General features: G+C 64.6%; 54 protein-coding genes and 1 pseudogene (1 of these 55 only partly in view). 11 read left to right on the top strand and 44 right to left on the bottom strand.

Annotated features, from left to right (window positions below):
- The 5 genes from UB43_RS13180 to UB43_RS13200 form a co-directional block, all read right to left on the bottom strand.
- A complete protein-coding gene (locus UB43_RS13180) occupies window positions 1–1,440 on the bottom strand; it encodes a PLP-dependent aminotransferase family protein (protein WP_045212506.1) in 1,440 nt (479 codons plus the stop codon).
- Window positions 1,441–1,546: 106 nt separating this feature from the next.
- The gene (locus UB43_RS13185; RefSeq protein WP_045211560.1) at window positions 1,547–2,182 is read right to left on the bottom strand and encodes a response regulator transcription factor; all 636 of its coding nucleotides are present in this window, start codon (window positions 2,180–2,182) and stop codon (window positions 1,547–1,549) included.
- A gap of 152 nt (window positions 2,183–2,334) precedes the next feature.
- The gene (locus UB43_RS13190) at window positions 2,335–3,147 is read right to left on the bottom strand and encodes an OmpA family protein (RefSeq protein WP_045211562.1); all 813 of its coding nucleotides are present in this window, start codon (window positions 3,145–3,147) and stop codon (window positions 2,335–2,337) included.
- Window positions 3,144–3,488 (bottom strand): DUF4398 domain-containing protein, encoded by a 345-nt coding sequence (locus UB43_RS13195; protein WP_045211563.1) that lies wholly within the window; start codon window positions 3,486–3,488, stop codon window positions 3,144–3,146. The genes UB43_RS13190 and UB43_RS13195 overlap by 4 nt, the downstream gene beginning before the upstream one ends.
- A 28-nt stretch (window positions 3,489–3,516) precedes the next feature.
- Complete coding sequence (locus UB43_RS13200; RefSeq protein WP_045211564.1) at window positions 3,517–4,344, bottom strand: ABC transporter substrate-binding protein; 828 nt, start codon at window positions 4,342–4,344, stop codon at window positions 3,517–3,519.
- 97 nt (window positions 4,345–4,441) lie between these two features.
- Between UB43_RS13200 and UB43_RS13205 the strand changes: the two genes are divergently transcribed.
- Window positions 4,442–5,389 carry an alpha/beta fold hydrolase gene (locus UB43_RS13205; protein ID WP_045211565.1) on the top strand — a complete coding sequence of 316 codons (948 nt, stop codon included), beginning with the start codon at window positions 4,442–4,444 and terminating at the stop codon, window positions 5,387–5,389.
- Window positions 5,390–5,444: 55 nt separating this feature from the next.
- Here UB43_RS13205 and fabV read toward each other — a convergent pair whose 3' ends face one another.
- The 3 genes from fabV to UB43_RS13220 form a co-directional block, all read right to left on the bottom strand.
- Entirely contained in the window at window positions 5,445–6,641 is a 1,197-nt protein-coding gene (gene fabV / locus UB43_RS13210) for an enoyl-ACP reductase FabV (protein ID WP_045211568.1), read from the bottom strand.
- Window positions 6,642–6,855: 214 nt separating this feature from the next.
- Window positions 6,856–7,785 (bottom strand): electron transfer flavoprotein subunit alpha/FixB family protein, encoded by a 930-nt coding sequence (locus tag UB43_RS13215; protein ID WP_045211570.1) that lies wholly within the window; start codon window positions 7,783–7,785, stop codon window positions 6,856–6,858.
- A complete protein-coding gene (locus UB43_RS13220) occupies window positions 7,785–8,534 on the bottom strand; it encodes an electron transfer flavoprotein subunit beta/FixA family protein (RefSeq protein WP_026078867.1) in 750 nt (249 codons plus the stop codon). Before UB43_RS13220 ends, UB43_RS13215 begins: the two co-directional genes overlap by 1 nt.
- A 310-nt stretch (window positions 8,535–8,844) precedes the next feature.
- On the opposite strand from UB43_RS13220, the gene UB43_RS13225 reads away from it, so the two are divergent.
- Complete coding sequence (locus UB43_RS13225; RefSeq protein ID WP_156160410.1) at window positions 8,845–10,533, top strand: electron transfer flavoprotein-ubiquinone oxidoreductase; 1,689 nt, start codon at window positions 8,845–8,847, stop codon at window positions 10,531–10,533.
- A gap of 107 nt (window positions 10,534–10,640) precedes the next feature.
- On the opposite strand, the gene UB43_RS13230 is transcribed toward UB43_RS13225, so the two are convergent.
- From UB43_RS13230 to UB43_RS13250, 5 genes are all read right to left on the bottom strand, one after another.
- Window positions 10,641–11,219 (bottom strand): DUF1285 domain-containing protein, encoded by a 579-nt coding sequence (locus UB43_RS13230; protein WP_045211575.1) that lies wholly within the window; start codon window positions 11,217–11,219, stop codon window positions 10,641–10,643.
- Complete coding sequence (locus tag UB43_RS13235) at window positions 11,216–11,827, bottom strand: DUF4823 domain-containing protein (protein WP_045211578.1); 612 nt, start codon at window positions 11,825–11,827, stop codon at window positions 11,216–11,218. The genes UB43_RS13230 and UB43_RS13235 overlap by 4 nt, the downstream gene beginning before the upstream one ends.
- A 64-nt stretch (window positions 11,828–11,891) precedes the next feature.
- Entirely contained in the window at window positions 11,892–12,785 is an 894-nt protein-coding gene (locus UB43_RS13240; protein WP_045211581.1) for a radical SAM protein, read from the bottom strand.
- Between the two features lie 25 nt (window positions 12,786–12,810).
- On the bottom strand, window positions 12,811–13,779 hold the full coding sequence (locus UB43_RS13245) for a GTP 3',8-cyclase MoaA (RefSeq protein WP_045211583.1): 969 nt from the start codon (window positions 13,777–13,779) through the stop codon (window positions 12,811–12,813).
- 94 nt (window positions 13,780–13,873) lie between these two features.
- A complete protein-coding gene (locus tag UB43_RS13250) occupies window positions 13,874–14,512 on the bottom strand; it encodes a TetR/AcrR family transcriptional regulator (protein ID WP_045211585.1) in 639 nt (212 codons plus the stop codon).
- Between the two features lie 84 nt (window positions 14,513–14,596).
- Here UB43_RS13250 and UB43_RS13255 point away from each other — a divergent pair, with 84 nt between their 5' ends.
- Window positions 14,597–15,730, top strand: a complete 1,134-nt coding sequence (locus UB43_RS13255) for an aminotransferase class V-fold PLP-dependent enzyme (protein WP_045211588.1) — start codon at window positions 14,597–14,599, stop codon at window positions 15,728–15,730.
- A 264-nt stretch (window positions 15,731–15,994) separates the two neighbouring features.
- Here the strand turns inward: UB43_RS13255 and UB43_RS13260 are convergent, their stop codons facing one another.
- The 13 genes from UB43_RS13260 to UB43_RS13320 all read right to left on the bottom strand — a co-directional run bounded on the left by UB43_RS13260 (window position 15,995) and on the right by UB43_RS13320 (window position 26,150).
- On the bottom strand, window positions 15,995–16,771 hold the full coding sequence (locus tag UB43_RS13260; protein WP_045211590.1) for a TatD family hydrolase: 777 nt from the start codon (window positions 16,769–16,771) through the stop codon (window positions 15,995–15,997).
- A 102-nt stretch (window positions 16,772–16,873) separates the two neighbouring features.
- A complete protein-coding gene (locus UB43_RS13265; RefSeq protein ID WP_009621447.1) occupies window positions 16,874–17,230 on the bottom strand; it encodes a PilZ domain-containing protein in 357 nt (118 codons plus the stop codon).
- Window positions 17,231–17,266: 36 nt separating this feature from the next.
- The gene (locus UB43_RS13270) at window positions 17,267–18,253 is read right to left on the bottom strand and encodes a DNA polymerase III subunit delta' (protein WP_045211598.1); all 987 of its coding nucleotides are present in this window, start codon (window positions 18,251–18,253) and stop codon (window positions 17,267–17,269) included.
- Window positions 18,246–18,878, bottom strand: coding sequence for a dTMP kinase (gene tmk / locus UB43_RS13275; RefSeq protein ID WP_045211601.1), 633 nt, complete (start codon window positions 18,876–18,878; stop codon window positions 18,246–18,248). The genes UB43_RS13270 and tmk overlap by 8 nt, the downstream gene beginning before the upstream one ends.
- Before the next feature lie 25 nt (window positions 18,879–18,903).
- On the bottom strand, window positions 18,904–19,998 hold the full coding sequence (gene mltG, locus UB43_RS13280; protein ID WP_045211604.1) for an endolytic transglycosylase MltG: 1,095 nt from the start codon (window positions 19,996–19,998) through the stop codon (window positions 18,904–18,906).
- A gap of 6 nt (window positions 19,999–20,004) precedes the next feature.
- Window positions 20,005–20,820 (bottom strand): aminodeoxychorismate lyase, encoded by an 816-nt coding sequence (gene pabC, locus UB43_RS13285; RefSeq protein WP_045211606.1) that lies wholly within the window; start codon window positions 20,818–20,820, stop codon window positions 20,005–20,007.
- Window positions 20,820–22,064 (bottom strand): beta-ketoacyl-ACP synthase II, encoded by a 1,245-nt coding sequence (fabF, locus tag UB43_RS13290; RefSeq protein ID WP_082085835.1) that lies wholly within the window; start codon window positions 22,062–22,064, stop codon window positions 20,820–20,822. Before fabF ends, pabC begins: the two co-directional genes overlap by 1 nt.
- 118 nt (window positions 22,065–22,182) lie before the next feature.
- Window positions 22,183–22,419 (bottom strand): acyl carrier protein, encoded by a 237-nt coding sequence (acpP, locus tag UB43_RS13295; protein ID WP_015477931.1) that lies wholly within the window; start codon window positions 22,417–22,419, stop codon window positions 22,183–22,185.
- Between the two features lie 192 nt (window positions 22,420–22,611).
- The gene (gene fabG, locus UB43_RS13300) at window positions 22,612–23,355 is read right to left on the bottom strand and encodes a 3-oxoacyl-ACP reductase FabG (RefSeq protein WP_037014455.1); all 744 of its coding nucleotides are present in this window, start codon (window positions 23,353–23,355) and stop codon (window positions 22,612–22,614) included.
- A 14-nt stretch (window positions 23,356–23,369) separates the two neighbouring features.
- Window positions 23,370–24,308: an ACP S-malonyltransferase gene (gene fabD, locus UB43_RS13305; protein WP_045211613.1), complete on the bottom strand. Its 939-nt coding sequence runs from the start codon at window positions 24,306–24,308 to the stop codon at window positions 23,370–23,372.
- 104 nt (window positions 24,309–24,412) lie between these two features.
- Entirely contained in the window at window positions 24,413–25,420 is a 1,008-nt protein-coding gene (gene plsX, locus UB43_RS13310) for a phosphate acyltransferase PlsX (RefSeq protein ID WP_082085836.1), read from the bottom strand.
- Window positions 25,421–25,423: 3 nt separating this feature from the next.
- Entirely contained in the window at window positions 25,424–25,606 is a 183-nt protein-coding gene (gene rpmF, locus UB43_RS13315; protein ID WP_009621425.1) for a 50S ribosomal protein L32, read from the bottom strand.
- A 13-nt stretch (window positions 25,607–25,619) separates the two neighbouring features.
- The gene (locus tag UB43_RS13320; protein ID WP_045211618.1) at window positions 25,620–26,150 is read right to left on the bottom strand and encodes a YceD family protein; all 531 of its coding nucleotides are present in this window, start codon (window positions 26,148–26,150) and stop codon (window positions 25,620–25,622) included.
- 112 nt (window positions 26,151–26,262) lie between these two features.
- Here UB43_RS13320 and UB43_RS13325 point away from each other — a divergent pair, with 112 nt between their 5' ends.
- Window positions 26,263–26,841 (top strand): nucleoside triphosphate pyrophosphatase, encoded by a 579-nt coding sequence (locus tag UB43_RS13325; protein WP_045211620.1) that lies wholly within the window; start codon window positions 26,263–26,265, stop codon window positions 26,839–26,841.
- A 70-nt stretch (window positions 26,842–26,911) separates the two neighbouring features.
- On the opposite strand, the gene sppA is transcribed toward UB43_RS13325, so the two are convergent.
- Genes sppA through rluC form a run of 3 tightly spaced genes read right to left on the bottom strand, consistent with a single transcriptional unit; the run spans window position 26,912 to window position 29,542 of the window.
- Window positions 26,912–27,907, bottom strand: coding sequence for a signal peptide peptidase SppA (sppA, locus tag UB43_RS13330; RefSeq protein WP_045211623.1), 996 nt, complete (start codon window positions 27,905–27,907; stop codon window positions 26,912–26,914).
- The gene (locus UB43_RS13335; RefSeq protein ID WP_045211625.1) at window positions 27,907–28,593 is read right to left on the bottom strand and encodes an HAD-IIIA family hydrolase; all 687 of its coding nucleotides are present in this window, start codon (window positions 28,591–28,593) and stop codon (window positions 27,907–27,909) included. Before UB43_RS13335 ends, sppA begins: the two co-directional genes overlap by 1 nt.
- On the bottom strand, window positions 28,586–29,542 hold the full coding sequence (gene rluC / locus UB43_RS13340) for a 23S rRNA pseudouridine(955/2504/2580) synthase RluC (protein WP_045211627.1): 957 nt from the start codon (window positions 29,540–29,542) through the stop codon (window positions 28,586–28,588). The genes UB43_RS13335 and rluC overlap by 8 nt, the downstream gene beginning before the upstream one ends.
- A 577-nt stretch (window positions 29,543–30,119) precedes the next feature.
- Here rluC and rne point away from each other — a divergent pair.
- On the top strand, window positions 30,120–33,317 hold the full coding sequence (gene rne / locus UB43_RS13345) for a ribonuclease E (protein ID WP_045211630.1): 3,198 nt from the start codon (window positions 30,120–30,122) through the stop codon (window positions 33,315–33,317).
- Window positions 33,318–33,586: 269 nt separating this feature from the next.
- Here the strand turns inward: rne and murB are convergent, their stop codons facing one another.
- The 8 genes from murB to UB43_RS13385 form a co-directional block, all read right to left on the bottom strand.
- Window positions 33,587–34,606: a UDP-N-acetylmuramate dehydrogenase gene (murB, locus tag UB43_RS13350; protein WP_045211632.1), complete on the bottom strand. Its 1,020-nt coding sequence runs from the start codon at window positions 34,604–34,606 to the stop codon at window positions 33,587–33,589.
- Entirely contained in the window at window positions 34,603–35,067 is a 465-nt protein-coding gene (locus UB43_RS13355) for a low molecular weight protein-tyrosine-phosphatase (RefSeq protein WP_045211635.1), read from the bottom strand. Before UB43_RS13355 ends, murB begins: the two co-directional genes overlap by 4 nt.
- A complete protein-coding gene (gene kdsB / locus UB43_RS13360) occupies window positions 35,067–35,831 on the bottom strand; it encodes a 3-deoxy-manno-octulosonate cytidylyltransferase (protein WP_045211637.1) in 765 nt (254 codons plus the stop codon). Before kdsB ends, UB43_RS13355 begins: the two co-directional genes overlap by 1 nt.
- 4 nt (window positions 35,832–35,835) lie before the next feature.
- Window positions 35,836–36,021: a Trm112 family protein gene (locus tag UB43_RS13365; RefSeq protein ID WP_045211639.1), complete on the bottom strand. Its 186-nt coding sequence runs from the start codon at window positions 36,019–36,021 to the stop codon at window positions 35,836–35,838.
- Window positions 36,022–36,087: 66 nt separating this feature from the next.
- Window positions 36,088–37,086, bottom strand: a complete 999-nt coding sequence (lpxK, locus tag UB43_RS13370; RefSeq protein ID WP_045211641.1) for a tetraacyldisaccharide 4'-kinase — start codon at window positions 37,084–37,086, stop codon at window positions 36,088–36,090.
- The gene (locus UB43_RS13375) at window positions 37,086–37,535 is read right to left on the bottom strand and encodes a biopolymer transporter ExbD (protein ID WP_045211644.1); all 450 of its coding nucleotides are present in this window, start codon (window positions 37,533–37,535) and stop codon (window positions 37,086–37,088) included. The genes lpxK and UB43_RS13375 overlap by 1 nt, the downstream gene beginning before the upstream one ends.
- Entirely contained in the window at window positions 37,532–38,167 is a 636-nt protein-coding gene (locus tag UB43_RS13380) for a MotA/TolQ/ExbB proton channel family protein (RefSeq protein WP_017519262.1), read from the bottom strand. The genes UB43_RS13375 and UB43_RS13380 overlap by 4 nt, the downstream gene beginning before the upstream one ends.
- A 71-nt stretch (window positions 38,168–38,238) precedes the next feature.
- Window positions 38,239–40,449: a DNA internalization-related competence protein ComEC/Rec2 gene (locus tag UB43_RS13385; protein WP_045211647.1), complete on the bottom strand. Its 2,211-nt coding sequence runs from the start codon at window positions 40,447–40,449 to the stop codon at window positions 38,239–38,241.
- 151 nt (window positions 40,450–40,600) lie between these two features.
- On the opposite strand from UB43_RS13385, the gene UB43_RS13390 reads away from it, so the two are divergent.
- A complete protein-coding gene (locus tag UB43_RS13390; protein WP_024766677.1) occupies window positions 40,601–41,131 on the top strand; it encodes a DUF2062 domain-containing protein in 531 nt (176 codons plus the stop codon).
- Window positions 41,132–41,279: 148 nt separating this feature from the next.
- Here the strand turns inward: UB43_RS13390 and UB43_RS13395 are convergent, their stop codons facing one another.
- Genes UB43_RS13395 through UB43_RS13405 form a run of 3 tightly spaced genes read right to left on the bottom strand, consistent with a single transcriptional unit; the run spans window position 41,280 to window position 44,483 of the window.
- The gene (locus UB43_RS13395) at window positions 41,280–42,527 is read right to left on the bottom strand and encodes a lipoprotein-releasing ABC transporter permease subunit (RefSeq protein ID WP_045211651.1); all 1,248 of its coding nucleotides are present in this window, start codon (window positions 42,525–42,527) and stop codon (window positions 41,280–41,282) included.
- Between the two features lie 11 nt (window positions 42,528–42,538).
- Window positions 42,539–43,237, bottom strand: coding sequence for a lipoprotein-releasing ABC transporter ATP-binding protein LolD (gene lolD, locus UB43_RS13400; RefSeq protein ID WP_017519266.1), 699 nt, complete (start codon window positions 43,235–43,237; stop codon window positions 42,539–42,541).
- Entirely contained in the window at window positions 43,230–44,483 is a 1,254-nt protein-coding gene (locus UB43_RS13405; RefSeq protein ID WP_045211653.1) for a lipoprotein-releasing ABC transporter permease subunit, read from the bottom strand. The genes lolD and UB43_RS13405 overlap by 8 nt, the downstream gene beginning before the upstream one ends.
- Window positions 44,484–44,607: 124 nt before the next feature.
- Here UB43_RS13405 and UB43_RS13410 point away from each other — a divergent pair, with 124 nt between their 5' ends.
- From UB43_RS13410 to UB43_RS13420, 3 genes are read left to right on the top strand one after another with little or no spacing between them, the layout of a single operon-like run.
- Window positions 44,608–45,183: a PilZ domain-containing protein gene (locus tag UB43_RS13410; RefSeq protein WP_045211656.1), complete on the top strand. Its 576-nt coding sequence runs from the start codon at window positions 44,608–44,610 to the stop codon at window positions 45,181–45,183.
- 14 nt (window positions 45,184–45,197) lie between these two features.
- A complete protein-coding gene (locus UB43_RS13415) occupies window positions 45,198–45,512 on the top strand; it encodes a hypothetical protein (protein WP_045211659.1) in 315 nt (104 codons plus the stop codon).
- Complete coding sequence (locus UB43_RS13420; RefSeq protein ID WP_045211661.1) at window positions 45,509–46,231, top strand: glycerophosphodiester phosphodiesterase; 723 nt, start codon at window positions 45,509–45,511, stop codon at window positions 46,229–46,231. Before UB43_RS13415 ends, UB43_RS13420 begins: the two co-directional genes overlap by 4 nt.
- A gap of 42 nt (window positions 46,232–46,273) precedes the next feature.
- On the opposite strand, the gene sthA is transcribed toward UB43_RS13420, so the two are convergent.
- The 4 genes and pseudogenes from sthA to UB43_RS13440 form a co-directional block, all read right to left on the bottom strand.
- Window positions 46,274–47,668: a Si-specific NAD(P)(+) transhydrogenase gene (sthA, locus tag UB43_RS13425; RefSeq protein ID WP_045211662.1), complete on the bottom strand. Its 1,395-nt coding sequence runs from the start codon at window positions 47,666–47,668 to the stop codon at window positions 46,274–46,276.
- A gap of 210 nt (window positions 47,669–47,878) precedes the next feature.
- The gene (locus UB43_RS13430) at window positions 47,879–48,892 is read right to left on the bottom strand and encodes an FAD:protein FMN transferase (protein WP_045211664.1); all 1,014 of its coding nucleotides are present in this window, start codon (window positions 48,890–48,892) and stop codon (window positions 47,879–47,881) included.
- A 114-nt stretch (window positions 48,893–49,006) separates the two neighbouring features.
- Window positions 49,007–50,420 (bottom strand): annotated as a pseudogene (locus UB43_RS13435) (amino acid permease).
- A gap of 108 nt (window positions 50,421–50,528) precedes the next feature.
- Window positions 50,529–51,995, bottom strand: coding sequence for a glyceraldehyde-3-phosphate dehydrogenase (locus tag UB43_RS13440; protein ID WP_045211669.1), 1,467 nt, complete (start codon window positions 51,993–51,995; stop codon window positions 50,529–50,531).
- 140 nt (window positions 51,996–52,135) lie between these two features.
- Between UB43_RS13440 and mfd the strand changes: the two genes are divergently transcribed.
- Window positions 52,136–55,600 (top strand): transcription-repair coupling factor, encoded by a 3,465-nt coding sequence (mfd, locus tag UB43_RS13445; RefSeq protein WP_045211670.1) that lies wholly within the window; start codon window positions 52,136–52,138, stop codon window positions 55,598–55,600.
- An 11-nt stretch (window positions 55,601–55,611) separates the two neighbouring features.
- Window positions 55,612–55,883 carry the 5' end (the start) of a CsiV family protein gene (locus UB43_RS13450; protein ID WP_045211671.1) on the top strand. It continues 391 nt past the right edge of the window, so only the first 272 of its 663 coding nucleotides appear in the window; it begins with the start codon at window positions 55,612–55,614; its stop codon lies beyond the right edge, outside the window.

Below are 55,883 nucleotides of genomic sequence, written 5' to 3' on the forward strand. Positions count from 1 at the left end.
TTACGCAGCGATCAGTTCTTCCTGGCAGAGCTGGCAGGCCAGCATGCCGAGGGTCATGATCGCCCGCTCCGCCTCACGGTCCCACGGGATGCCGCAGGTCAGGCGCAGGCAGTTGTTGAACTGCTCGGTGTTACTGAAGATCAGCCCCGGCGCGATGCTGATGCCCTGCTCCAGCGCGCGCACGTGCAATTCCTTGGTGTTCACCTTGGCCGGCAGGCTGACCCAGAGGATGAAGCCCCCCTTGGGCCGGGTCATCTGCGTACCTTCGGGGAAGTACTGCTGCACCGCCAGCTGGTAGGCGGTCATGTTCTTGCGGTACTCCTGGCGGATGTAGCGCAGGTGCCGGTCGTAGCCGCCATTCTCCAGGTATGCCGCCACGCCCATCTGGGTGACGGTGCACGCCGAATGCGTGGTGAAGGTCTGCAGACGGCGGATTTCTTCCTGGTAGCGCTCGGTGATGATCCAGCCAATGCGCACGCCGGGGGAAATCGTCTTGGAGAAACTCGAGCAATACACCACGCGACCGTCGCGGTCGTGGGCCTTGAGCGCCTTGGTCTGGCCCTGGTCGAACATCAGTTCGCCATAGATATCGTCTTCGATCACGCCGATGTTGTGCTCGGCGGTGAGCTTGAGCAGCGCCTTCTGGCGGTCCTCCGGAATGGTGCCACCCAGCGGATTGCTCAGGCGCGCGGTCAGCACCAGCGCCTTGATCGGCCACTGGTTGGCCGCCAGCTGCAGGGCTTCCAGGCTGATGCCCGTCAGCGGGTCGCTGGGGATCTCGATGACCTTCAGACCGAGGATGTCGGCCAACTGCAGCAAGCCGTAGTAACTCGGCGACTCGGTGGCGATCAGGTCGCCTGGACGGGTCATCACGCGCAAGGCCATGTGGATGGCGTCCACGCAGCCATGGGTGATGGTCACCTGGGTCGGGTCGACCACCACGCCGGCATCGCGCATGCGGATCGCCACCTGGCGGCGCAACGGCTCGTAGCCGGGGCTGAACATGTAGCTGAAGGCGCGCGGGCTGGAGAAGCGGGTGACCTTGGCCAACTGCTGGTGCAGCGCGCGGACCGGGAGGTAATCCACGTGCGGCACGGCAGCGCCCAGCGGAAACACGCCTTCGCGGCGCGCTTCGGCGAGCACCTGGTTGATGATGCTGCTGCGCGTGACCAGGCCAGGCCGCTCGACACGGGCGATGTCCGGGGTCGAGGCGGTCAGCGCCGGTGTGCGGTGCACGTAGAAGCCGGATTGCGGGCGCGCGCGGATCAGCCCCTGGTCTTCGAGGGTGGCGTAGGCCTGGAGCACCGTGGCATGGCTGACGTTGAGCTGAGTGCTCAACTTGCGCACGGACGGCACGCGCTCGCCCGGCTGGTAGACACCACGACGGATGTCTTCCGCCAGTTGCTGGGCGATGCGCTGGTAGAGCAGCAGATTGGACATGACGGCCATCCCTCGGTCATTGAACCGAAACAGTAGCCAAAAAGTGCAAACTGTTCCAGAACAGTCGGAAACATTCCGTCCGATACAGTCATGCCGCCCTGTCCGCTCAGATTTCCCCGAGCCAGTCCAGCAGCCCCGCCACCACCAGTTGCGCATCGGTGGTCAGGCCGAGCTTCTGCATGGCGTTGCGCTTGTGAGTGCTGATGGTGGAGACGCTGCGGTTGGTCCGCTCGGCGATTTCCCCCACCGTGGCGCCATGGGCCAGGCGACGGATGATATCGATCTCGGTCGGGCTCAGCGGCTTGCCGGTATGGCGCGGCGGCCGCAGCATCGGGTCGATGTAGGTCTCGCCCTTGCGGATGCGGGCGATGGCGTCGTCCAGCAGGCTCAGCGGGTTGCGCTTGCAGACGTAGCCCACGGCGCCGCACTTGACCGCCGCAGTCGCCAACAGCGGCGCGCCCATGACCGAGTAGACCAGTACAGGCACTTCCGGATGGTGGCGCTGCAGCCATTCGATCAGGTGCACGCCGTCACGCCCACGGGCGCCGGGCAGCGCCAGCTCGACGATGGCCAGGTCGACCTCGGGATGGGCATCGAGCACATCCAGCAGGCTGTCGGTATCGCTGACGAAGGCTTTCACCTGCGCCAGTTCTCGCTCCAGCAGATAGCGTTCGAGGCCCCAACCGATCATCGGTTGCGGGTCCGCCACGATTACATTGAAAAGCTTCTTTTCCGATGACATCTCGTTCTCTCGTCTACAGCTCCCCTGAGGGGATTAGTCGCACCTGGCTATTTTCGCCAAGCTGCGACTCGAAAGATTTCGAGATCCCCCTGACAAAAAACCCCGGAGCCTGGGCTTCCGGGGTTTTCCTGTGACGGGATATTGCGAAGGGATCAGCGTTCGGCGCCCAGCTGGCCCTTCTCGTCGGAGAAGACGATCTCCACCCGGCGGTTCTGCGCGCGCCCCAGCGACGAGGCGTTATCCGAAATCGGATAGGCCTCGCCATAGCCCTGTACCTGGACGCGCTTCTGGTCCACACCCAGGTCGGTCAGAGCATCAGCCACGGCCTGCGCACGGTCCTTGGACAACTGCAGATTCTGTTCGCGGTCGCCTTCGGCGTCGGTGTAGCCCTCGATGCGGATCACCCGGCGCGGATTGAGCTGGAGGAACTGCACCAGCTTGAGCACGGTGCGATTGGCGGCGGGCTTGAGGTCCGCTTCGCCGCTGTCGAACAGCACATCGCCCAGGGTCAGCACCAGGCCGCGCTCGGTTTCGTTGGTGGCGAGACTGACCATCTGCTGCTCCAGCCACTTGCTCTGCTCCTGCACGTTGAGCAGGCGCGCTTCGCGCATCGCCAGTTGCAGACGCTCACGCTCCATCTGCTGCTTGCCCAGGCGCTCCTGGTTCAGCGCCAGGTTGCTGTGCTCGCGGGCGATCTCGCTGTAGCGCTGGCTGAGGTAGGAATACTGCAGCACGTCGTCGCTGCTGCCCCAGTAGTTGGACAGGCGTTCGGCACGGGCCAGCGACTCGCCGGCGCGGATCACGTCCTTGGGCGCACTGCGCAGCACCGAGGAGTCTTCCTTCACGGCCTGGAACTGCAGGCGGGCCTGCTCCAGGGATTTCTCGCTGAGCTGGCTGTTGGCGCAGCCGGCCAGCAGGACCGCACTCGACAGTGCAGCCAGACGCAACAGTTGCAGGGAAGTCATTGCACTTCTCCCAACTGTTTGCGCAGGCGGTTGATGCTCTTGCCCTGCTCGGCCAGTTGCTCGGCGCTCTTGCGCGTCAACTCCTTGGCCTCGGCCAGGCGGGCGTCGAGCTCGGCCTGCTCGGCGAGCTGCCGCGCCTTCTTGTTCGAGCCGACCGCCAGGGCGCCCTTGGCGGCCTGGTACTTGTCCTCGGCGAGCTTGAGCTCGGCCACGTCATCGGTCGCACCCACGGCCTTGGCCTGTTCCAGCGCCTGCTCGGTGAGGCGCATCTGTTCGTTGGGTGCCGGGTCGTTCGTCGCACAGCCGGCCACTGCAAACAAAGCCAGGCCGGCGACCATCATCCGTCGATTGATCACGAAATCTATTGTCCTACTCGGTGGGAGTGCTGGCAGGCTGCAGCTGCTGGGCCTTCCAGCGGGCCAGGTTGTCCTGCAGCAGGCGCTGCGGGACTCCGGCGGCCGTCAATTCTGTCATTTTTTTCGCCAGTTGTCCGCGCAGCCACGGGTCATTGCAGGCCGAGTTGTGCGCCACGGTCAGGTACAGACCTTCGCTGGAGATCGGCGGTTCCAGCGGCTGCAGGTCGTCGGCCATGCCGAGGGTATCGGCGACCGCCAGGCCGGGATAGTGCTCGTAGATCACATAATCCGAACGCTTGAGCAGCAGTTTCTGGAACGCCTGGGTCAGGCTGGGCACCTCTTCCAGGACCAGCTCCTGCTTGGCGAAGGTGTCGAAGTCCGGGCCGAAGCTGTTGTTCACCAGGGTACCGCCCTTCAGGCCGCGCAGGTCGTCGCGACCGGTGTAGGGCGTGGTGGCGTCCTTGCGCATCCAGACCACGTTGTCGGTGGTGAGAAAGGCCGGATGGATGTAGTCCATGGTCTCCAGGCGCGGCGGTGTGAGGAAGGCGCCAGCGATCAGGTCGACCCGACCCAGTCGCGCCTCTTCCTGCGCACGCGCCCAGGAACCGGTGTAGATCACCCGGATATTCACTCCGACCGCCTTGCCGATCTGTTCCAGCAGGTCGGCGTTGGCGCCGATCAGGCGCTCCGGCTGCGCCGGGTCGCGCCACAGGTAGGGCGGGTATTCCGGGTTACCGGTGGCCACCAGGCGCTCGCACTTGCCGGCGGCAGAACCGACCAGGGGCATTGAGAAAGTCACCAGCAACAGCGCCGCACGGATCAGCGTGGAGCAATCAGGCATCGGTAGTCTCGCTCACCAGAAGAAAGAACGGCCATGCTTAGAGCCGCAAAATGCTAGCGTAAAGCACACCGACCCGATTTGGTAATAAGGACTTCTCATGAAGAAAGCCCTTCTGGCCCTTCTCCTGGCGATAGCCGTCGCCGCTGGCGTGCTCTACGCCTTCCCCTCCACCCTGCTGGCAACCGCGCAGTATGTCGAAAGCGCCCGCGCCCGGCTGTCCACCAACAGCCTGCAGGTCGACGACCTCGACATCACTTACTACGAGGGCGGCCCGGACAAGGCCCAGACCATCCTGCTGATCCACGGCTTCGGCGCCGACAAGAGCAACTGGCCGCGCTTCGCCCGCTTCCTGACCCAGGACTATCACGTCATCGCGGTCGACCTGCCGGGCTTCGGCGACAGCAGCAAGCCTGCAAACATCAGCTATGACGTCGGCACCCAGGCCGAGCGCCTGGCGGATTTCATGCGCGAACAGGGCATCGGCCGCTTCCACGTGGTCGGCAACTCCATGGGCGGGCACATCGCCGCACTGCTGGCCGCGCGGCATCCGCAGGAAGTGCTGTCGGTCGGCCTGTTCGACAACGCCGGCGTCATCGCACCGCACCCGAGCGAGCTGTTCGAGCGCCTCAAGAACGGCGAAAACCCGCTGGTGCTGCGCTCGGTGGACGACTTCCCTGCACTGCTCGACTTCGTCTTTGTGCAGAAGCCGCCGCTGCCGTCACGGCTGCAGGACTACCTGGCGGAACGCGCGCTGGAGCGCAGCGCATTCAACGGCATGGTCTTCCAGCAGCTACGTGAGCGCTACATCCCGCTGGAACCCGAGCTGCCGAAGATCACCGCACCGACCCTGCTGCTGTGGGGCGACCGTGACCGCGTGCTGGACGTATCCAGCATCGACGTGATGAAGCCGCTGCTGAAGAAACCCAGCGTGGCCATCCTGCGCGATTGCGGCCATGTGCCGATGATCGAGCGCCCGGAGGAAACCGCCCGCCTCTACCTGGACTTCCTCCAGCGCAATCATGCGCCCGTGACCGCATCGAACTGACCCAGGCTGGAAAACCAAAACGGCGCCCGAAGGCGCCGTTTTGGTTGGTGCAGACTCAGAGCTGGATCAGATTCGGAATCTGCACATCCGGATTGACGTCCTGCTCGTAGTCCACGCCGGCGATCTCGAAGCCGAAGAGACGCAGGAACTCGGACTTGTAGCCAGTGAAGTCGGTCAGCTGGTACAGGTTCTCGTTGGTGACCTTGTTCCACAGGTCCTTCACGGTGTCCTGCACGTCCGGCTGCAGTTCCTTGTAGTCGGCGCGCAGGCGACCATCGGCGTCCAGGTGCGGCTCGGCGCCGTACAGGCTTTCACGGAACAGGCCGTCGACCTGCTCGATGCAGCCTTCGTGGGTGCCCTTCTCCTTCATCACCTTGAACAGCAGCGACAGGTACAGCGGCATCATCGGGATGGCCGAGCTGGCCTGGGTGACCACGGCCTTCAGCACCGAAACACGGGCGTCGCCACCGGTGGCGGCCAATTTCTCGCGAATGCCCAGGACCTTCTGGTCCAGGTCCTTCTTGGCGGCGCCGATGGAGCCGTTCCAGTACAGATCATGGGTGATCTCTTCGCCCAGGTAGGTGAAGGCGGTGGTCTTGGCGCCATCGGCCAGCACACCGGCTTCCTGCAGCGCGTCGATCCACATCTGCCAGTCTTCACCGCCCATCACCGCTACGGTGTTGGCGATCTCGGCCTCAGTGGCCGGCTCCATCACGCTTTCCTTGATCACTTCCTTGTCGGTGTCCAGACCACGGAAGTTGACGGCCTTGCCGACCGGCTTGAGCACGGAGTTGAAGACCTCGCCGGTCTTCGGATGGGTACGGCGCGGCGCGGCCAGGCTGTAGACGACCAGGTCGACCTTGCCCAGGTCCTGCTTGATGGTCTCGATGGTGGCTTTCTTCACCTCATCGGAGAATGCGTCGCCATTGATGCTGCGCGCATACAGGCCCTTGGCCTTGGCGAACTTCTCGAAGGCAGCGGAGTTGTACCAGCCGGCGGTGCCCGCCTTGGTCTCGCTGCCCGGACGCTCGAAGAACACGCCCAGGGTGTCGGCACCGGCACCAAAGGCGGCGCTGATGCGCGCGGCCAGGCCATAGCCGGTGGAGGAACCGATGACCAGGACCTTCTTCGGACCGTTGGCGATGGGGCCGTGCGCCTCGACGTACTCGATCTGTTCCTTGACGTTGGCTTCACAGCCGGTCGGGTGGGTAGTGACGCAGATGAAGCCACGCACGCGCGGTTTGATGATCATGAAAACCTCGGTAGCCAGGTGTCGATTGAACACATTCAGGAACTGGAGACGTCGCGCATTGTAGATGAGACACCTTCGCCGGTGGACTTCTCGGCAAAGATTCGTGACCAATGGGTCATCGGCGCAGCAAAACGCTCATTTCCCGAGGAAAATCAGCGACCTGAAATGAAAGAACCCGCCACGGGGGCGGGTTCCTTCAACAAGCGGATCGGGCTCAGATGGCCTTTTCCAGCTCCGGTACGGCTTCGAACAGGTCGGCGACCAGGCCGTAGTCGGCGACCTGGAAGATCGGCGCCTCTTCGTCCTTGTTGATCGCAACGATCACTTTCGAATCCTTCATGCCCGCCAGGTGCTGGATGGCGCCGGAGATACCGACGGCCACGTACAGCTGCGGAGCAACGATCTTGCCGGTCTGGCCGACCTGCATGTCGTTCGGCACGAAGCCGGCGTCAACGGCAGCGCGGGAAGCGCCGACGGCAGCGCCCAGCTTGTCAGCCAGGGAGTACAGAATGCTGAAGTTGTCGCCATTGCCCATGCCGCGGCCGCCGGAAACGACGATCTTGGCAGCGGTCAGTTCCGGACGGTCGGACTTGGCCAGCTCTTCACCGACGAAGGCGGACTTGCCGGCATCGGCCGGGCCGGAAACGGCTTCAACAGCGGCGGAACCACCTTCGGCAGCGACGGCGTCGAAGCCGGTGCCACGCACGGTGATGACCTTGACGGCAGCCGAGGACTGCACGGTAGCGATGGCGTTACCGGCGTAGATCGGGCGCTTGAAGGTGTCGGCGCTGACCACTTCGATGATCTCGGAGATCTGGTCGACGTCCAGCAGGGCGGCAACGCGCGGCAGGAAGTTCTTGCCGTTGGTGGTGGCGGCGGCCAGCACGTGGCTGTAGCCCTTGCCCAGCTCAGCGATCAGCGGAGCAACGTTCTCCGGCAGCTGATGAGCGTAGGCGGCGTTGTCGGCGACCAGCACCTTGGAAACACCGGCGATCTTGGCAGCGGCTTCGGCCACGCCACCGACGTTCTGGCCAGCGACCAGGACAGCGATGTCACCACCGATCTTCTGCGCGGCAGCGACAGTGTTCAGAGTGGCAGCGCCCAGTGCGCCGTTGTTGTGCTCAGCGATTACCAGGATAGCCATCAGATTACTTTCGCCTCGTTCTTCAGTTTCTCGACCAGTTCGGCAACGGACTTGACCTTGATGCCGGCGCTACGGGCAGCCGGAGCTTCGACTTTCACGGTCTTCACGGTGGAAGCGGTGGAAACGCCCAGGGCGTCCGGGGTCACCACGTCCAGCGGCTTCTTCTTCGCTTTCATGATGTTGGGCAGCGACGCGTAGCGCGGCTCGTTCAGGCGCAGGTCGGTGGTGACGATTGCCGGCAGGTTCAGGGCAACGGTCTGCAGGCCGCCGTCGATTTCACGGGTGACGTTGACCTTGTCGCCAGCGACTTCCACCTTGGAGGCGAAAGTGCCCTGGGCGTAGCCGGTCAGCGCAGCCAGCATCTGGCCGGTCTGGTTGTTGTCGCTGTCGATGGCCTGCTTGCCGAGGATGACCAGCTGCGGCTGCTCTTTGTCGACCAGGGCTTTCAGCGACTTGGCGATGGCCAGGGAGCTCAGTTCTTCGTTGGTTTCAACGAGGATGGCGCGATCAGCACCCAGAGCCAGCGCGGTACGCAGTTGCTCCTGGGCAGCAGTCGGGCCGACGGAGACCGCAACGATCTCGGTGACGACGCCTTTCTCTTTCAGGCGGACGGCCTCTTCCACGGCGATTTCGCAGAAGGGGTTCATGGACATCTTGACGTTGGCGAGATCGACGCCGGAGTTGTCCGCCTTGACGCGGACCTTGACGTTATAGTCAACCACTCGTTTGACAGCTACAAGAACCTTCATGGATTCCTCGTTTTTCTCCGGTGAATAGGAATGTCGCCAGACAGGCCTGGCCGGTAGTGCACGCCATCTGCGACTACATCCAGCGCAACGCGACCGCAAAACCGCAGGTATCTTGACCGCATCGACCGGGCGGGTCAATACACGAAAATACCCCTTCATAAGCCGCGGACCCCGATTCTATCAGGGTTACGTGCGATTCAAACAAACGTTTGTATTGCCCTCGATAAAGGGTTTAGATATAGCAACAGGTCTAGCTATAATGCGCCCCGCTCTTACTGGGTGGGGGCGCGCCCATCCCAATACCTACAAAATGCCCAGAGCCTTGATTCAGGAGAGATCGATAGTGGAACGCGAATTTATGGAATTCGACGTCGTCATCGTCGGCGCCGGCCCTGCCGGTCTGTCCGCCGCTTGCCGACTGAAACAGAAGGCCGCCGACGCCGGTCAGGAAATCAGCGTCTGTGTGGTCGAGAAGGGTTCCGAAGTGGGCGCCCACATCCTCTCGGGCGCCGTGTTCGAGCCCCGCGCGCTGAACGAGCTGTTCCCCAACTGGAAGGAACTCGAAGCGCCGCTCAACACCCCCGTCAAGCGCGACGACATCTATGTGCTGAAGAGCCCGGAAGCGGCGGCCAAGGTGCCGAACTTCTTCGTGCCCAAGACCATGCACAACGAAGGCAACTACATCATTTCCCTGGGCAACCTGTGCCGATGGCTGGCCCAGCAGGCCGAAGGCCTGGGCGTCGAGATCTACCCGGGCTTCGCCGCCCAGGAAGCGCTGATCGACGAGAATGGCGTGGTGCGCGGCATTGTCACCGGTGACCTGGGCGTCGACCGCGAAGGCAATCCGAAAGAGGGTTACTACACCCCGGGCATGGAACTGCGTGCCAAGTACACCCTGTTCGCCGAAGGCTGCCGTGGCCACATCGGCAAGCAACTGATCAAGAAGTACAAGCTCGACAGCGAAGCCGACGCCCAGCACTACGGCATCGGCATCAAGGAAATCTGGGACATCGACCCGTCCAAGCATGAGCAAGGCCTGGTCGTACACACCGCCGGCTGGCCGCTGAACGACGACAACCCGGGCGGCTCCTTCCTTTATCACCTGGAGAACAACCAGGTGGTGGTCGGCCTGATCATCGACCTGTCCTACACCAACCCGCACCTGTCGCCGTTCGACGAGTTCCAGCGCTACAAGCACCACCCGGTGATCAAGCAGTACCTGGAAGGCGGCAAGCGCGTGGCCTATGGTGCTCGCGCCATCTGCAAGGGCGGCCTGAACTCGCTGCCGAAGATGGTCTTCCCCGGCGGCGCACTGATCGGTTGTGACCTCGGCACCCTGAACTTCGCCAAGATCAAGGGCAGCCACACCGCCATGAAGTCCGGCATGCTGGCCGCCGACTCCGTTGCCGAAGCCCTGTTCGCCGGCCGCGAAGGCGGTGACGAGCTGACCAACTACGTCGAGGCCTTCAAGGGCAGCTGGCTGTACGACGAACTGTTCCGCAGCCGCAACTTCGGCGCGGCGATGCACAAGTTCGGCGCCATCGGTGGCGGTGCGTTCAACTTCATCGACCAGAACATCTTCGGCGGCAAGCTTCCGTTCACCCTGCACGATACGACGCCGGACTACGCGACCCTGAAGAAGGCCAGCGAAGCGCCGAAGATCGACTATCCGAAGCCGGACGGCAAACTCAGCTTCGACAAGCTCTCCTCGGTGTTCCTGTCCAACACCAACCACGAGGAAGACCAGCCGATCCACCTGAAGCTGACCGACCCGAACACCCCGATCGCGAAGAACCTGCCGCTCTACGACGAGCCCGCGCAGCGTTACTGCCCGGCCGGCGTGTACGAAGTGGTAAGCAACGACGATGGCAGCAAGCGCTTCCAGATCAACGCCCAGAACTGCGTACACTGCAAGACCTGCGACATCAAGGACCCGGCCCAGAACATCACCTGGGTTGCCCCCGAGGGCACCGGCGGCCCGAACTACCCCAACATGTAATTGCGTTGGCGGTAACGAAAAAGGCTCCCTCGGGAGCCTTTTTTGCAAGTTCGAAAAAGTTGTAGCGAAGCCGGATTCGAACTACCGGCCGCGTTCAGACCATAGGGTCACGGCTGCGGCGCGATGGGGAAGAACTCCCCCGAACTCCAGACACCCAGCCAGACAACGCCGGCGATCTCGCGGGGAACCGCCAGTTCCACCAGCTGGTAGAACACATTGCGGTGGATCAGCGCCTCCAGATTCACCCGCACCAGAACGTAGGGCGACGGCTCCTGAGTCTGCGGGTCCAGGTCGACGCGGATCGGATGCGCGGCATCGGCCACCACCTCGTCCTCGACGTTGGTGGTGAAGCGCAACACCTGCTGCTCTCCCTCCCCTTCGACCGCCAGGGTGACTGCGACGAAAGGCGCGTCATCGACCGTGATCCCGCACTTCTCCACCGGAGTGACCAGGAAATAGTCGTCGCCATCGCGGCGGAGGATGGTGGAGAACAGCCGCACCATCGGCTTGCGGCCGATCGGCGTGCCCAGGTAATACCAGGTGCCGTCGCGGGCGATGCGCATGTCGATATCGCCGCAGCAATCGGGGTTCCACAGATGTACCGGCGGCAGCCCCTTGTCCTTGCTGGCGGGAATCTGCGCCAGCAGGTTGCCGGCCCGCTCCGATTGAACCTGTGGATCAGTCATTGGTACTCCTCTCGCGTCTTCACCCCCAGCAGGCTGCGGGCATAGTCTTCCAGCGGTTGCCCGATCAGGTCCTCGGGGCTGGCATCATAGAATGTCAGAAAACCGCCGCGGCTGCGGATAGTCGCACTGTCCACCAGGTAGCGGTTGTCGGTCTCGATCAGCATCACCTGGATCACGCTGCGGTCACGGCCCACGGCGTTGTCGGTGTCTTCGTACTGCTCGTAGGTCCCGGCATTGTCCTCTCCACGGGCGAATCGCGTATACAGCAGATAATTGGCGCCCGCCGCGCGCGCCTCCTGCATGGCGCCCTCAAGCCCCAGCGGACTCTTGGCCCGACGGACCAGCGGGAAGTACTGGACGAAGCCCTTGAACGCCTCCTCCGCCACCACGTTGGGTCGTGCATAGGGATGCCCCGGCGGCACGAACGGCCCTTGGGCGATGTAGATGAAGGAGTCCTGCTGCAGGCGCCAGTTCGAGGTGCGGCGGGTCTGGCTGTGATCGAGGAAGCCCGCGTCGCGCAGGTAGTAATCGGTGCCGTCGGCCAGGTCGTTGGGGCTCATGCAGCCGCCCAGGGCGGCGAAGGCAAGGATCAGTATCAGTTGGCGCATGCAAAGTCTCCGGAGCCGGCGACGAAAAACCGGCATTCGGACAGGCAATGCAGCTTCCGCGCCATCACAAGCCGCGCTGCCATTCCTGGCGCAAATGCGCGCGCTGGGGTTGCTCGATGGCCTGGCGAACCTGGGCCAGCAACTTCGCCTTGTCCGCGCCCAGCGTGCCCTTGAGCACCAGGTAGTTGGACGCATGGTCGCTGCGAAACACCGTGTCGTTCAGCGCCAGCGCGCTCAGCAGGCGCTCGATCTCGACGAACAGCTCGGCCTGCGAAAGCGGCTGGAAGTCCGGGAAGCCAGCGCGGAAGCGCTCCTCGCCCGTCGGGAAAGTCACCACCAGGGTGGAGAGGAATTCCGGCTGCGCTTCGTTCATCAGGCGCGCCGAGTTGTCGGCGTGCTGGGCGCTCAACGTGCTGCCGCCCAGACCGTTGAGGATCATCACCGAGCGCGTGATTCCCGCCTCGCCCAGCTTCTGCAGGGCATCCAGCGTGGAGGCATAGGTCTCGCCCTTGCTCACCCGCGCCAGCACTTCGTCGTCGCCGGACTCGGCGCCCACGTAGGCCATGCGCAGGCCGGCGTCGGCGAGCTCCTTCAGCTCCTCCACCGACTTCTTGCGCAGGTTGCGCGGCAGGCAGTAGCTGGAAACGCGGTCCACCTCGGGCATGTGCTCGCGGATCGCGCGGAGGATGTTGAGCAGGCGCCGCGTCGGCAGCACCAGCGCATCGCCGTCGGCCAGGAACACCCGCTGGACGATCAGGCGCTCGCCACAGCGGCGAATCTCCTCCAGCACCTCGACCTCGTCACGGGCGCGGAATTTCTTCTGCGGCTGGGTGTACATCTCGCAGAAGCCGCACTGGTTCCACGAACAACCGTTGGTAACCGGAAGAATGAGCGAGTTCGCCTCGCTCGGTGGCCGGAAGACCGGCTCGATATAGGAAATGGGGAATTCGTTGGGCATGGGCTCATCAGGTCTGGGGGCGGTCTCAGCCGCCGATGATCTTCATGATGGTGACGCCGCCGGAGAAGGCAACTTCCTGCTTGTCCGCCAGTGCGCGCACCAGCAGCCGTTGCAGGGCCGGGAGCGCCTGGTGACGCGGCTTGTCGAGCAGATCGCCGACGTAGTGGCGATTGCTCGAGGACAGGCAGCCATGCAGCCAGCCGGTGGAGGACAGGCGCAGGCGCGAACAGGTGCGGCAGAACGGCACGCTCTCGTTGGCGATCACGCCGAAGAAGCCCTGCCCCGGCACCTCGTAGCGCAGGGCGGTGGCATCCACCGGCGCATCCGCCTGGATGTAGGGGTGACACTCGCCAATCAGCTCGAGCAGCTCGGTCATGCCAATGAACTGCTGGTTGAAACCGTTCGGGTCGCGGGCCAGGTGGCCCATGCGCATGAGCTCGATGAAGCGCAGCTCGAAGCCATGTTCCAGGCAGTAGTCCAGCAGCGGCACCACCTGGTCGAGGTTCTGCCCGCGCAGGGGCACCATGTTGAGCTTGATCTTCAGGCCCGCGGCGCGAGCCTCGTCGAGCCCCCTGAGCACGGTGGCCAGATCGCCGCCGCGGGCGATGCGCCGGAAGGCGCCTGCATCCAGGGTATCGAGGGAAACATTGAGGCGGCGGATGCCGCAGTCCAGCAACAGCGGCAACTTCTTCGACAGCAGCTGGCCGTTGGTGGTGATGGCGATGTCCCGCAGGCCGAGGCGGCTGACACCGTGCAGGAAGGCATCCAGCTTCGGGCTGACCAGCGGTTCGCCGCCGGTGATCCGCAGCCGCTCGATGCCAGCGGCCTCGATCAGGTAGGCGACCCCGCGCACCAGCGAATCGGCAGAAAGCTCGTCCTGCGCGGCGACCAGACGCTTGCCGTCCGGCACGCAGTAGGTGCAGGCGTAGTTGCACGCGGCGGTCAGGCTGACCCGCAGGTTGCGGAAGCGCCTGCCCTGGCGGTCGACGATCATGCTCGGCTCCGGTGGGAATCACTCATGCAAGTATATCCCCACCCTCACCACAAGCCCTGTCGCAACTGCGACGATGGGCCATCTGAATGGCGACTCAGGCGGCCGGCGTATCGCCGTCGCGCTTGCGCTTGTTACCCATGCGCACGCCGATGTCCATGAGGAACTGGAAGAAGCCCTCCTGGTCCTCCAGCACTTCGCGCCAGAATGGCGAGTGGTACAGCGCCACGGCGCCATGCACCAGCGCCCAGGCCGCGCAGTAGTGGAAGTAGGCCGGCACGTCTTCCAGCTTGCCCGCGGCGATGCGCTCCTTGATCAGCTGGCTCAGGCGCTCGAAGTTGGATTCGCGGATCTTGTGCAGCTCCTCGACCATCTCCGGGACCTGGCTGGTCTTCACCACCTTTTCTTCCAGGCGGTCGAACAGGCGGTAGCGCTGCGGGTCGCGCATGCGGAACTCGAAGTAGGCACGCGACAGGCGCTCCTTGTCGCGGGCGACGTCTTCGGAATGGAACAGGTCGGCCAGATCGCGCTCGTAGTCCAGCATCAGGCGCAGGTAGATCTCCGCCTTGGACTTGAAGTGCTTGTAGATGGTGCCTTTGCCGATACCCACGGCATCGGCGATCATTTCGACCGTGACACTGTCTTCGCCCTGCTCAAGGAACAGCTTGAGGGCGGTGTCGAGGATTTCCTGTTCGCGACGACGGAATTCGCGAACCTTGCGCGGCTCTTTCTGCATAAAAAGACTGTTCGGTCAAAAATAGTCAAAATTCGAAGCCGCGTATTATGCCTATTCAGCGCCAAATTGCACGGATCATCCGACATGATTAGCTTTTCTTCCGAGTTTCCCCATCAAACCGGCCTGCGCTACCTGAATCACGCGGCGGTAGCGCCCTGGCCCAAGCGCGCCGCAGATGCCGTCGCCGCCTTCGCCCAGGAGAACATCCTGCAGGGAGCCCGCGACTACCCGCAGTGGTTGACCATCGAGAAGCGCCTGCGCGAGCGCCTGATGCGCCTGGTGAACGCCCAGACCACCGGCGACATCGCGCTGGTGAAGAACACCTCCGAGGCCCTGTCGTTCGTCGCCTTCGGCCTGGACTGGCGCGCCGGCGACCAGGTGGTGATCAGCGACCAGGAATTCCCCTCCAACCGCATCGTCTGGGAAGCGCTGAAACCACGCGGCGTGGAGGTCATTCAGGTGAGCCTGGATGGAAACGACCCGGAAGGCGACCTGCTGGCCGCCTGCACCCCGCGCACGCGCCTGCTGTCGATCAGCGCGGTGCAGTACGCCAGCGGCCTGCGCATGGACCTGGAGCGCCTCGGCGTCGGCTGCCGCCAGCGCGGCGTACTGTATTGCATCGATGCCATCCAGCAGCTGGGCGCCCTGCCCTTCGACGTCCAGGCGTATGACTGTGCCTTCGCCATGGCTGACGGCCACAAGTGGATGCTCGGCCCGGAAGGCCTGGGTGTTTTCTATTGCCGCGCCGCCGAGCGCGAGCAACTGGCGTTGCAGGAATACGGCTGGCACATGCTGGAAAACGCCGGCAACTATGACCTCGCCGACTGGCAGCCCGCCCGCAGCGCGCGGCGCTTCGAGTGCGGCAGCCCGAACATGCTCGGCGCAGTGGCGCTGGAGGCCAGCCTGAGCCTGCTGGAGGAAGTCGGCATGGCGAAGGTGGGTGAATTGGTGCAGGCCCGCGTCCAGCAACTGCACGACGGCCTGGGCCAAATCAGCGGCGCCTCACTGCACAGCCCGCTGGAACCGGCCCGTCGCGCCGGCATCCTGACTTTCAGCCTCGCCGGCTGGGACAACGCCCGCCTGCTGGAGCGCCTGCGCGCCGAGCAGGTGGTGTGCATCCAGCGTGGCGCCGGCATCCGCTTCTCGCCGCACTTCTACACCAGCGAGGCGGTCATCGAGGAAACCCTGGGGCTGATCGGGGCTCTGGCGGGGCAATAATGCAGGCGCAACCGAGAAAGCTGCTCAGCCCGGTGTGATGTATTCCAAATCCGTTTAAAAAACATCGGGCACCCTGTGGCGGCCGCCGCATCTTGGCCAATACTTGTAGATACCGGTGCGCGGCATCTCCCCCCAAGTGCCCCGCCGGTGAAGGTACCGAGGATCGCGTACCTTATTGTTACACTCCTAATGGTCTTGACCCGGATTCATCCCCCAGAACCCGGGTTTTTTTTGCGCGCAGGAAATGTATCCGCGCCGACGCAGTCAGGTTGTGAGCGGGAACAGCCGGCGGAAGTTGGCGGTGGTCTGCTCGGCCAGGGTTTCGAAGCTCACCCCGCGCAGCACGGCCAGGTACTCAGCGACTTCGCGCACGTACTCGGGCAGGTTCGGCTTGCCACGGTGGGGGACCGGCGCAAGATAGGGCGAGTCGGTCTCCACCAGCAGGCGATCTACCGGCACCTGGCGGGCCACCTCACGCAATTGCTCGGCGTTGCGGAAGGTGACGATGCCCGACAGCGAGATATAGAAGCCGATATCCAGCGCCGCCTTGGCCATCTCCCAGTCCTCGGTGAAGCAGTGCAGCACACCAGCCTGCGGCAGCGCCGCCTCGCGCAGCAACGCCAGGGTGTCGGCGCGAGCTTCGCGGGTATGCACGATGACCGGTTTGCCGGTGACCTTGGCGGCCTCCAGGTGCAGGCGGAAGGCTTCCTGCTGCAACTCGGCGGCTTCGGGCTCGTAGTGATAGTCCAGGCCGGTCTCGCCGATGGCCACCACGCGCGGGTGGTTCAGCTCGCCCAGCAACCAGTCCAGCGCCGGCGCGGCGCCGGGCTCCAGGTCCAGCGGATGGACGCCCACCGAGCAATGCACGTCGGCATAGCGATCCGCCAGGTCCTTCACTGCCCTGGCATTGTCCGCACTCACGCCGATGCACAGGAACTGGCTGACGCCGCGCGCACGAGCGGCATCCAGCGCGGCATCCAGCGATCCGCCGTGGGCGGCGAGATCGAGGCGATCGAGGTGGCAGTGGGAATCGACCAGCATAAAAACCTTCTCCGGAAAATGACGAAGCGCCCCTCGGGGCGCTTCGTGTTTGCAGCCTGTACAGGCTGCCATTCTCGCATGGTATGAACTACAGGGTATGGGCTACATGGTATGGGTCGGGCGGTCCGACTTCAGCGCGCCGGCGAGGTAGGTCTCGATCTTGTTGCGCGCGGTATTGTCGCCGTCGTTGAACTGCACGCCGATGCCGGCGGCGCGGTTGCCCTGGGCGCCCTTCGGAGTGATCCAGACCACCTTGCCGGCGACCGGGATCTTTTCTGGCTCGTCCATCAGGTTGAGCAGCATGAAGACCTCATCACCCAGCTTGTAGGTCTTGTTGGTCGGAATGAACAGCCCACCGTTGCGGATGAACGGCATGTAGGCGGCATACAGCACGGATTTGTCCTTGATGGTCAGGGACAGGATTCCGTTACGCGGACCCAGATTTGGTGGCAAGCTCATTCAGCTGTCCTGGCAGATTTTTCCGATGGCCGGATTCTAGCCCGGCCCGGGCAGACTTGCCCACTGTACGAGCAAGGCTTCGAGAAGCAAGGCACGGTTGAGGTTGGCTTTATTGAGGACCTTCTGCCGTTGCGAAAGCAACCAGTCCTGCATCGCCAGCACCTTGGGCTGTGTCGATTTCTCGGCGAGATACTGCACGACCTTGCGCATGTCCGCGAGCCCAAGACCCTCTTCGTCGCGGGCCAACTGGTAGCGCAGCATCAGCAGCGCCCAGTCGCAGAACCAGTCGAACAGTAGCGGCAAGGGTACAGCATTCCAGCTTTCGGCCAGCTGACCTGGGGCAACCTGCTGTTTGAGCAGCTTCTTCACCCCTTCGACCACTTGTGCGCGCTGCTCGCGCACGCCTTGCCCCTGCAGTCGCAGCGCGGTCAGCGGAGAACCGCCAGCGAGCACCAGTAGCTCGTCCAGCGCCTCCGACGATTCATCCGGCAGCGCACTGGCCAGCCAGGCACGGGCCTGCTCGGCGGTCGGCTGCGGGCAGGCCTGCTGCACACAGCGACTCTTGATGGTCGGCAGCAGACGGCTGGGCTGGTGGCTGATCAGCAGCAGGACGGTATTGCCCGAGGGCTCTTCCAGGCTCTTGAGCAGCGCGTTGGCCGCGTTAAGGTTCATCGCCTCGGCCGGCTCCAGCAGTACCACCTTGCGACCGCCGAGTTGCGCGGTCTGCACCACGAAATTCACCAGTTCGCGCACCTGATCGACGCGAATCGGCTTCTCCGCCTCCTCCGGCTCCAGCAGGAAATAATCCGGATGGGTGCCGGCCGCCAGCAACTGGCAGGCCTTGCACTGACCACAGGCCTTGCCGCCCTCGGGGCGCTGGCAGAGCAGGAAATGCACGAAATTTTCCGCCAACACACGCTTGCCGATGCCGGCCGGGCCGTGAAGCAAATAGGCATGAGCGTGCTGCGGGCGGCTGCTGAGTTGCTGCCAGAGGCCCTGCTGCCAGGGGTAGATGTCAGCCATTGAGGCGCTCCAGCAAGGCCGGCAGCAGCTTGTCCAGGTCGCGCTGCACCTCGGCCAGCGTCTGCGCGGCATCGAGGATGTGATAGCGCCCCGGTTCGGCGCGGGCGCGATCCAGATAGGTATTGCGCACCGCCTCGAAGAAGGCGCGACCTTCCTGCTCGAAGCGATCCAGGCGCCCACGGGCAGCGGCACGGGACAGGCCGATTTCCACCGGCAGGTCGAAGACCAGGGTCAAGTCCGGACGCAAGCCGCCCTGGACGAAGCTCTCCAGTTGCGCAATGCGTTCTACCGGCAGACCACGACCGCCGCCCTGGTAGGCGTAGGTGGCATCCGTGAAGCGATCGCAGAGGACCACGGCGCCGCGTTCGAGGGCCGGACGGATCACCTGGGCGATGTGCTGCGCGCGGGCCGCGAAGACCAGCAACAGCTCGGTATCCACCGCCATCTTTTCATCGCTGGGGTCCAGCAGCAGCTCGCGGATGCGCTCGGCCAGCGGCGTACCGCCGGGCTCGCGGGTCAGCTGGACCTCGATGCCGCGTTCACGCAGGCGCTCGGCCAGGTACTCGCGGTTGGTGCTCTTGCCCGCGCCTTCGGGGCCTTCCAGGGTGATGAACAGGCCGGTCACTCGGCTCACTCCTTGTGTTATCGGGCTACTGCGCTGCAGGGGAATCTGCGGCGGGAGTGTCTGCATCCGGCGCCTGCGCCGGCAGCGGGACGGGCGCCGGACTGGAACGGTAGTCGGCGCGACGCTTGATCTGGAACTCCTGGACGGCCTTGTTGTGGTCATCGAGGTTGTCGGAGAAGGTATGGCTGCCGTCACCGCGGGCGACGAAGTACAGGCTCTGTCCCGCCACCGGGTTGAGCGCGGCATGGATGGCCTCGCGGCCGGGCAGCGCGATGGGCGTCGGCGGCAGGCCGGCAACCACGTAGGTGTTGTAAGGCGTCGGCGTGCGCAGGTCGGCGCGGGTGATCCTGCCGGCGTAGCGCTCGCCCATCCCGTAGATGACGGTCGGGTCAGTCTGCAGCAGCATGTTCTTCTGCAGGCGGCGCACGAAGACGCCGGCGATCTGGCCGCGCTCCTGGGGCACACCGGTTTCCTTCTCCACCAGCGAAGCCATGATCAGCGCCTGGTAGGAATCCTTGTAGGGCAACTCCTGGGCGCGCTTGTCCCACTCCTCGGCCAGGATGCTGTCCATGCGCTGGTAGGCGTGCTTGAGGATGTCGACGTCCTTGGTGCCGCGGACGAAGCGGTAGGTATCGGGGAAGAAGCGGCCTTCCGGGAAGACACCGGGCTTGCCCAGCTTCGCCATGACCTCGGCATCGCTGAGGCCATTCAGGGTCTGCTCCAGCTTGGGCTGGCGGGCGAGCAGCTCGCGCACCTGGCGGAAGTTCCAGCCCTCGACCAGGGTCAGGCCGTACTGCACCACATCGCCTTCGCGCCACAGATCGAGCAACTGGGCGGCGGTCATGCCGGGCGTCAGGCGGTATTCGCCGCTGTGCAGCGCCTCACCGGCCAGGTTGAAACGCCAGTACAGGCGCAGCCAGAAACCGCCGTGCAGAACGTCTTCGTCCTCCAGACGGGTCAGCAAGCGGCCGGGGGTGGCGCCGCTGGGAGCGTCGAGCAGACGCTCTTCGGTGAGCCGGAGCGGCTGCTGCAGCGCACGGTGCTGCTCCCAGGCCGCCAGGCCCAGTACGAGCCCGACCAGCAGCAGGCCGCCTTCCAGCAGCACCAGCAATTTGCGCATCACGTATCAGGAATCCAGAAGTTCGCGGAGTTGGCCCTGCAGTTTACGGGTCAGCAGCCCGACCGGCCAAGCGAACTCGGCCACGCCGCGCACCGGCCAGATACCGTAGAGGCTGTTGCAGAGAAAGACCTCATCGGCCTGCGCCAGTTCGCTGTGCTCGATATCACGAATGACAACCGGCACACCCAAGTCGCGAGCGCGCTCGATGATCTCGGCGCGCATGACGCCGGCAACGCCGCAGCGGCTGAGCTCGGCCGTGACCAGCTCACCCTGCTTCACGACGAACAGGTTGCTGAACACACCCTCGACGATCCGCCCGGAAACATCACGCATCAATCCTTCGGCAAACGCGGGGTCGCTCCACTCGGCGCGAGCCAGGACCTGCTCCAGGCGATTGAGGTGCTTGAGGCCGGCGAGCAGCGGCTGCTCAGCCAGGCGGGTGGCGCAGGGGAAGAGCGTGACGCCCTCCTCGCGGTTCTTCGCCGGGTAGGCCGGCGCAGGCGAAGCCAGCAACAGGCGGCGCACCTGGGCATCGGCCTGCGGGGCATAGCCGCGCGCGCCTTCGCCGCGGGTCAGTACCAGCTTGGCGACGCCATCGCCGAGCAAGGTGGAGAAACGCAGGAGTTCGTCTTCGACGAGATCGAGCGAGACAGGCAGGGACAGGCGCCGAACGCCCTCCTCCAGCCTTGCCCGATGGCGTGTCAGCAGGCGCGGACGGCCTGCTGACACGCGGATGGTCTCGAACAGCCCGTCGCCGTAGGCCAGCCCGCGATCACGCGCGGACAGGGCCTCGCCGCTCTGGCCGTCGATCCAGCTCAGCATCAGCCGTGGAACCGGCGGAACACCAGGGAGCCGTTGGTGCCGCCGAAGCCGAAGGAGTTGGACAGGGCAACGTCGATCGGACGTTCCTTGGCCTGATGGGCAACCAGGTCGAGGTCGCAGCCTTCGCTGGGGTTGTCCAGGTTGATGGTCGGCGGAGCCACCTGATCACGCAGCGCGAGCACGCAGAAGATCGCCTCGACCGCACCGGCAGCACCCAGCAGGTGGCCGGTCATGGACTTGGTGGAGCTCATCGACAGCTGGTAGGCATGGTCGCCGAAGATCGATTTCACCGCGGCGATTTCCGCGATGTCGCCGGCCGGCGTGGAGGTGCCGTGGGCATTGATGTAGTCGACCTGCTCGGGGTTCAGCCCGGCATCGCGCAGCGCAGCCTTCATGCAACGTGCGGCGCCCGCGCCGTCTTCCGGCGGAGCGGTCATGTGGAAGGCGTCACCGCTCATGCCGAAGCCGACGACCTCAGCGTAAATGCGTGCGCCGCGAGCCCTGGCGTGCTCCAGCTCTTCCAGCACCAGCGCGCCTGCGCCGTCGGAGAGCACGAAGCCGTCACGGTCCTGATCCCACGGACGGCTGGCCCTGGTCGGCTCGTCGTTGCGGGTGGACAGTGCGCGAGCGGCGCCGAAGCCGCCCAGGCCAAGACCGCAGGCCGCCATTTCGGACCCGCCGGCCACCATCACGTCAGCGTCGCCGTAGGCAATGTTGCGCGCGGCCATGCCGATATTGTGGGTGCCGGTGGTGCAGGCGGTGGTGATGGCGTAGTTGGGACCCTGCAGACCGAGGTTGATCGACAGGAACCCGGAAACCATGTTGATGACCGAACCAGGCACGAAGAACGGCGAGATGCGCCGCGGGCCCTGTTCGAACAGCGAACGACAGGTGTTTTCGATGTTGGTCAGACCGCCGATGCCCGAACCGATGGCAACGCCGATGCGCTCCCGGTTGGCGTCGGTGACTTCCAGGCCGGAGTCGCGCACCGCCTGGTAGCTGGCGGCCAGGCCGTACTGGATGAACAGGTCGAGTTTGCGAGCTTCCTTGGCGGACATGTATTGCTCGACGTCGAACCCTTTCACCGAGCCGCCGAAACGGGTGGCAAAGGCGGACAGGTCCATGTGTTCGATCGGGGCGATACCGCTGCGCCCGGCGAGAATGCCTTCCCAACTGCTCGGCACATCCACACCCAGGGGCGACAACATACCCATGCCAGTGATGACTACGCGTCTACGCGACACTGTGACTTCCTCTCATGTGTTTCACGGCAATAACGCCGGCTGATGCCGGCGTTAAAGAAAAGCCGCACGCCTTTGCAGGCCGTGCGGCTTCTTTCGTCGGGGAACCGACGACTACGTCTTATGCCTGGTGGGCAACGATGTAGTCGATGGCTTCCTGAACGGTGGTGATCTTTTCGGCTTGCTCGTCGGGGATTTCGGTCTCGAATTCCTCTTCCAGAGCCATCACCAGCTCAACGGTGTCAAGGGAGTCGGCGCCCAGGTCTTCGACGAAGGAAGCGCTGTTGGTGACTTCTTCTTCCTTAACGCCGAGTTGCTCAGCAACGATCTTCTTGACGCGTTCTTCGATGGTGCTCATACCTTGTTTTCACTCCTATGGACAATCCGTACAGCTGGGCTGCGGGTAAGTGTATAGAAAGGGTTTTCTGCATTTCAAGCTGAACGCTGACGCCCCTTCGCGACAACCCAGATGCTCTGTCTATTCCAGCGTTACGACGCTTGGATAACTTTAGACAGCGCATATGACATCGCCACGAAGGAACTCGTCACATCAGCTCATGTACATTCCGCCATTCACCGGTACCGTGGCACCCGTAACATAAGCTGCGCCCTCGGAAGCGAGGAATGCTACCACTTTGGCGATCTCTTCGGCTTGTCCCAGTCGACCCAGAGGAATCTGGCCGAGCAGCGCTTCACGCTGGGCCTCGGGCAGTTCGCGAGTCATGTCGGTGTCGATGAAGCCCGGAGCAACCGCGTTGACAGTGATAGCACGGGAACCGACTTCACGCGCCAGGGCGCGGGTGAAGCCTTCCAGGCCGGCCTTGGCAGCCGCGTAGTTGGTCTGCCCGGCGTTGCCCATGGCGCCGACGACGGAGCCGATATTGATGATGCGACCCCAGCGAGCCTTGGTCATGCCGCGCAGGACGGCTTTCGACAGACGGTAGAGGCTGTTGAGGTTGGTGTTGACCACATCGAACCACTCGTCGTCTTTCATTCGCATCAGCAGGTTATCGCGGGTGATGCCTGCGTTATTGACGACGATAGCCGGTGCGCCGGATTCTTTCTGGATGGCTTCGACAACGGCGGTCACGGACTCGTCGTTGGACACATCCAGGACCATGCCCGAACCCTGGATGCCGTTTTCCTTGAGGTACTCGGAAATTTTCTGCGCGCCGGACTCGCTGGTGGCGGTGCCGACCACGGTGGCGCCCATGCGACCCAGTTCCAGTGCGATGGCCTGACCGATACCACGGCTCGCGCCGGTAACCAGGGCAACCTTACCTTGCAGACTCATGCCTTATCTCCTGTTCAAGCCAGAGCCGCGCGGGCTGCACCGAAGGCATCCGCGGAATCCAGGTTGTGGGTGGTCACGCCCTTGGCGCAACGCTTGTTCAAACCAGCCAGCACCTTGCCCGGACCGCATTCGACCAGGTCGGCGACGCCCTTTTCGGCCAGCAACTGCACGCTCTCGACCCAGCGGACCGGGCTGTACAGCTGCGCCAGCAGGTCGCGCTTGAGCGCGGCCAGATCGGCCGGAACCTGGGCGGTAACGTTCTGTACCAGGGCGATCTGTGGCATCTGCCACTGAACGGCCTCGACAGCCTCGGCGAAACGCTCGGCGGCCGGGCGCATCAGCTCGCAGTGCGAAGGCACACTGACCGGCAGCGCAACAGCACGCTTGGCGCCACGAGCCTTGCACGCCTCGATGGCACGCTCGACAGCCTTGGCCGCACCAGCGATCACTACCTGGCCCGGCGCATTGAAGTTCACAGCACTGACCACTTCGCCCTGGGCCGCTTCGGCGCAGGCCGCGAGCACATCAGCGTCTTCCAGGCCCAGGATGGCGGCCATGCCGCCAGTGCCCGCAGGAACAGCTTCCTGCATCAATTGGCCACGACGCTCGACCAGCTTCACCGCATCGGCGAAAGCCAGGCTGCCGGCGGCGACCAGCGCGGAGTACTCACCCAGGCTGTGGCCGGCGACATAAGCCGGCAGCACACCACCTTCGGACTGCCACAGGCGCCACAGGGCGATGGAGACAGTGAGAATGGCGGGCTGGGTCTTGTCGGTCTGGTTCAGGCGCTCTTCCGGGCCGTCCTGCACCAGAGCCCAGAGGTCATAACCCAGAGCAGCGGAAGCTTCGGCGAAGGTATCGCGCACGATGGCGTGCTGGGCACCCAGCTCGGCAAGCATGCCGAGCGACTGCGAACCTTGACCGGGGAATACGAAGGCGAGGGATGCGGACATTGCAACAGGTCCCTTTTGTCTGTGTCGTCAAATGGATAGCGCCGGCGAAAGCCTGGCGCATTGAACTGACAGTTGGATGACGGTCTGACGACCGCGGTCACACATTAGAGCAGATGTTCCAATCGGCCATGCAGCCGCTGGGGCAGATTCTCGCGAACTTCCAACAGCGCGCGACGCAAGGCGCTCTGAATGCCCTCTTCTTTCGCACTGCCGTGACTCTTCACCACGATGCCCTGCAACCCGAGGAAACTCGCGCCATTGTGCTGGGAAGGCGTGAGGTCGCCACGCAGCCGACGCAGGAAAGGCATCGCCATCAGCCCGACCGCCTTGGCCGGCAGACTGGAGTTGAACAATTCCTCCAGACGCGCCGCAACCATCGCCGCCAACCCTTCGCTGGACTTGAGCAGGATGTTGCCGACGAAACCGTCGCACACCACCACATCCGCCAGCCCGCGATACAGGCCGTCGCCTTCGATGTAGCCGATGTAATTCACACCACGCGCCTGCTGCAGGAGACTGGCCGCCAGCTTCACCTGCTGGTTGCCCTTGATGTCTTCGGTGCCGACATTCAACAGCGCCACCCGAGGGCTGCTCTTGCCCAGCGCTTCCGCAGCCACGGCACCCATGACGGCGAACTGATAGAGATGCTCGGCACTGCAATCGACATTGGCGCCCAGGTCGAGCAGATGGCAGTGGCCACCCTGCGTCGGTACGGCAGTCACCATCGCCGGACGATCGATGCCGGGCAGGGTTTTCAACAGGTAGCGGGACAACGCCATCAGCGCACCGGTATTACCAGCACTGACGCAGGCATGGGCCTTGCCATCACGAACCAGCTCGAGGGCAACACGCATGGAGGAATCGGGCTTGCCACGCAACGCCTGGGACGGACGCTCGTCCATCGTGACGATTTCGCTGGCATGGTGAACATGAAGACGCTGACGCTCGACCGGAGAAAGGCCGCGCAGGCGTTCTTCTATCAGAGGGGCTTGGCCGACGAGGACCAGCTGGAGGGAAGCATATTCGGCCAGAAAGGAAATGCAGGCCGGGACAATGCAGTGGGGACCGTAGTCCCCACCCATTGCATCAATCGCGATGATTGGTGCGGACAAAGATTACTCGTCAGAGCCTTTGTCTACGACCTTGCGGCCGCGATAGAAACCGTCCGGGGAGACGTGGTGGCGCAGGTGAACTTCACCGGTGCTCTTTTCCACGGACAGAGCGTTCGCATCCAGGGCATCGTGCGAACGACGCATGTCACGAGCGGAACGGGATTTTTTGTTCTGCTGAACAGCCATGATTGATTAACTCCTAAACGTTTGGGTCACGCTTCAACTGCGCCAGTACGCTGAACGGATTGGGCCGCTCTTCGACGTTCTCGCTCGGTTCGGGCGCTGTAGCGTATCCCACCGGCTGCTGGCAATCCTCAGGGTCATGGACCGGCACGATGGGCAAGGCGAGCAGCAACTCGTCCTCAGCCAGCGAGGTCAGGTCGATGGGGTCATCCCCCACTTCCAACGCATCGTAGCCACTGGGCAGATCATCGATCGACTTGCCTTCCGGGATGATGACGTAATCGTACTCACCACCCACATGGAATTTGGCCGGCTCGAGACAGCGCTGGCATACCATGCTCACCTCGCCATTGAGCTCGACGTGCATGACCGCCAGTTTCTGCTGATCACGGAAGAAGGAAAACTTCGCGTGAACATCGCCATCACTGCTGGTCAATTGCTCGCTGAGACGTGCCATCTTGGCGATCGGCAGCACACCCTCGAGGGTGGCGGCGCGCTCTACCAATTTGCGCGGATCAACGTGAGGTGGTATCGGTCCATTCAACATAAGCGCGCCATTATAGGGATGCACCCGAAGCTGTCAAAGGAAATTAGCCATAAACAGCTGTATGGACAGCCCTTTTCGCTAGAATCGCGGCGACGCTCCGAAGGAATTCTCCATGCTACCCCTGATCCTTGCTTCCAGCTCGCCCTACCGCCGCGAATTGCTGCAGCGCCTGCGCCTGCCGTTCGAATGCGCCAGCCCCGACATCGACGAAACCCCACTGCCCGGCGAGGGCGCAGAACAACTGGTACGCCGACTGGCGGAAAGCAAAGCTCGCACCCTGGCCCAGCATTACCCCGCCCACCTGATCATCGGCTCTGATCAGGCCGCGGTTAACGGCAGCCGGATTCTTGGCAAACCACACAACCTCGAGCGCGCGACCGAACAACTGAAGGATGCCAGCGGCAAGAGCGTCAGCTTCCTCACCGGACTCTGCCTGCTCAATAGCCAGAACGGTGTAGCCCAGATCGATTGCGTGCCTTTTACCGTGCACTTCCGCAACCTCGACGATGCACGCATCCGCCGCTACCTGGAGGCCGAACAACCCTTCGACTGCGCCGGCAGCTTCAAGGCCGAAGGCCTGGGCGTCAGCCTGTTCCGCTCCACCGAAGGCGAAGACGCCACCAGCCTGGTCGGCCTGCCGCTGATTCGCCTGGTGGACATGCTGCTTGCCGAGCAGGTAGAAATCCCCTGACCTGGACAACTTGAAACGGAAAGGCCCGGCAATCGCCGGGCCTTTTCCTTCCTTATATAAGGAAGCGCACTCAGCGCAGGACCGGCCCCTGCCAGCCCATCCACATCGCCATGCGCTCGGCAACACTGGCGCCCAACTTCTTGGTGAAGCGGTCGAAGGCCGTTTCCTGGACGGTGTAGTCCACGATCTCCTTCTCCTTGATGATCTCGCGCGCCACGTAGCTTGAGCTGCCCAGACCATCGATCAACCCCAACTGCAGCGCCTGCTCGCCGGACCAGATCAGACCGGAGAACAGCTCCGGATGATCCTTGTCCTTCAGGCGATCGCCGCGCCCCTTCTTCACCACATCGATGAACTGCTTGTGGGTGGTGTCCAGAACCTGTTGCCAGAAAGCCGTTTCATCCGCCTTCTGCGGCTGGAACGGATCAAGGAACGCCTTGTGCTCGCCCGAGGTGTAGATACGGCGATCCACACCCAGCTTTTCCATGGTGCCGACGAAGCCGAAAGTCGCCGCTGTCACACCAATGGAGCCGACCAGACTGGCCTTGTCGGCGTAGATCTCATCGGCCGCACTGGCGATGTAATACGCACCGGAGGCACCCAGATCACTGATGACCGCATAGACCTTGATATCCGGATGCTCACCGCGCAGGCGCTTGATTTCATCGTAGACATAGCCGGACTGCACCGGGCTGCCGCCCGGACTGTTGATACGCAGGACGATACCCTTGGTGCCGGCATCCTCGAACGCGGAACGCAGCGCGCCAACGATGTTATCGGCACTGGCCGGCTCGTTGTCGGCGATCATGCCTTTCACCTCGATCAGCGCCGTGTGGCTGGCACTGCGCGACGCAGACTTGGACAAACCACTGAAAGGGCTGAACAGCGCCAATGCACCGAACAGATAAACGAAAGTCAGCAACTTGAAGAAGATACCCCAGCGACGTGACCGGCGCTGCTCCTGGACCCCGGCCAGCACGGCCTTCTCCAGCAACTTCCAGCTCTTGTCGTCACCTGCCGTGGCTTGCGCAGCCTTGCTATCGTCCGCCTTCCATTCATCCGACATCAGTTGCCTACCTCGAGCACCGGTTTGACCGAGCGCCCGGCGAGCCAGGCGCGCAATTCATTGAAATGATTCACTTCCAGCGCCGGAGCATAGTCCCGAAGGATCTCCAGCGACTGAGCACCATAGCCCACCGCCACCGAATCCATGCCGGCACGGCGCGCCATTTCCAGATCGAAGGGCGAATCGCCCACCATCAACGCATCGCGGGCATCGACCCGGCAATGGTCGAGAATCTCGTGCAGCATGCGCGGATCCGGCTTGCTCGCCGACTCATCAGCGGCACGGGTGATATCGAAGAAGTCAGTCCAGCCCTGCCCCGCCAGCACGCGATCCAGCCCGCGGCGATTCTTGCCGGTAGCGACCGCCAACTGATAGCCCGCCGCGCGAAACTCGGCCATGGCCTCAGCCACGCCCGGGAACAGCGGCGAAGGCTGCACCTCCAGGCTCAGGTAGTGATTACCGTAATCAAGACGGAAGCGATCCAGCGGCTCGCCCTCCTCCACCTCCGGGTACAGCGTCTGGATAGCTTCCGGCAGACCCAGACCGATGATGCCCTTGATGGCCGCATCGCTGCGCTGCGGAAGACCGGAGCCGACTGCCGCTACCCGCATCGCCTCGACGATACGACCGATGGAGTCCACCAGCGTGCCATCCCAGTCGAAGATCAGCAGGGAATACTCACGCATCCAGACGCTCCACGGTGCGCAACCAGACTTCGTCCACCGGCGCCTCCAGCTCCAGCACACCGCCATCAGGCAGCGGCACGCGCAGGTAGGCCGAGTGCAGGAACAGTCGCTTGCCGCCCAGTTCGCGGATTTCGCGGGAGAAATCTTCGTCGCCGTACTTGGGATCGCCGGCAATGGAGTGGCCGGCGTGCTTGGCATGCACGCGGATCTGATGGGTACGACCGGTAATCGGACGCGCCTCGACCAGGGTAGCGAAGTCACCGAAGCGGCGAAGCACCTTGAACTCGGTCAGCGCCTCCTTGCCTTCCGGGCTCACTTCGACCACGCGCTCACCGGAGCGCAGGTTGTTCTTAAGCAGCGGCACGGCGATCTGCTTCTTGGCCGCCGGCCAGCTGCCGCGCACCAGGGCGTGGTAGCGCTTGTCCACGATACGCTCGCCACGCAGGGCGTCGTGCAGATGGCGCAGCATGCTGCGCTTCTTGGCGATCATCAGCAGGCCGGAAGTATCGCGATCCAGGCGGTGCACCAGCTCCAGGTCCTTGCATTCCGGACGCAACTGACGAAAGGCCTCGATGACCCCGTAATTCAGGCCGCTGCCGCCATGCACGGCGATACCGGTGGGCTTGTTCACCACGATCAGCGCCTTGTCTTCGTAGACGATGGCAGCCTCCAGGCGCTCCAGCAGGCCCTGGGCCAGTGGCACCGGCTCGTCACGCTCGGCCAGACGCAGCGGCGGAACGCGTATCACGTCGCCAGCCTGCAGCTTGTACTCGGGCTTGATGCGGCCTTTGTTGACCCGCACCTCACCCTTGCGAAGGATGCGGTAGATCAGGGTCTTGGGCACGCCCTTGAGCTGGGTGCGGAGGAAATTGTCGATTCGTTGGCCGGCATACTCCGGCGCGACTTCAAGCAGCTGGACGCCGGAAGTCGGAGGGGCAGGATTCGTCATCCGGATATAATAACAATTTTTCATTCAATTGAAGCACTTAATCATTGCTGCTATATTCGGGAGGCCGCCAAAAGTGGCCAGGCCTGCGGATGATCGCGTAATCGCCATCCCCAACCGCCTGCAAACACATTGAACGGACACGAGGCAGTCCCCGGAAGCGTTGCAACGGCCCGAGCGATTCTCGCGCCGACAGCGCCTCGAAACCCAGGCCTTCAGACATGACCACGGCCACCAAGGTAGCCGTGATAAAAGCCAACCCCGCTCCCGGATTCAGCGAGTGGCACCCGGCTCTTAAGGAAATGTGCAGGGCGGAGATGCACAACTGTCGGATTGCGTTGCTTTCATGCCTTGAACGTAGACGCACTTGTCGTCCGCATCTGACAGTTAATTCCTCCTCCTGATGAGTGCTTGTTCTTACTCGACAAGCAGGAAACGTAGTCGCGGCACAGCAGATTTATCCTGCTGCCGCTGGACACTGGAATGGTCCGCCGTTCCTGAGTACGTGCCTTAGCACCGACCGTGAGAGTCGTGTGTGCCGATCGCCGTTTCCGGTGGCCCCGGAAACCATTGGTACTACATGAAAAGAATGCTGATCAACGCGACTCAACCCGAAGAGTTGCGTGTAGCGCTGGTAGACGGCCAACGCCTGTTCGACCTGGACATCGAGTCCGGTGCGCGCGAACAGAAGAAGGCCAACATCTACAAAGGCCGTATCACCCGCATCGAGCCGAGCCTCGAGGCCGCATTCGTCGACTTCGGCGCCGAACGCCACGGCTTCCTTCCCCTCAAGGAAATCTCCCGCGAGTACTTCAAGAAGAATCCTGAAGGCCGCATCAACATCAAGGACGTCCTGAGCGAAGGCCAGGAAGTCATCGTCCAGGTCGAGAAAGAAGAACGTGGCAACAAGGGCGCCGCCCTGACCACCTTCATCAGCCTCGCCGGCCGCTACCTGGTGCTCATGCCCAACAACCCGCGCGCCGGTGGTATCTCCCGCCGCATCGAGGGTGAGGAGCGCAACGAACTGCGTGAAGCCCTGAACGGCCTGACCGTTCCCGGCGACATGGGCCTGATCGTCCGCACCGCAGGCCTGGGCCGCAGCTCCGAAGAGCTGCAATGGGACCTGGACTACCTGCTGCAACTGTGGGGCGCCATCAAGGAAGCCTCCGGCGAGCGCAGCGGTCCGTTCCTGATCTACCAGGAAAGCAACGTCATCATCCGCGCCATCCGCGACTACCTGCGCCAGGATATCGGCGAAGTGCTGATCGACAGCCTCGACGCCCAGGAAGAAGCCCTCAACTTCATCCAGCAGGTCATGCCGCAGTACGCGAGCAAGGTGAAGCTGTACCAGGACAGCGTTCCGCTGTTCAACCGCTTCCAGATCGAGAGCCAGATCGAAACCGCCTTCCAGCGCGAAGTGAAGCTGCCGTCGGGCGGCTCCATCGTCATCGATCCGACTGAAGCCCTGGTGTCCATCGACATCAACTCGGCGCGCGCCACCAAAGGCGGCGACATCGAGGAAACCGCCCTGCAGACCAACCTGGAAGCGGCCGAGGAAATCGCCCGCCAGCTGCGCCTGCGTGATATCGGCGGCCTGATCGTCATCGACTTCATCGACATGACCCCGGCGAAGAACCAGCGCGCCGTGGAAGAACGCGTCCGCGAAGCCCTGGAAGCCGACCGCGCCCGCGTGCAGGTTGGCCGCATCTCGCGCTTCGGCCTGCTGGAAATGTCCCGTCAGCGCCTGCGCCCGTCCCTGGGCGAGACCAGCGGCATCGTCTGCCCGCGCTGCAACGGCCAAGGCATCATCCGCGACGTCGAATCCCTGTCGCTGGCCATTCTGCGCCTGATCGAGGAAGAAGCCCTGAAGGACCGCACCGCCGAAGTTCGTGCGCGCGTGCCGTTCCAGGTTGCCGCCTTCCTGCTCAACGAGAAGCGCAACGCCATCACCAAGATCGAGCTGCGCACCCGCGCGCGCATCTTCATCCTGCCGGACGACCACCTGGAAACTCCGCACTTCGAAGTCCAGCGCCTGCGTGACGACAACCCCGAACTGCTGTCCGGCCATGCCAGCTACGAGATGGCCCCGGAAGAGCACGAGGAAGTCCAGCCGGTCAGCGCCACCCGCACCCTGGTTCGCCAGGAAGCCGCCGTGAAGACCGTTTCCCCGCAGAGCCCTGCCCCGCAGCAGGCTGCCGCTGAAGCACCGGTCGCCGTCGAAGCCACCAAGCCCATGCCTGAGCCGAGCCTGTTCCAGGGCCTGGTGAAATCGCTGGTGGGCCTGTTCGCCGGCAGCAAGCCGGAGCCGACCCCGGTCGCCGCCGAGAAGCCCGCCACCGAGCGTAGCGAAGGCCAGGGCGAGCGCCGCAACGGCCGTCAGCAGAACCGTCGCCGTGACGGTCGCGATGGCGGTCGTCGTGATGACGAGCGTAAAGAGCGTGGTCGCCGCGACGAGCGCGGTGAGCGCACTGAACGCCCGGCTCGCGAAGAGCGTCAGCCGCGCGAAGAACGCGCCGAGCGTCAGCCCCGCGAGGAGCGCCAGCCGCGCGAAGAGCGTGCCGAGCGTCAACCGCGCGAGGAACGCCAGCCGCGTGAAGAGCGCGCCGAACGTCAACCGCGTGAAGAGCGTCAGCCGCGCGAAGAACGCGCCGAGCGCCAGCCGCGCGAGGAGCGTCAACCCCGCGAAGAGCGTGGTGAGCGCGCCGATCGTCAACCGCGTGAAGAGCGCCAGCCGCGCGAAGAGCGTCAACCGCGCGGTGAGCGTGGCGAGCGCGCCGAGCGTCAGCCCCGTGAAGAGCGTCAGCCGCGCGAAGACCGTCAGGCTCGCGATGCCGCCGCCCTGGAAGCTGAAGAGCTGCCGAACGAGGAGCTGCTGGATCAACAGGACGACGAAGGTTCGGACGACGAGCGTCCGCGTCGCCGCTCCCGCGGCCAGCGTCGCCGCAGCAACCGCCGCGAGCGCCAGCGTGAAGCCGGTGTGGATGGCGCTGAAGGTGAAGTGAGCGCCGAAGGCACTGCCGAACAGGCTGCTTCCGACACCCCGTCGCCTGCCGCCATGGTCGCTGCCGCCGCTACCGCTGTAGCCGTTGCAGAAGCCGCCGCCGAGCAGGAGCAGCCCGCCGCCCAGGCTGAAACCGAGACCCAGCCGCTGGAGTCCGGCGTGGTTGAAGCCGTGCGCACCGAAAGCGCCCTGGAACAGACCATCGAGTTCCTGGCCAAGCCCGCCGAGCAGGCTGCCGAGCCGGTAGAAGCTGCCAGTGAGATCGTTGAAGTGACTGCGGCCGAGCCGGTGGTTGCGGAAGAGGCATCGGCTCCGACTGCTGAATCCGTGATCGAAGCCGTCGCCCAACTGGTCGAAGAGCCTCAGGCTGAAGCTCCGGTGGTTGTGGAGGAAGCTCCGGCTGCCGCTGCGACGGCTACCGAAGAAGCTCCGGCCGTTCCGGCCAACGCCACCGGCCGCGCCTCCAACGACCCGCGCGAGCGTCGTCGCCAGGAACGCGCGGCCCGCGAAGCCGCCGCGGCTGCAGCGGCTGCCCCGCAGGTCGAGCAGGCTCCGGCTGTCGAAGCGGTGATCGAGGAAGTTGCCGTCGTCGAAGCTGAAGTCGTGGCCGAACCGGCTGCCGACGTCACCGCAGAGACCGTTGTGGCCGAAGCGGTGAACGAAGCCGAAGCCCAATCCGTGGAGCAGGCCGAAGCGACTGCCGAACAGGTTGAAGGCGACAAGGCCGAGAAGACCGAGGAAGAAGAAGGCACCGTGGTTGAGAAACACCACAGCTGATAGCTTCCGAGCATGAAAAAGGGGATGCCTAGGCATCCCCTTTTTTATTGCCCGCAATACGAGAATCTCCCCTTTTCGCAGTCCGCGATTGGCTTCCGGCGCGATGCGGACCTATCGCGGACAGAGTCCGCTCCTACGATCAGTCCTGATCCGCAGCTCGCGGCGGATTGCGAGCAAGCTCGCCCCTGCGAAGCGTCGCCCTCATTTGCGTGGGGGAACAGGCACAAAAAAGGGATGCCGAAGCATCCCTTTTTCCATCTGAAGCAACCTCAGTAAAGATTCGGCTCCATCTCCAGCTCCACGCCAAAGCGCTGCTGGATGTCCTCCCGGATACGCAGCGCCAGGCCATGCAACTGCGCCCCGGTGGCGCCGCCGTAGTTGACCAGGACCAGCGCCTGCTGCGCGTGGACGCCAGCTGCGCCGTCACGGAAGCCCTTCCATCCGGCCTTGTCGATCAGCCAGCCGGCGGCCAGCTTCATTTGGCCATCGCCCTGCGGATACGCCACCAGGTCGCTATAGCGTTGACGCAACGCTTCGGCCTGGTCTGCGCAGACCACCGGGTTCTTGAAGAAACTGCCGGCATTGCCCAGCACGGCCGGGTCCGGGAGCTTCTCGCGGCGGATCGCGCAGATCACTCGCGAGACGTCGGCCGGAGTCGGAGCAGTGACGCCCTCCTCTGCCAGGCGCTGGCGCACGGGGCCGTAGTCCAGGTGCAGTTTCGCCGCGCGACTCAGGGCGAAGCGAACCCGCAGGATCAGCCAACGACCCGGCTCGCGCTTGAAGCGGCTTTCGCGGTAGGCAAAGGCGCAGTCATCCAGACCGAACTCGCGCAGCTCGCCGCTCTCCCGGTCCAGCGCGGCCAGGCCGGCGAACACGTCCTTGATCTCGACGCCATACGCGCCGATGTTCTGCATCGGCGCCGCGCCAACGGTGCCGGGAATCAGGCTGAGGTTTTCCAGCCCGCCGAAGCCCTGAGCCAGCGTCCAGCGCACGAAGTCATCCCACACCTCGCCGGCTTCCGCCTCGACCACCACACGCTTGCCGTCATCACTGACGACACGAACACCGCGGGAAGCCATGCGCAGCACCAGCGCCTCGACGTCACGGGTCAGCAACAGGTTGCTGCCGCCACCGATCACCATCAGCGGCAGGCCTTTTTCGACGGCGGCGGTAATACCGGCGCGCACCTCGGCATCGTCATGAGCCTGGGCGAACCAGCGCGCCGCGACTTCGACACCGAAGGTGTTGTAGGGCTTGAGGGAAATGCGTTCTTGCAGTTGCAGCGTCACAGGCGCCCCTTCACTTCCGTCAGCAGGCCGTCGCAGGCCCTTTCCACCAGATCCAGCACCTGTTCGAAACCGTCCTCGCCGCCGTAGTACGGATCGGGGACTTCGTCGATTTCCAGCTCGTAACGACGCAGGAACAGGTCCAGCTCCGCCATGCCACCGCTACCGCGCAGACGCTTGAGGTCGCGCAGGTTGGCGTTGTCCATGGCCAGGACCAGGTCGTAGCGGGAGAAGTCGGCGACGCTGACCTGCCGTGCCCGCAGGCCCGACAGATCATAGCCACGGCGCAGCGCGGCGGCACGGGTACGCGCGTCCGGCGCCTTGCCGACGTGCCAGTCGCCGGTGCCAGCCGAGTCGATCTCGATGCGATCCTCAAGGCCCGCTTCGCGGACCTTCTGGCGGAACACGCCTTCGGCGGTGGGCGAGCGGCAGATGTTGCCCAGGCAGACGAACAGGACCTTCATCAAGCCCCCAGGATGCGCCGGACGCGCTCCAGGTCTTCCGGGGTATCGACGCCAGCCTGCGGCGCCTCCAGGGCATCAGCCACATGGATGCGCACGCCATGCCAGAGCGCGCGCAGCTGCTCCAGGCACTCGGTGTCTTCCAGCCAGCACGGGCCCCAGGCCACGAAATCTCGCAGGAAGCGCGCGCGGTAGGCATAGATACCGATGTGGCGGCGGTAGGGCACGTCGGCCGGCAGGCTTTCGCGATCCACCGCGAAGGCGTCGCGCGCCCAGGGCAGCGTGGCGCGGCTGAAGGTCAGCGCCAGGCCGTTCTTGTCGCTGACCACCTTGACGATGTTCGGGTTGAACAACGCGGCCGGGTCATGGATTTCCTCGCACAAGGTGGCGATGCCCGCCTCCGGGTGCGCCGCGAGGTTGGCAGCCACCTGATCGATGATCGACGGCGGCACAAGCGGCTCGTCGCCCTGCACGTTGACCACGATGGCGTCGTCGGCCAGGCCCAGCGCATCGGCCACTTCCGCCAGGCGGTCGGTGCCGGAGTTGTGGTCGGCGCGGGTCAGCACCACCTGGGCGCCGAAGCCCTGGCAGGCATCGAAGATGCGCTGGTCGTCAGTGGCGACCACCACCTGGGTGGCGGAGCTTTTGCCGGCCTGCGTCCAGACGTGCTGGATCATCGGTTTGCCGGCGATGTCCTGCAGCGGCTTGCCGGGCAGGCGGGTGGAGGCATAGCGGGCGGGAATGACAACGGTATAGGCCTGGGTCATGGCGTTACTTGTCCAGACGCTCGTCGACGCTCAGGGTGCGCGCCTCGCCTTCGAGCATCACCGGGATGCCGTCGCGCACCGGGTAGGCCAGGCCGTCGGCCTTGCAGATCAGCTCGGACTTGTCATCGGTGAGCTTGAGCGGGCCCTTGCACAGCGGACAGGCGAGGATATCGAGGAGTTTCGGGTCCATGGTGCGTTCCTTGAGCTTAAACAGCGAACAGTTTGAATGCGGACGGCGCCGGAATGCGACGGCGGATCAGCGGGCGAGCAGGCGCTCGAGCTGAACGTCGAACCAGGCGACGAAGGCCGGCGACGGCTGCGCTTCGACGGCGAGGTACCACCAGTCGGGCGCGGCGAAGGACCGGCATTTCACCGCGTCCTTCTCGGTCATGACCAGCGGCAGTTCCGGCGTAAAGCGCAGCTGCTCGGCGGTAAAGGCCGCATGGTCGGGGAAGGGATGCGGAATCGGCCGCCAGTTTAGCGCCTCGAGCGTCGTGAAGAAACGCTGCGGGTTGCCGATCGCGGCCAGGGCATGCACCTCCTGCCCGGCGGGGAAATGCTCGACGCCACGGCGCTCGCCACTGGCCAGGTTGACCAGGACCGATGGTCGCAGGACGAAGGAGAAGGCGCCGGGCGGATCGGACGGCGCGCCGTTGTGCAGCACGGCGTCGACTTCGCTCAGTCGCTCGGCAGGTTCGCGCAGCGGCCCCGCGGGCAGGCAGCGGCCGTTGCCCAGGCCACGGGCGGCATCGATCAGCACCAGCTCCAGGTCACGGGCCAGGCGGTAATGTTGCAGACCATCGTCGCAGAGGATCAGGTCCAGCGGCTCTTCGGCCAGCAGCCCGCGCACGGCACTGGAGCGGTCCGGGTCGATCATCAGCGGCACGCCACTGCGGCGCACGATCATCAGCGGCTCGTCGCCCGCCTCCGCCGCCGACTGCTCCGCGCGCACGCGCCAGGGCGTCTGCGGCGGCTTGGCGCCGTAGCCACGGCTGACCACGCCGACCTTCAGCCCGCGGGCGCGGCAGTGCTCGATCAGCCAGAGGATCATCGGCGTCTTGCCGGTGCCACCCACGGTGATGTTGCCGACCACGATGATCGGCACGGGGGCGCGAAAGGCCGGCTTGGCGCCGGAGAGGAAGTCCTGCCGGCGGCCGTGGGCGACGCGCCGGTAGAGCAGTTCGAACGGCCTGAGCAGGGCAAGGGCCGGGTGGCCCTTGTACCAGGCGTCGAGCAGGCGGTCGGAGAACGCCATCAGGGGGTCTTCTTGTCCGCCCGGGACTCGATGGTGGTGATGCGCAGGTGGGTAAAGCCCAGCTTGCCGGCGGCATCCATCGCGGTGACCACGGACTGGTAATCCACCTTGCCGTCGGCGGTGATCACCACCGGCAGGCTGTTATCGCCGGCGGATTCACGCTGCATGGCGTTCATCAGGTTTTCCAGGTCGTCGCGCGCCAGGCTCTGGCCGTTGAGCGCGTAGTGACCTTCGAGGCTGATGGAGATTTCCAGCTGCTTGATCTCGGTGGCTTCGGGCGGCGTGCCGCTGACCGCCTCAGGCAGTTCGACCTTGAGCTGCGACGGTTTGGTGAACGAGGTGGCGACCACGAAGAACAGCAACAGCACGAAGATCACGTCGATCAGCGACGCCAGGTTGATGAAGACGTCCTCGCGGGCCGCTCCGCCCGCTCTGCGGCGGAATTTCACGCTTTGCCTTCCTCGACGAAGTCGACTTCGCGGTCGCCCTGGGTCACTTCCACCAGCTTGATGGCTTCCTGTTCCATGGCGATGACCAGCTCATCGACGCGGCGCAGCAGGTAGCGGTGGAAGAACACTGCCGGGATCGCCACGATCAGGCCGGCCGCGGTGGTGATCAGGGCCTTGGAGATACCGCCGGCAAGCATCGGCGCGTTGGCCATGCCGTCGCCCATGAAGGCGCTGAAGATCTGGATCATGCCGAACACGGTACCCAGCAGGCCGAGCAGCGGCGCCATGGCGGCGATGGTGCCCAGGGCGTTGAGGTAGCGCTCCAGCTCGTGGATGACGCGGGACGCGGCCTCCTCGATGCACTCCTTCATGATCTCGCGACCGTGCTTGGAATTGGCCAGGCCGGCGGCGAGGATTTCACCCAGCGGGGAAGACGCGCGCAGGTCCTTCAGGGCCTGGCTGTTCATCTTCTTGTCCTTGATCTGCTTCCACACCTGGCCGAGCAGCTGCGGCGGGGCCACACGGCTCAAGCGCAGGGTCCAGAGACGTTCGGCGACGATCGCCATGGCAGCGACGGAGCTCAGCAAGATCGGCAGCATCATCCAGCCGCCAGCTTTGACCAGTTCCCACACAGTGGTGAATCCCCTGAAAAAAAGTGGCGCCACTCTAGCACAGGGGCCGTGGCGAGCCGACCGCCCGAGGCTCAATTTTCCTGCCAGAAATGTGCGCCTTCCCGCACTCCCCGGACCTCGCCATGGGCACCGAGCGTCAGGGCCAGCCCGCCCTGCTCCGCCGTATCCTGAATCCGGATGCCCAGCGCGCGGAAGCGTTCGACGACCGACGGGTGCGGATGCCCATAGGGGTTGTTGGCGCCACGGGAAATGATCGCCGTCGCCGGTCGGATCGCCCGCAGGAAGGCCAGCCCGGAGGAGCTCCGGCTGCCATGGTGCCCCGCCAGCAACCAGTCGATGCGCTCGCCGGGGTGCGCGGCCAGCCACGCCAGTTCGGCGGGTTGCGGCAGGTCGCCGGTGAGCAGGAGGCGCTCGCCGTCGGCTTCGATTTCCAGCGCGCAGGAGCGTTCGTTGCTCTCTCTGGCGCCCGCCCAGGCCCAGCTGGAGAGGCGAACACCATCGACCTGCCACTCCTCGATTCCACAGGGACGCGCCTGCAGCTCCCCCGGCAGGCGCTCAGGCTCGCCGCTGACGACCTGCGTCGGTCGCAACGAGCGCTTCACCGCCACGGCGCCACCGGCATGGTCGTTGTCCGCATGGCTGAGCATCAGCATATCCAGGCGCCCTATACCCAGACTGCGCAGCGTTGGCACGACGACGCGCTCGCCGATGTCGAAATCGCCATTGCGCGCCCCGGTGTCGTAGAGCCAGACCTGGCTGCGAGTGCGGATCAGCACTGAAAGCCCCTGCCCCACGTCCAGTACGCGGATTTCGGCCTTACCGGGCGCGGGCAGCGGGACCGCCGGCCAGAACACCGGCAGGAACATCGCCAACCCCAGTGCGCGCAATGGGACGCCGGCCGGCGCAAGCAGCAGGAGCGCCCCGAGCATCGCCAGCGCTACCGCCCAGGCGGGCGCGGCTACCGGCTGCCAGGCAGGCGCCAGCTCGGCCATCCAGCCCAGCAGCCGGAACAGCAATTCCAGCAGGCCACCCGACACCCAGAGCAGTCCCTCGCCCAGCCAGGGAACACCAAGCGCCAGACTCCCCAGCAGCGCCAACGGCACGACGACCAACTCGACCCAGGGCACGGCGATCGGGTTGGCGACCACGCCGGAAACGCTCAGCGGCAAACCCAGGGCGATGGACGCCGGCAGTAAACCGACCGCCATCAGCCATTGCGCACGCAGCCAGGTGCGCCAGGCAGTCCAGCGCCCCAGCCGCCCGGAGAAGCCGAAGATCAGCAGCGCCACCGCCGCATAGGACAGCCAGAAACCCGGCAACAGCACTACCAGCGGCTCGACGAGCAGCACCGCCAGCAAGGCGCCGAGCAGGGGCGCCCAAAGCCCCCGATGGCGATAGCGCAGGCGCCACAGCAGGACGATGGAGACCATGACGCAGGCGCGCTGCAACGGCACCTCGAAGCCAGCCATCAGGCTGTATGCCCAGGCACCGCTCGCGGCCAGCAGGCAGGCACAGGGCAACCAGGGAATTCGCGCCGGCCAGCAACCAAAGCGCGCCAGTCCGGCCACCAGTGCATAGAGCAGGCCGGCCAGCAGCGATATGTGCGAGCCGGAGATCACCATCAGGTGCAGGGTTCCGGTGTCCTGCAGGACTTGCCAGTCCGCCGGGGTCAACCCGGAGGCATCGCCCAGCACCAGCGCGGCGAGCGCCCCGGAGCGACCGTGGGCGTCCACCGCCAGCAGGCGTTGCCGCCAGGCTTCGCGCCAGGCGCGCGGGCCGCTGGAAGCCGCCACGCGCTGCCCGTCCTTCACGCTGCCGGTGGCGCCGATGCGCTGGGCAGTGAGCCACGCCTCGTAATCGAAGCCCGCGCCGTTGGCCATGCCGTGGGGCCGCTTGAGTTTCACCGCCAGGCGCCAGCGCTCGCCGCCTTCCACCGGCGGCCCGCCAAACCACGACAGGCGCAGCGTGGCAGGAACCTTCGCACGGGGACTGGAGACCTCGGTGAGCTGAAAGCGCACTGACGGCCCGGAGCGATCCGGCAGGCCCTCTACCCTGCCCTCCAGCCACAATGTGCGACCGTCCAGCTCCGGCGCCAGCCGGTCATCCAGCGCCCACTGTGCCGACTGGCAGGCCCAGGCGAAACCGAGCAGGAACAGGCCAATGAAATAGCCGCGAGTGAATAACAACGGCAACGCGAACAGCGAGAGCAGCAGCAGAACCCAGCCGGATGGAAGCTCCAGCATCCAGCGCAGCACCAGCAACCCAAGGGCCAGCGCGAACATCCCTGTACGAGGCAACGGAGCGACTCCTGGCCCCTGTGCAACCGCCGATCTGATTGACCGTCGGCGGTTACACACGGACATAGTTGGCAACGAATGGCTGTCACCTAGCTAGGCATAATGGTGCGTCGTCCGTCTGCCAGAGATTTCCTCCATGCCGCGCCGAATCTTCAAGCGCTACATGCCGGATCCGGAGAGCATCAGGAACCACAAGGGCCTGCGCTTTCTCGGACCGCTGATCCAGTCGCCCAACCTCTGGCACCTGAATCGCCGCTCCGTCTCCCGCGCCATGGGCATGGGGCTGTTCGCCGCCTTCATCCCGATCCCGCTGCAGATGCTGCTGGCAGCCTCGCTGGCGGTCTGGGTGCGAGCCAACCTGCCGATCTCGGTCGGGCTGGTCTGGCTGACCAACCCGATCACCATGCCGCCAGTGTTCTACTGCACCTACAAGATGGGCGCCTGGGTGATGGGCATCCCGGCGCGCGCCCTGCCCGAGCACCTGACCTGGGAATGGATCAGCGGCGAGCTCTCACTGCTCTGGCAGCCCTTCCTGCTGGGCTCGGTGATCTGCGGCATCCTGGTCGGCCTCCTCGGTTACCTGCTGACCGAGGGGTACTGGCGCTGGTGGATCGGCCGCAGCTGGCGACGTCGCCGGGCGCTGCGGAATTTGCAGCGCGGGCTTTAGGCACTTCCTTGTAGGAGCGAGCNTGCTCGCGAACCGCCCAAGCTCCGGAGCCGCCGACAGGTTTGTTCGCGAGCAAGCTCGCTCCTACAGGGCGATCCCTGAAACGAAAAAGCCGCCTCGAGAGGCGGCTTTTTCATGGACCGGTGAATCACTCGTAGCGCAGCGATTCCGCTGGCTGGGTCGAGGCCGCGCGCCAGGCCGGGTACAGCGTGGCGAGGAAGCTCATCGACAGCGCCGCGACACAGATCAGCACGATATCGCTGATCTGCGGGTCGGACGGCAGGTAGTTGATGAAGTAGATGTCCGAGTTGAACACATGGGTGCCGGCCAGCCGCTCCAGGGTCGAGACGATGGCGGTGACGTTGTACGCCGCCAGCACGCCCAGCACGCAACCGATGACGGTACCGATCAGGCCGATCACCGTGCCCTGCACCATGAAGATCGCCATGATCTGCTTCGGCGTGGCGCCCAGGGTGCGCAGGATGGCGATATCCGCGCGCTTGTCAGCCACCACCATGATCAGCGTGGCGATGATGTTGAAGGCGGCGACCGCGACGATCAGCAACAGCAGCAGGCCAATCATGGTCTTTTCCATCTTCATCGCGCTGAACAGGCTGCCCTGGGTGTGGGTCCAGTCCACCGAGCGGTAGCCGTCGCCCAGCTGCTTGGCGATGGCCGCACCGACCTCCGGCGCCTGGAACAGGTCCTTCAGGGCGATGCGCACGCTCTGCACCTGGCCGGGCTGCCAGCGCAGCAGGCTGGCGGCGTCGTCCACGTGGATCAGCGCCAGGGTGCTGTCCAGCTCGGCGCCGACCTTGAAGATGCCAACCACATTCAGGCGCTGCATGCGCGGGGTGATGCCGCCGGGCGCGGTGCTCGGCTCGGGAACGATCAGCAGCAGGCTGTCACCGACGTTGACGTGGAAGCGCCGCGCGGTGATCTCGCCGATGACCACGCCGAACTCGGTGGCCTTGAGGTCGTCGAGGCTGCCGCGGACCATGTGCTGGCCAATGATCGACACCTGGGTTTCCAGCGCCGGGTCGACACCGTCCACCTCGATGGGCTGCATCATGCCCTTGTAGGAGAGCATGCCGTCGACTTCGGTATAGGGCACCGCGCCGACGATCTTCGGGTTCTGCTTCGCCACTTCGGCCACGTGCTGCCAGTCGTCCAGCGGGCCGCTGGTCTGCTGCAGCACGGCATGCGGGACCATGCCGAGGATGCGCGAGCGCATTTCCTTCTGGAAGCCGTTCATCACCGAGAGCACCACGATCATGGCCAGCACGCCCAGGGCGAGGCCGATCATCGAGGTCAGGGAGATGAACGAGATGTAATGATTGCGTCGCTTGGCACGGGTGTAGCGGGTGCCGATGAAGACGGACAGGGGTCTGAACATTCCGTTATCCCTCAGGCGGCGACCAGCCGGCCCTCCTCCAGGCGCAGCACACGGTCCATCTGCTGGGCGAGGTGGGTGTCGTGGGTCACCACCAGGAAGGCGGTGCGCAGCGACTGCGACAGTTCCAGCATCAATTCCTGGATACCGTGGGCAGTGTGCTGGTCGAGGTTGCCGGTGGGCTCGTCAAGCAGCACCAGTTTCGGTGTGTTCACCAGCGCACGGGCGATGGCCACGCGCTGGCGCTCGCCACCGGACAGCTCGGACGGCTTGTGGCTCAGGCGATGCCCCAGGCCCACGCGCTCCAGCAGCGCAGTGGCGCGCTGACGTGCCTCGGGGATCGGCGTCTTGCCGATCAGCAGCGGCATGCAGACGTTCTCCAGGGCGGTGAACTCGGGCAGCAGGTGGTGGAACTGGTAGACGAAGCCCAGCGCGCGGTTGCGCAGCAGGCCGCGCTGCTTCTCGTTCAGCGCCGACAGCTGCTCGCCGGCCAGCCAGACACTGCCGGTGCTGGGCGTATCGAGGCCGCCGAGCATGTTCAGCAGGGTGCTCTTGCCCGAGCCGGAACTGCCGACGATGGCGACGCGCTCGCCGGGCAGCAGCTCCAGCTGCACGCCGGAAAGCACCTCGACCGACTGCGGGCCTTCCTCGTAGCGCTTGCCGAGGTCGCGGCAGCTCAGGACGGCCTGGTCGTTGGGGGTCGGCTTACTCATAACGCAGGGCCTCCGCGGGCTGGGTGCGGGCCGCACGCCAGGCCGGATACAGGGTGGCGAAGAAACTCAGGATCAGCGCGGCGCTGCACACCAGGATCACGTCCTCGCTCATCAGTTGCGAGGGCAGGTAATCGATGAAGTAGACGTCCGCGTTGAGGAACTTGTGGCCCAGCAGGCGTTCCAGCAGGGCAATGGCGGAGCTGACGTTGAGCGCCGCGAGGATGCCCAGCACACCGCCGATGAAGGTGCCGATCACGCCGATCACCGTGCCCTGGACCATGAAGGTCGCCATGATCTGCCCCGGCGTGGCGCCCAGGGTGCGCAGGATGGCGATGTCGGCCTTCTTGTCGGTGACGACCATGACCAGGGTGGAAATGATGTTGAACGCAGCGACCGCCACGATCAGCAGCAGCAACAGGCCGATCATGGACTTCTCCATGCGGATGGCCTGGTACAGGTTGCCGTGGCTGCGGGTCCAGTCGCGGGCGAAATAGTCGTTACCCTTCAGGGTACGGGCGATTTCCCAGGCGGTGCGCGGCGCCTGGAACAGGTCGTCAAGCTTCAGGCGCAGGCCCTCGACCTGGCCTTCCTTGAGGCGGCGCATGCGCGCAGCATCGTCGATGTGGACCATGGCGACGTAGCCGTCCAGCTCGCCGGCGCCGACGTGGAAGGTGCCGACCACCGTGAAGCGTTTCATGCGCGGGAACATGCCGGCCGGGGTGACCGAGACTTCCGGGGCGATGAAGGTGACCTTGTCGCCCAGTTTCACGCCGAGGTTCTTCGCCGCCTTGTCGCCGATCAGGATGCCGAACTCGCCGGGCTTGAGGCTCTGCAGCGAGCCTTCCTGGAAGAACTGGTCGATGATCGAGACCTTGCTCTCCTCGTTCGGGTCGACGGCGTTGATCAGCACCTTCTGCACCGTGCCGCCGGCACTGAGCAGACCCTGCATCTGGATGAAGGGCGCGACCTCCAGCACGTTGGGGTGCTGCGTCTTGATCTGCCCGGCGATGCCCTGCCAGTCGGAGATCGGCTGGTAGGACTCGACCGTGGCGTGGGGCACCATGCCCAGCACGCGGGTGCGCATCTCGTGGTCGAATCCGTTCATCACCGAGAGCACCACGATCATCACCACAACGCCCAGCGCGAGGCCGATCATGGAGGTGAGCGAAATGAAGGAAACGAAGTGGCTGCGGCGTTTGGCGCGTGTGTAGCGCGTTCCGATGTAGACGGAAAGGGGTCTGAACATGTGGGGCCGAATGAGAAGGTGATGAGTGCGTCGGGCGTCAGTTCCATCTGGCGTGCGACTTCCGTGTGGCGAGGCTCGGCAGGCGGCTTTACACTCAGACCATCACTGCCGCCGTGGGTTCGCCATGTCCACTCCAGACGCGGATGACCGCCGCGAATACTATCGTATTGAAGACACGCTCGCATTGGAATTTCGCCCGCTGCGCGAGGACGAAATCCAGTCGGGAGAAGTGCTTCAGGATGATTCCGCGCTGTTCAATCTGCTCAGCGACCTGCACCTCACCGACTTCGAGTCGCAGCACCTGCTGCGCCATATCAACGAGCGCGACCGCCCGCTGGCCAGCTACCTGAAGGTGATGAACAAGCGCATCGACCTGATCGCCCAGGCCCTGACCCAGAGCCTGCTCAGCGAGATAGGCCCGGCGCGCAGGGTGACGCTGTCCGAAGGCGGCATCAATTTCCGCGATGCCCAGCCGCTGCCGGTCGGCCAGGACCTGGCGCTGAAGATCGTCCTGCTCCCCCATGGCCTGGGCCTGCTGTTGCGCGCCAAGGTCACCCATTGCCAGCAGCAGCCTGAGGGCGACTACGAGATCGGCACCGAATTCGAGATGCTCGGCGACGCCCCGCGCCAGTTGCTGGCCCGCCACATCCTCCAGCGCCAGGCATTGGAACGCCGGCAGGCCAAGGCCCGTGAAGAATGAACCCAGGGAAATCCATGCGCCATCTGCTGCTCCTGTTGAGCCTTGTCACCCCGCTGCCACTGCTGGCGGATACCATCGAGATACCCGTGGGCAGCCAGGGCGACCCGCACCTCGTGCTGCCAGCCCGTGGCGAGAGCCAGAAGGCCGTGCTGGAGCGCTTCGGCCTGCCGGACGAGGAGCACGCGGCGGTGGGCAAGCCGCCCATCTCGCGCTGGGACTACCGCGAGTTCAGCGTCTATTTCGAGAGCGGCGTGGTGGTCGATGCCGTCCGCCAGCACCGCTCCCAGTACCTCAAAGACCTTACACCGACTCCCAAGGAGCCCCAGTGACTCTGATCTACGGCCATCGCGGCGCCAAAGGCGAAGCACCGGAAAACACCCTGAACAGCTTCCTGCGCTGCCTGGAACATGGCGTGAAGCGCTGCGAACTGGACCTGCACCTGTCCCGCGACGGCGAGCTGATGGTGATCCACGACCCGACGCTCAAGCGCACCACCGGCCGACGCGGCAAGGTCTCCGAGCAACTGGCGGACGATCTGGTGACCATGGACGCCCGCGACGGCGGCCCAGGCTGGGTGCGCCCCTGCCCTATCCCGCGCCTGGCAGAGCTGTTCGAGCGCTGCGAGTTCGAACACTGGCAGCTGGAAGTGAAAAGCGCATCGAAAGATCGAGCCGGACGCACCGTGCAGGCGATTCACCAGTTGGTGGGCCGCTTCGGCCTGCGCGACCGAATCACCGTGACCTCGAGTTCGCGCACGGTGCTGCGCGCGCTGGAGGAACTGGCGCCGGAACTGTCACGCGGGCTGGTAGCCGAATACGCCTGGCTGGACCCGTTGAAGGTCGCCGCGCACTACGGCTGCGATCTGCTGGCGCTGAACTGGATGCTGTGCACCCCGGAGCGCTTGCTGAAAGCGCAGAAGCAGGGGCTGCATGTGTCGGTGTGGACGGTCAACGAGCCGGCCCTGATGCGCCGGCTCGCCGATTTTGGCGTGGATAGCCTGATCACAGACTTTCCCGGTTTGGCCACTGCCACGATCGGGAATCGCTGAGCAGGTTCCCCCCGACCGGCTCAGGCCGCCGGTCGGGGTATTTCAAAAAATCCGGTTCAGGCCGTCGAACGCCGCTACGCGGTAGGCTTCGGCCATGGTCGGATAGTTGAAGGTGGTGTTGACGAAGTACTTCAGGGTGTTCAGTTCGCCCGGCTGGTTCATGATCGCCTGGCCGATGTGGACGATCTCCGAGGCCTGGTCGCCGAAGCAGTGCACCCCGAGGATTTCCAGGGTGTCGCGGTGGAACAGGATCTTCAGCATGCCCACCGGCTCGTTGGAGATCTGCGCGCGAGCCATCCCCTTGAAGAAGGCCTTGCCCACCTCATAGGGAATCTTCGCCACGGTCAGTTCCTGCTCGTTCTTACCGATCGAGCTGATCTCCGGAATGGTGTAGATACCGGTCGGCACGTCATTCACGAAGCGCCAGCCATCATGCTCGACGATGTTGCCGGCGGCCGAACGGCCCTGGTCGTAGGCGGCGCTGGCCAGGCTCGGCCAGCCGATCACATCGCCTGCGGCGTAGATGTTCGATACCGAGGTGCGGTAGTTCTCATCCGTCTCGATCTGGCCACGGCTGTTGACCTTGATGCCGATGTTCTCCAGGCCCAGGCGGTCGGTATTGCCGGTACGGCCGTTGCACCACAGCAGGGCATCGGCCTTGATCTTCTTGCCCGACTTCAGGTGCAGGATCACGCCGTTGTCCAGGCCTTCCACGCGCTCGTATTCCTCGTTGTGACGGATCAGCACGTTGTTGTTGCGCAGGTGGTAGCTCAGCGCGTCGGAGATTTCGTCGTCGAGGAAGCTCAGCAACTGGTCGCGGGTGTCGATCAGGTCCACCAGCACGCCCAGGCCGCTGAAGATCGAGGCGTACTCGCAGCCGATCACGCCGGCTCCGTAGATGATCAGGCGGCGCGGGGTGTGGCTCAGCGAGAGGATGGTGTCGCTGTCGTAGACGCGCGGGTGGTTGAAGTTGATGTCCGACGGGCGATACGGACGCGAGCCGGTGGCGATGACGAACTGGTCGGCCACCAGGCGCTCCACGGCGCCGCTGGGGGTGACGACTTCGACGGTGCGCTCATCGACGAAGCTGGCGGTGCCGTTGAACATGTCGATGCGGTTGCGCGCGTAGTAGCCGGTGCGCGAGGACACCTGCTTGGAGATCACCCGCTCGGCGCTTTTCAGCACGTCCGGGAAGGAGAACCAGCGCGGCTCGCCGATCTGGCGGAACATCGGGTTGGTGTTGAACTCGATGATCTGCTTCACCGAGTGACGCAGCGCCTTGGACGGGATGGTGCCCAGGTGCGTGCAGTTGCCGCCGACCACGCGACGGCTGTCCACCACCGCCAGCTTGCGCCCGTACTTGGAGGCGTTCATCGCCGCCCCCTCGCCTGCCGGGCCCGTGCCGAGAATCACCACGTCGTAGTTGTAGACAGCCATGCGTACTCCTTCAGAACAGGCCGGGGCGCCCGCTTGGCGCTCCCGGCGAAGCCCCGGCACCACATGCGCCGAGGCGGATCGAAATCATTGGCGCAGCTTAGCCCTGCGGCAAAAGGCTGCACATTAGCGGTTGGTCGGCAGGTAGGCGAATTTTGCCGTCACTACATGCCTTGACCCGCCTGCGGGCCGCCATCATGCCCGCCGAAGCTTTCATTCAGGCGACGGAAACAGCGCTTCGAAGCGAGTCGTCGCACGGGTCACGAAACCCTGGCCCTGGCGCACGATGAAGAATGCCGCCAGCCCGTTGCGCTCGGCAAAGGTATAGCCCTCCTCCGGGCCCAGCACCATCAGCAACGTCGACAGGCCATCGGCGCGCAGGGCCTGGGCTTCCGCCACGGTGACCGCCGCCAGCGCATGCCGGACCGGCGAGCCAGTGCGCGGGTCGAAGGTGTGCGAATAGCGCTGCCCGCCCTCCTCGAAATAGTTGCGGTAGTCGCCGGAGGTGGACAGGCCGATTCCGTCCAGCGCCACCGAACGCTCCACCTGCCGCTCGCGCTCGCCGCTGGGCACTTCCAGGGCGATCCGCCAGGGCGTGCCATCGGGCTTATGTCCGACCGCCTTGAGTTCCCCGGTGATCTCCACCAGGTAATCCGTCAGGCCCAGCTCGGCCAGGCGCGCGCTGACCTGATCCACAGCGTAACCGGCGACGATGCTGTCGAAGTCCAGCTGCGCGTCGACGTCCTTGCACAGTCGATCGCCGTCCAGACGCAGATGTCGATGGCCGACGCGGGCGCGTTCACGCTCCAGCGCGGCCGCATCGGGCACCCTCTCGCTGCGCGACTGCGGGCCGAAGCCCCAGAGGTTCATCAGCGGCTCGACAGTGAGGTCGAAGGCCCCGCCGCTTTGCTGCGAAAGCTGTTCACCGTAGTGCCAGAGCGTCAGCATGTCCGCCGTCAGGGCCATGCAGGCGCCGGCTGGCAAGGCGTTGAAGCGGGACACAACGGAGTCGTCACGGTAGGTGGAGAACTGCTGGTCCAGGCTCGCCAGGATCGTGTCGACCTCGGCCTTGAGCTTCGCTGCGTCCGGCGACTTGCCGGTCGGCACGAACTGCACCGTGTAGCTGCTGCCCATGGTCGGCCCGCCGAAGCGCTCGACGGATTGCCCGCAGCCGCTCAAGGCTGCCAGAACCAGCACGATCAACAGGCTTGCACGGGACAAGGTCATCTCCATCAGCCGCCAGGCGAGCGGCGCCGGGCATTCTACCGCAAGCACCCGGCGCCACTGTTTCCGCTCTGGCAAAGGTGCATTACCAAAAGAAAACGGGAGCCGAAGCTCCCGTTACTCAACCGGTTCAGGCGTCAGCCTTGGCCGGGGATTTGCGCTTGAACAGGAAGTAGCAGGCTCCCATCAGCACGATCCACACCGGGATCGCGTACACCGACACGTCAATGCCCGGAATCTGCAGCATGATGCCCAGGATGAACACCACGAAGGCCAGGCACAGCCAGTTGCCGAATGGGTACCACAGCGCGCGGAAGAACGGCTGCACACCCTTGGCCACCATGGCCTTGCGGAACTTCATGTGGGCCAGGCTGATCATCGCCCAGTTGATCACCAGCGCGGCGACCACCAGGGACATCAGCAGCTCCAGCGCCTGGTGCGGAATCACGTAGTTGACCACCACGCAAGCCAGGGTGATGAAGGCCGAGACGCCGATGGCCAGCAGCGGCACGCCACGGTCATCGACCTTGGCGAAGGCGCGCGGGGCGTCGCCCTGCTCGGCCAGGCCGTAGAGCATGCGGCTGTTGCAGTAGACGCAGCTGTTGTAGACCGACAGCGCGGCAGTAAGCACCACGAAGTTCAGGATATTGGCCGCGTACTCGCTACCCAGCAGCGAGAAGACCTTCACGAACGGGCTGCCGCTGTAGGGGTCGCCGGCACTGTTGATGCTCTGCAGCAGCGCATCCCAGGGGTACAGCGAGAGCAGCACGGCCAGGGCGCCGATATAGAAGATCAGGATCCGGTAGATGACCTGGTTGATCGCCTTGGGGATCACCTTCTTCGGCTCGGAGGCCTCGGCGGCGGTGATGCCGACCAGTTCCAGACCACCGAAGGAGAACATGATGATCGCCAGGACCATGATCAGCCCCTTCCACCCATTGGGGAAGAAGCCGCCGTGGGCCCACAGGTTGCTCACCGAGGCCTGCGGGCCGCCGGTGCCGCTGACCAGCAGCCAGACGCCGAGCAGGATCATGCCGATGATGGCGACGACCTTGATGATCGCGAACCAGAACTCGGTCTCGCCGAAGGCCTTCACGTTGAACAGGTTGATGGCGTTGATCAGCACGAAGAACACGGCCGCCGTCGCCCAGGTCGGGAAGTCCGGCCACCAGAACTGGATGTACTTGCCGACCGCGGTCAGCTCCGACATGCCCACCAGGATGTACAGCACCCAGTAGTTCCAGCCCGACATGAAGCCGGCGAAACCGCCCCAGTACTTGTGCGCGAAGTGGCTGAAGGAACCGGCGACGGGCTCCTCGACGATCATCTCGCCGAGCTGGCGCATGATCAGGAAGGCGATGAAGCCGCCGATGGCGTAGCCGAGGATCATCGACGGGCCGGCGGATTGCAGGACGCCGGCAGAGCCCAGGAACAGGCCGGTACCGATGGCGCCGCCGAGTGCGATCAGCTGGATATGGCGATTCTTCAGACCGCGCTTCAGCTCGCCTTCGTGCAGATGTTGTCCATCCATTTGAAGTCTTTCCAGGTTCGGGAATTGGCAGATTTTATTGATCGTTATGGGGGTGCCACTAACGAAAAACGGGAGCCCGAGAGCTCCCGTTTCCCTAGACCGCCTGAATCAGCGCGGGAAAGCCGGCGGATTCACGCCAGCCATGTCTTCCATCACGCGGACGACCTGGCAGCTGTAGCCGAACTCGTTGTCGTACCAAACGTACAGGACGACGCGATTGTCGTTGGCAATGGTCGCCTCGGCATCGACGACGCCCGCATGGCGGGAACCAACGAAGTCGGTGGAAACCACTTCCTGGGACGACACGAAATCGATCTGCTTCTGCAGGTCCGAGTGCATGGCCATCTGGCGCAGGTACTCGTTGATCTCTTCGCGGTTGGTGGCCTTTTCCAGGTTCAGGTTCAGGATGGCCATGGAGACGTTCGGCGTCGGAACGCGGATGGCGTTGCCGGTCAGCTTGCCTTTGAGCACCGGCAGAGCCTTGGCGGCAGCAGTAGCGGCGCCAGTCTCGGTGATCACCATGTTCAGCGGCGCGGCGCGGCCACGGCGGCTGCCCTTGTGGAAGTTGTCGATCAGGTTCTGGTCGTTGGTGAACGAGTGAACGGTTTCGACGTGGCCGTTGATGATGCCGTACTGATCGTTGACAGCCTTCAGCACCGGCACGATGGCGTTGGTGGTGCAGGAAGCGGCGGATACGATCTTGTCGTCAGCGGTGATGTCGCCATGGTTGATGCCGTGTACGACGTTCTTCAGCGCGCCCTTGCCCGGAGCGGTCAGGATCACGCGGTCGATACCCGGGCACTTCAGGTGCTGGCCCAGGCCTTCGGCGTCACGCCACTTGCCGGTGTTGTCGACCAGCAGGGCTTTCTTGATGCCGTACTGGGTGTAGTCGATCGACGCCGGGTCGTTGGAGTAGATCACCTGGATCAGGTTGCCGTTGGCGGTGATGGTGTTGTTTTCTTCGTCGATGGTGATGGTGCCATCGAACGGGCCATGCACGGAGTCACGACGCAGCAGGCTGGCGCGCTTGACCAGGTCGTTCTCGGCGCCCTTGCGGACGACGATGGCGCGCAGGCGCAGGCCGTCGCCGCCACCGGTCTTCTCGATGAGGATACGGGCCAGCAGGCGGCCGATACGACCGAAGCCGTACAGGACGACGTCGGTGCCTTCGCGGGCGCCGCCGTTCTGCTTGCCGACCACGTCGGCCAGTTCGTCCTTGGTGAACTGCTCGATGCTGCGGCCGTTACCTTCGGTCTTGAACTTGGCAACCATCTTGCCCAGGTCGACGGAAGCGGCGCCCAGCTTGAGCTCGCTCATCGCCTTGAGGATCGGGAAAGTGTCGTGAACCGACAGCCCGCCTTCTTCGGCCAGGCGGTGACGGGCGAAACGGTGCGCTTTGAGGATCGCGATCACCGAACGGTTGATCAGGCCACGGCCGTAGATCGAGGTCACCACGTTGTTGTTACGGTAGAGTTGGCCGATCAGCGGAATCATGGCTTCCGCGAGGGCTTCACGATCGATCCACTCACCGAGACACTGGTCGGGCTTCTGGGTCACGGGCAATACCTTCCACATGTAGGAGAAGAAAAAAGGGGCTACATTATGACGGCGCGAACAATCGCCGGCAATCCGCAGCGGTCGTATGACTGACATCCGTCAATCGGGATAGTTACAATCCGACCGGTCAAATTCCTCGACCGGAGCCACGAACGCCCGTGTCCGTATTGCGCATCCCTACATTGCCGACAGCCGCCGGCAAGCAATCCTGGGGCAACCTCCCCGGAGCCGCCCTGAGCCTGGCCATCGCTGAAGCGGCCGGCCCAGCCAAACGTTTCACCCTGTTGCTGACCGCCGACAGCCAGAGCGCCGAGCGTCTGGAGCAGGAACTGCGCTTCTTCGCGCCAGACCTGCCGGTATTGCAACTGCCGGACTGGGAAACCCTGCCCTACGACGTCTTCTCGCCGCACCAGGACATCATCTCCCAGCGCGTCGCCGCCCTTTATCAGTTGCCCGAACTGCGCCGCGGCGTGCTGGTGGTGCCCATCACCACCGCCCTGCACCGCCTGGCGCCGGCCAAGTTCCTGCTCGGCAGCAGCCTGGTGCTGGACGTCGGCCAGAAGCTCGACGTCGAGCAGATGCGCAGCCGCTTCGAAGCCGCCGGCTATCGCTGCGTGGATACCGTCTACGAACACGGCGAGTTTGCCGTGCGCGGTGCACTGATCGACCTGTTCCCCATGGGCAGCGAACTGCCCTACCGCATCGACCTGTTCGATGACGAAATCGAGACGCTGCGCACCTTCGACCCGGAAACCCAGCGCTCCATCGACAAGGTGGAGAGCATTCGGCTGCTGCCGGCGCGCGAGTTCCCGCTGCGCAAGGAAGCGGTGGCCGGCTTCCGCGGCCGCTTCCGCGAGCGTTTCGACGTCGACTACCGGCGTTGCCCGATCTACCAGGACCTCGCCAGCGGCCTGACACCCGCCGGCATCGAGTACTACATCCCGCTGTTCTTCGAAGATGGCGAGGCTTCGACGCTGTTCGACTACCTGCCACAGGACACCCAGGTGTTCTCCCTGCCGGGCATCGAGACCGCCGCCGAGCAGTTCTGGACCGACGTGCGCAACCGCTACGAAGACCGTCGTTACGACCCGGAACGCCCCCTGCTGCCGCCGGCCGAAGTATTCCTGCCGGTGGAAGACTGCTTCGCCCGCCTGAAGAACTGGCCGCGCGTGGTGGTCAGCCCCGAGCCGATCGAAACCGGCGTCGGCCGCGAACGCTTCCCCGCCGAAGCGCTGCCAGAGCTGGCCATCGAGGCCAAGGCAACCGAGCCACTGGCGCGCCTGCGCCAGTTCATCGAGCAGTTCGACGGGCGCATCCTCTTTACCGCCGAATCCGCCGGCCGCCGCGAAGTGCTGCTGGAACTACTCGCACGACTGAAGCTGCGCCCGGTCGAGGTCGAAGGCTGGCCGGGCTTCCTGGCCCACAAGGACCGCCTGGCGATCACCATCGCGCCGATGGATGAAGGCCTGCTGCTGGACGCCGAAAAGGGCCAGCCAGGCATCGCCCTGGTGGCCGAGAGCCCGCTGTTCGGCCAGCGCGTCATGCAGCGCCGGCGCCGCGAGAAGACCCGCGACGGTGGCGAGAACGTCATCAAGAATCTCACCGAGCTGCGCGAAGGCGCGCCGGTGGTGCACATCGACCACGGCGTCGGCCGCTACATGGGCCTGATCACCCTGGAGATCGACGGCCAGAACGCCGAGTTCCTCGCCCTGCAATACGCCGACGAGGCCAAGCTCTACGTTCCCGTCGCCAACCTGCACCTGATCGCCCGCTACACCGGCAGCGACGACGCCCTGGCGCCGCTGCACAAGCTGGGCTCGGAAACCTGGCAGAAGGCCAAGCGCAAGGCCGCCGAACAGGTCCGCGACGTCGCCGCCGAGCTGCTCGACATCTACGCTCGCCGCGCCGCCCGCAAGGGCTACGCGTTCAAGGACCCGCAGGTCGACTACGCCACCTTCTCCGCCGGCTTCCCCTTCGAGGAAACCCCGGACCAGCAGACCGCCATCGAGGCGGTGGTCGCCGACATGCTCTCGGAGAAGCCGATGGACCGCCTGGTCTGCGGCGACGTGGGCTTCGGCAAGACCGAAGTGGCCATGCGCGCGGCCTTCGTCGCGGTGCACAGCGGCAAGCAGGTCGCCGTGCTGGTGCCCACCACGCTCCTCGCCCAGCAGCACTACAACAGCTTCCGCGACCGTTTTGCCGACTGGCCGGTAACGGTCGAGGTGATGAGCCGCTTCAAGTCCGCCAAGGAAGTCGAAGGCGCCGTCGCGCAGCTGGCCGAAGGCAAGGTGGACATCGTCATCGGCACCCACAAGCTGCTGCAGGACGACGTCAAGTTCAAGAACCTCGGCCTGGTCATCATCGACGAAGAGCACCGCTTCGGCGTGCGCCAGAAGGAACAGCTCAAGGCGCTGCGCAGCGAGGTGGACATCCTCACCCTCACCGCCACGCCGATCCCGCGCACGCTGAACATGGCGGTCGCCGGCATGCGCGACCTGTCGATCATCGCCACGCCGCCGGCACGCCGGCTCTCCGTGCGCACCTTCGTCATGGAAGAGCAGAAGTCGGTGATCAAGGAAGCCCTGCTGCGCGAACTGCTGCGCGGCGGCCAAGTGTACTTCCTGCACAACGAAGTGAAGACCATCGAGAAGTGCGCCCGCGACCTGGCGGAGCTGGTTCCCGAGGCGCGCATCGGCATCGGCCACGGACAGATGAACGAACGCGACCTGGAACGGGTGATGAGCGACTTCTACCACAAGCGCTTCAACGTGCTGGTGGCCTCGACCATCATCGAGACCGGCATCGACGTGCCCAGCGCCAACACCATCCTCATCGAGCGCGCCGACAAGTTCGGCCTGGCCCAGTTGCACCAGTTGCGCGGCCGCGTCGGCCGCAGCCACCACCAGGCCTACGCCTACCTGCTCACTCCGCCGCGCAAGCAGATGACCCCGGACGCCGAAAAGCGTCTGGAGGCCATCGCCAACGCGCAGGACCTCGGCGCCGGCTTCGTACTGGCCACCCACGACCTGGAAATCCGCGGCGCCGGCGAGTTGCTCGGCGACGGCCAGAGCGGGCAGATCCAGGCGGTGGGTTTCACTCTCTACATGGAAATGCTCGAGCGCGCGGTGAAAGCCATCCGCAAGGGCGAGCAGCCGAATCTCGAGCAGCCGCTGGGCGGCGGCCCGGACATCAACCTGCGCGTGCCGGCGCTGATCCCCGAGGATTACTTGCCGGACGTCCACGCCCGCCTGATCCTCTACAAGCGCATCGCCAACGCCGCCGACGAGGACGGCCTGCGCGAGCTGCAGGTGGAAATGATCGACCGCTTCGGCCTGCTGCCGGAGCCGGCGAAGAACCTGATCCGTCTGACTTTGCTGAAACTGCAGGCGGAAAAGCTCGGGATCGTGAAGGTAGATGCCGGCCCCCAGGGAGGCCGGGTAGAATTCGCCGCCGATACCTGCGTCGACCCGCTGGTGCTGATCAAGATGATCCAGAGCCAGCCCAATCGGTACAAATTCGAAGGGGCCACCCTCTTCAAGTTCCAGGTGCCCATGGAGCGCCCGGAAGAACGGTTCAACACGCTGGAAGCGCTGCTCGAGCGCCTCACGCCACAGACTCATTAAGGACCCTGTGCATGCGCCTGTTCCAACCCTTGCTGCTGTCGCTGGCGCTACTGTCGCCAGCCGCCTTCGCCGAGCCCTACCAGGTGGAGCTGATCCTCTTCCAGCAATCCGGCGACGCCGTTTTCGCCAGTCGCCCTGCGCCCGACGACTGGGCCAAGGGCGCGCAACCGCCCGGCCCGGACAGCTCACGCCCCACCGCGATGGACGCCCAGGTGGCCAAGCTCAAGCAGAACGAAGGCTTCCAGGTACTGATGCACAAGGCCTGGCGCCAGGAGATCGATGC

This window comes from Pseudomonas sp. 21, from assembly GCF_000955805.1.
Lineage (GTDB): Bacteria > Pseudomonadota > Gammaproteobacteria > Pseudomonadales > Pseudomonadaceae > Pseudomonas.

Excerpts from the sequence above, each read along its gene's own strand:
- UB43_RS13180 (WP_045212506.1), bottom strand. The coding sequence starts at position 1,440 with ATGTCCAATCTGCTGCTCTACCAGCGCATCGCCCAGCAACTGGCGGAA.
- UB43_RS13185 (WP_045211560.1), bottom strand. The coding sequence starts at position 2,182 with ATGTCATCGGAAAAGAAGCTTTTCAATGTAATCGTGGCGGACCCGCAA.
- UB43_RS13190 (WP_045211562.1), bottom strand. The coding sequence starts at position 3,147 with ATGACTTCCCTGCAACTGTTGCGTCTGGCTGCACTGTCGAGTGCGGTC.
- UB43_RS13195 (WP_045211563.1), bottom strand. The coding sequence starts at position 3,488 with ATGATGGTCGCCGGCCTGGCTTTGTTTGCAGTGGCCGGCTGTGCGACG.
- UB43_RS13200 (WP_045211564.1), bottom strand. The coding sequence starts at position 4,344 with ATGCCTGATTGCTCCACGCTGATCCGTGCGGCGCTGTTGCTGGTGACT.
- UB43_RS13205 (WP_045211565.1), top strand. The coding sequence starts at position 4,442 with ATGAAGAAAGCCCTTCTGGCCCTTCTCCTGGCGATAGCCGTCGCCGCT.
- fabV (WP_045211568.1), bottom strand. The coding sequence starts at position 6,641 with ATGATCATCAAACCGCGCGTGCGTGGCTTCATCTGCGTCACTACCCAC.
- UB43_RS13215 (WP_045211570.1), bottom strand. The coding sequence starts at position 7,785 with ATGGCTATCCTGGTAATCGCTGAGCACAACAACGGCGCACTGGGCGCT.
- UB43_RS13220 (WP_026078867.1), bottom strand. The coding sequence starts at position 8,534 with ATGAAGGTTCTTGTAGCTGTCAAACGAGTGGTTGACTATAACGTCAAG.
- UB43_RS13225 (WP_156160410.1), top strand. The coding sequence starts at position 8,845 with ATGCCCAGAGCCTTGATTCAGGAGAGATCGATAGTGGAACGCGAATTT.
- UB43_RS13230 (WP_045211575.1), bottom strand. The coding sequence starts at position 11,219 with ATGACTGATCCACAGGTTCAATCGGAGCGGGCCGGCAACCTGCTGGCG.
- UB43_RS13235 (WP_045211578.1), bottom strand. The coding sequence starts at position 11,827 with ATGCGCCAACTGATACTGATCCTTGCCTTCGCCGCCCTGGGCGGCTGC.
- UB43_RS13240 (WP_045211581.1), bottom strand. The coding sequence starts at position 12,785 with ATGCCCAACGAATTCCCCATTTCCTATATCGAGCCGGTCTTCCGGCCA.
- UB43_RS13245 (WP_045211583.1), bottom strand. The coding sequence starts at position 13,779 with ATGATCGTCGACCGCCAGGGCAGGCGCTTCCGCAACCTGCGGGTCAGC.
- UB43_RS13250 (WP_045211585.1), bottom strand. The coding sequence starts at position 14,512 with ATGCAGAAAGAGCCGCGCAAGGTTCGCGAATTCCGTCGTCGCGAACAG.
- UB43_RS13255 (WP_045211588.1), top strand. The coding sequence starts at position 14,597 with ATGATTAGCTTTTCTTCCGAGTTTCCCCATCAAACCGGCCTGCGCTAC.
- UB43_RS13260 (WP_045211590.1), bottom strand. The coding sequence starts at position 16,771 with ATGCTGGTCGATTCCCACTGCCACCTCGATCGCCTCGATCTCGCCGCC.
- UB43_RS13265 (WP_009621447.1), bottom strand. The coding sequence starts at position 17,230 with ATGAGCTTGCCACCAAATCTGGGTCCGCGTAACGGAATCCTGTCCCTG.
- UB43_RS13270 (WP_045211598.1), bottom strand. The coding sequence starts at position 18,253 with ATGGCTGACATCTACCCCTGGCAGCAGGGCCTCTGGCAGCAACTCAGC.
- mltG (WP_045211604.1), bottom strand. The coding sequence starts at position 19,998 with ATGCGCAAATTGCTGGTGCTGCTGGAAGGCGGCCTGCTGCTGGTCGGG.
- pabC (WP_045211606.1), bottom strand. The coding sequence starts at position 20,820 with ATGCTGAGCTGGATCGACGGCCAGAGCGGCGAGGCCCTGTCCGCGCGT.
- acpP (WP_015477931.1), bottom strand. The coding sequence starts at position 22,419 with ATGAGCACCATCGAAGAACGCGTCAAGAAGATCGTTGCTGAGCAACTC.
- fabG (WP_037014455.1), bottom strand. The coding sequence starts at position 23,355 with ATGAGTCTGCAAGGTAAGGTTGCCCTGGTTACCGGCGCGAGCCGTGGT.
- fabD (WP_045211613.1), bottom strand. The coding sequence starts at position 24,308 with ATGTCCGCATCCCTCGCCTTCGTATTCCCCGGTCAAGGTTCGCAGTCG.
- rpmF (WP_009621425.1), bottom strand. The coding sequence starts at position 25,606 with ATGGCTGTTCAGCAGAACAAAAAATCCCGTTCCGCTCGTGACATGCGT.
- UB43_RS13320 (WP_045211618.1), bottom strand. The coding sequence starts at position 26,150 with ATGTTGAATGGACCGATACCACCTCACGTTGATCCGCGCAAATTGGTA.
- UB43_RS13325 (WP_045211620.1), top strand. The coding sequence starts at position 26,263 with ATGCTACCCCTGATCCTTGCTTCCAGCTCGCCCTACCGCCGCGAATTG.
- sppA (WP_045211623.1), bottom strand. The coding sequence starts at position 27,907 with ATGTCGGATGAATGGAAGGCGGACGATAGCAAGGCTGCGCAAGCCACG.
- UB43_RS13335 (WP_045211625.1), bottom strand. The coding sequence starts at position 28,593 with ATGCGTGAGTATTCCCTGCTGATCTTCGACTGGGATGGCACGCTGGTG.
- rluC (WP_045211627.1), bottom strand. The coding sequence starts at position 29,542 with ATGACGAATCCTGCCCCTCCGACTTCCGGCGTCCAGCTGCTTGAAGTC.
- rne (WP_045211630.1), top strand. The coding sequence starts at position 30,120 with ATGAAAAGAATGCTGATCAACGCGACTCAACCCGAAGAGTTGCGTGTA.
- UB43_RS13355 (WP_045211635.1), bottom strand. The coding sequence starts at position 35,067 with ATGAAGGTCCTGTTCGTCTGCCTGGGCAACATCTGCCGCTCGCCCACC.
- kdsB (WP_045211637.1), bottom strand. The coding sequence starts at position 35,831 with ATGACCCAGGCCTATACCGTTGTCATTCCCGCCCGCTATGCCTCCACC.
- UB43_RS13365 (WP_045211639.1), bottom strand. The coding sequence starts at position 36,021 with ATGGACCCGAAACTCCTCGATATCCTCGCCTGTCCGCTGTGCAAGGGC.
- lpxK (WP_045211641.1), bottom strand. The coding sequence starts at position 37,086 with ATGGCGTTCTCCGACCGCCTGCTCGACGCCTGGTACAAGGGCCACCCG.
- UB43_RS13385 (WP_045211647.1), bottom strand. The coding sequence starts at position 40,449 with ATGTTCGCGCTGGCCCTTGGGTTGCTGGTGCTGCGCTGGATGCTGGAG.
- UB43_RS13390 (WP_024766677.1), top strand. The coding sequence starts at position 40,601 with ATGCCGCGCCGAATCTTCAAGCGCTACATGCCGGATCCGGAGAGCATC.
- UB43_RS13395 (WP_045211651.1), bottom strand. The coding sequence starts at position 42,527 with ATGTTCAGACCCCTGTCCGTCTTCATCGGCACCCGCTACACCCGTGCC.
- lolD (WP_017519266.1), bottom strand. The coding sequence starts at position 43,237 with ATGAGTAAGCCGACCCCCAACGACCAGGCCGTCCTGAGCTGCCGCGAC.
- UB43_RS13405 (WP_045211653.1), bottom strand. The coding sequence starts at position 44,483 with ATGTTCAGACCCCTTTCCGTCTACATCGGAACGCGCTACACACGCGCC.
- UB43_RS13410 (WP_045211656.1), top strand. The coding sequence starts at position 44,608 with ATGTCCACTCCAGACGCGGATGACCGCCGCGAATACTATCGTATTGAA.
- UB43_RS13415 (WP_045211659.1), top strand. The coding sequence starts at position 45,198 with ATGCGCCATCTGCTGCTCCTGTTGAGCCTTGTCACCCCGCTGCCACTG.
- sthA (WP_045211662.1), bottom strand. The coding sequence starts at position 47,668 with ATGGCTGTCTACAACTACGACGTGGTGATTCTCGGCACGGGCCCGGCA.
- UB43_RS13430 (WP_045211664.1), bottom strand. The coding sequence starts at position 48,892 with ATGACCTTGTCCCGTGCAAGCCTGTTGATCGTGCTGGTTCTGGCAGCC.
- UB43_RS13440 (WP_045211669.1), bottom strand. The coding sequence starts at position 51,995 with ATGTGGAAGGTATTGCCCGTGACCCAGAAGCCCGACCAGTGTCTCGGT.